The organism is Aquiluna borgnonia (genome assembly GCF_013283855.1).
GTDB classification, from domain to species: Bacteria; Actinomycetota; Actinomycetes; order Actinomycetales; family Microbacteriaceae; genus Aquiluna; species Aquiluna borgnonia.
Map to the genome: position 1 here is coordinate 1201963 of NZ_CP054056.1, position 56791 is coordinate 1258753.

Annotated in this window: 59 protein-coding genes and 3 tRNA genes (2 of these 62 running past the window's edge); 13 read left to right on the top strand and 49 right to left on the bottom strand. The window is 54.3% G+C overall.

Translation table 11 applies throughout. The features are described 5' to 3' along the window. The 10 genes from HRU87_RS06165 to HRU87_RS06210 form a co-directional block, all read right to left on the bottom strand. Positions 1–148 carry the 5' end (the start) of a MaoC family dehydratase gene (locus HRU87_RS06165; protein WP_173494040.1) on the bottom strand. The gene continues 269 nt to the left of window position 1, outside the view, so the window shows 148 of its 417 coding nt (coding positions 1–148); it begins with the start codon at positions 146–148; its stop codon lies off the left edge, out of view. Further along, positions 148–585, bottom strand: coding sequence for an FAS1-like dehydratase domain-containing protein (locus HRU87_RS06170; RefSeq protein WP_173494041.1), 438 nt, complete (start codon positions 583–585; stop codon positions 148–150). The genes HRU87_RS06165 and HRU87_RS06170 overlap by 1 nt, the downstream gene beginning before the upstream one ends. 163 nt (positions 586–748) lie before the next feature. Then, a complete protein-coding gene (locus tag HRU87_RS06175) occupies positions 749–1270 on the bottom strand; it encodes a hypothetical protein (RefSeq protein ID WP_173494042.1) in 522 nt (173 codons plus the stop codon). A 39-nt stretch (positions 1271–1309) separates the two neighbouring features. Continuing rightward, positions 1310–1386: transfer RNA gene (locus HRU87_RS06180), tRNA-Met, on the bottom strand. Positions 1387–1414: 28 nt separating this feature from the next. Continuing rightward, positions 1415–1486, bottom strand: a tRNA-Thr gene (locus tag HRU87_RS06185). Positions 1487–1520: 34 nt separating this feature from the next. Further along, the gene (locus HRU87_RS06190; protein WP_173494043.1) at positions 1521–3368 is read right to left on the bottom strand and encodes a glycoside hydrolase family 13 protein; all 1848 of its coding nucleotides are present in this window, start codon (positions 3366–3368) and stop codon (positions 1521–1523) included. Then, positions 3365–4531, bottom strand: coding sequence for a sugar ABC transporter substrate-binding protein (locus HRU87_RS06195; RefSeq protein ID WP_173494044.1), 1167 nt, complete (start codon positions 4529–4531; stop codon positions 3365–3367). The genes HRU87_RS06190 and HRU87_RS06195 overlap by 4 nt, the downstream gene beginning before the upstream one ends. Before the next feature lie 44 nt (positions 4532–4575). Further along, the gene (locus tag HRU87_RS06200; RefSeq protein ID WP_173494045.1) at positions 4576–5430 is read right to left on the bottom strand and encodes a sugar ABC transporter permease; all 855 of its coding nucleotides are present in this window, start codon (positions 5428–5430) and stop codon (positions 4576–4578) included. After that, positions 5431–6984 (bottom strand): ABC transporter permease subunit, encoded by a 1554-nt coding sequence (locus HRU87_RS06205; protein ID WP_173494046.1) that lies wholly within the window; start codon positions 6982–6984, stop codon positions 5431–5433. 64 nt (positions 6985–7048) lie between these two features. Beyond that, positions 7049–8287, bottom strand: a complete 1239-nt coding sequence (locus HRU87_RS06210) for a sugar ABC transporter substrate-binding protein (RefSeq protein WP_173494047.1) — start codon at positions 8285–8287, stop codon at positions 7049–7051. A 259-nt stretch (positions 8288–8546) separates the two neighbouring features. Between HRU87_RS06210 and HRU87_RS06215 the strand changes: the two genes are divergently transcribed. Both HRU87_RS06215 and HRU87_RS06220 read left to right on the top strand, forming a co-directional pair. Next, positions 8547–10205: a glycoside hydrolase family 13 protein gene (locus HRU87_RS06215; RefSeq protein WP_173494048.1), complete on the top strand. Its 1659-nt coding sequence runs from the start codon at positions 8547–8549 to the stop codon at positions 10203–10205. Positions 10206–10207: 2 nt separating this feature from the next. Then, positions 10208–11842 (top strand): glycoside hydrolase family 13 protein, encoded by a 1635-nt coding sequence (locus tag HRU87_RS06220; RefSeq protein ID WP_173494049.1) that lies wholly within the window; start codon positions 10208–10210, stop codon positions 11840–11842. On the opposite strand, the gene HRU87_RS06225 is transcribed toward HRU87_RS06220, so the two are convergent. Further along, a complete protein-coding gene (locus tag HRU87_RS06225; protein WP_173494050.1) occupies positions 11839–13941 on the bottom strand; it encodes an MMPL family transporter in 2103 nt (700 codons plus the stop codon). The two genes, HRU87_RS06220 and HRU87_RS06225, sit on opposite strands and share 4 nt — an antisense overlap. Positions 13942–14010: 69 nt before the next feature. Next, entirely contained in the window at positions 14011–15309 is a 1299-nt protein-coding gene (locus HRU87_RS06230) for an MFS transporter (RefSeq protein WP_173494051.1), read from the bottom strand. Positions 15310–15471: 162 nt separating this feature from the next. On the opposite strand from HRU87_RS06230, the gene HRU87_RS06235 reads away from it, so the two are divergent. Then, on the top strand, positions 15472–17007 hold the full coding sequence (locus HRU87_RS06235) for a glycosyltransferase family 39 protein (protein ID WP_173494052.1): 1536 nt from the start codon (positions 15472–15474) through the stop codon (positions 17005–17007). A 9-nt stretch (positions 17008–17016) separates the two neighbouring features. On the opposite strand, the gene HRU87_RS06240 is transcribed toward HRU87_RS06235, so the two are convergent. Both HRU87_RS06240 and HRU87_RS06245 read right to left on the bottom strand, forming a co-directional pair. Further along, entirely contained in the window at positions 17017–17454 is a 438-nt protein-coding gene (locus HRU87_RS06240) for a hypothetical protein (protein WP_173494053.1), read from the bottom strand. 92 nt (positions 17455–17546) lie between these two features. Further along, a complete protein-coding gene (locus tag HRU87_RS06245; protein ID WP_213086388.1) occupies positions 17547–20300 on the bottom strand; it encodes a leucine-rich repeat protein in 2754 nt (917 codons plus the stop codon). 228 nt (positions 20301–20528) lie between these two features. Between HRU87_RS06245 and HRU87_RS06250 the strand changes: the two genes are divergently transcribed. Both HRU87_RS06250 and HRU87_RS06255 read left to right on the top strand, forming a co-directional pair. Continuing rightward, entirely contained in the window at positions 20529–21209 is a 681-nt protein-coding gene (locus HRU87_RS06250; RefSeq protein WP_173494055.1) for a response regulator transcription factor, read from the top strand. Positions 21210–21268: 59 nt separating this feature from the next. Beyond that, positions 21269–22324 (top strand): sensor histidine kinase, encoded by a 1056-nt coding sequence (locus tag HRU87_RS06255; protein ID WP_213086389.1) that lies wholly within the window; start codon positions 21269–21271, stop codon positions 22322–22324. A 71-nt stretch (positions 22325–22395) separates the two neighbouring features. Here HRU87_RS06255 and HRU87_RS06260 read toward each other — a convergent pair. Then, a tRNA-Tyr gene (locus HRU87_RS06260) sits at positions 22396–22477 on the bottom strand. Between the two features lie 89 nt (positions 22478–22566). Between HRU87_RS06260 and HRU87_RS06265 the strand changes: the two genes are divergently transcribed. Both HRU87_RS06265 and HRU87_RS06270 read left to right on the top strand, forming a co-directional pair. Beyond that, positions 22567–23595 carry a LacI family DNA-binding transcriptional regulator gene (locus HRU87_RS06265; protein WP_173494057.1) on the top strand — a complete coding sequence of 343 codons (1029 nt, stop codon included), beginning with the start codon at positions 22567–22569 and terminating at the stop codon, positions 23593–23595. 10 nt (positions 23596–23605) lie between these two features. Then, positions 23606–24094 carry a YajQ family cyclic di-GMP-binding protein gene (locus tag HRU87_RS06270; RefSeq protein ID WP_173494058.1) on the top strand — a complete coding sequence of 163 codons (489 nt, stop codon included), beginning with the start codon at positions 23606–23608 and terminating at the stop codon, positions 24092–24094. Here HRU87_RS06270 and manA read toward each other — a convergent pair. From manA to HRU87_RS06300, 6 genes are read right to left on the bottom strand one after another with little or no spacing between them, the layout of a single operon-like run. After that, positions 24091–25170 (bottom strand): mannose-6-phosphate isomerase, class I, encoded by a 1080-nt coding sequence (gene manA, locus HRU87_RS06275; protein ID WP_173494059.1) that lies wholly within the window; start codon positions 25168–25170, stop codon positions 24091–24093. The two genes, HRU87_RS06270 and manA, sit on opposite strands and share 4 nt — an antisense overlap. Continuing rightward, on the bottom strand, positions 25167–26441 hold the full coding sequence (locus HRU87_RS06280) for an MFS transporter (RefSeq protein ID WP_173494060.1): 1275 nt from the start codon (positions 26439–26441) through the stop codon (positions 25167–25169). The genes manA and HRU87_RS06280 overlap by 4 nt, the downstream gene beginning before the upstream one ends. Continuing rightward, positions 26441–27793: an FAD-dependent oxidoreductase gene (locus HRU87_RS06285; protein ID WP_173494061.1), complete on the bottom strand. Its 1353-nt coding sequence runs from the start codon at positions 27791–27793 to the stop codon at positions 26441–26443. The genes HRU87_RS06280 and HRU87_RS06285 overlap by 1 nt, the downstream gene beginning before the upstream one ends. A gap of 11 nt (positions 27794–27804) precedes the next feature. After that, on the bottom strand, positions 27805–28803 hold the full coding sequence (locus HRU87_RS06290; RefSeq protein WP_173494062.1) for a polyprenyl synthetase family protein: 999 nt from the start codon (positions 28801–28803) through the stop codon (positions 27805–27807). After that, positions 28800–29489 (bottom strand): class I SAM-dependent methyltransferase, encoded by a 690-nt coding sequence (locus tag HRU87_RS06295; RefSeq protein WP_173494063.1) that lies wholly within the window; start codon positions 29487–29489, stop codon positions 28800–28802. The genes HRU87_RS06290 and HRU87_RS06295 overlap by 4 nt, the downstream gene beginning before the upstream one ends. 9 nt (positions 29490–29498) lie before the next feature. Beyond that, a complete protein-coding gene (locus tag HRU87_RS06300; RefSeq protein WP_173494064.1) occupies positions 29499–29810 on the bottom strand; it encodes a hypothetical protein in 312 nt (103 codons plus the stop codon). Between the two features lie 99 nt (positions 29811–29909). Here HRU87_RS06300 and HRU87_RS06305 point away from each other — a divergent pair, with 99 nt between their 5' ends. Beyond that, positions 29910–31112 (top strand): isochorismate synthase, encoded by a 1203-nt coding sequence (locus HRU87_RS06305; protein ID WP_173494065.1) that lies wholly within the window; start codon positions 29910–29912, stop codon positions 31110–31112. Here the strand turns inward: HRU87_RS06305 and menD are convergent. Then, positions 31085–32614: a 2-succinyl-5-enolpyruvyl-6-hydroxy-3-cyclohexene-1-carboxylic-acid synthase gene (gene menD / locus HRU87_RS06310; RefSeq protein WP_173494066.1), complete on the bottom strand. Its 1530-nt coding sequence runs from the start codon at positions 32612–32614 to the stop codon at positions 31085–31087. The two genes, HRU87_RS06305 and menD, sit on opposite strands and share 28 nt — an antisense overlap. Then, the gene (locus tag HRU87_RS06315; RefSeq protein ID WP_173494067.1) at positions 32611–32931 is read right to left on the bottom strand and encodes a PLD nuclease N-terminal domain-containing protein; all 321 of its coding nucleotides are present in this window, start codon (positions 32929–32931) and stop codon (positions 32611–32613) included. The genes menD and HRU87_RS06315 overlap by 4 nt, the downstream gene beginning before the upstream one ends. Before the next feature lie 37 nt (positions 32932–32968). On the opposite strand from HRU87_RS06315, the gene HRU87_RS06320 reads away from it, so the two are divergent. After that, entirely contained in the window at positions 32969–33262 is a 294-nt protein-coding gene (locus tag HRU87_RS06320) for a DUF4229 domain-containing protein (protein ID WP_173494068.1), read from the top strand. Here the strand turns inward: HRU87_RS06320 and HRU87_RS06325 are convergent. Genes HRU87_RS06325 through HRU87_RS06335 form a run of 3 tightly spaced genes read right to left on the bottom strand, consistent with a single transcriptional unit; the run spans position 33218 to position 36073 of the window. Continuing rightward, complete coding sequence (locus HRU87_RS06325) at positions 33218–34099, bottom strand: 1,4-dihydroxy-2-naphthoate polyprenyltransferase (RefSeq protein ID WP_173494069.1); 882 nt, start codon at positions 34097–34099, stop codon at positions 33218–33220. The genes HRU87_RS06320 and HRU87_RS06325 overlap by 45 nt on opposite strands. Before the next feature lie 9 nt (positions 34100–34108). Further along, positions 34109–35188: an AMP-binding protein gene (locus tag HRU87_RS06330; protein WP_173494070.1), complete on the bottom strand. Its 1080-nt coding sequence runs from the start codon at positions 35186–35188 to the stop codon at positions 34109–34111. Next, positions 35189–36073, bottom strand: coding sequence for a 1,4-dihydroxy-2-naphthoyl-CoA synthase (locus HRU87_RS06335; RefSeq protein ID WP_173494071.1), 885 nt, complete (start codon positions 36071–36073; stop codon positions 35189–35191). It lies immediately after the preceding gene. A gap of 17 nt (positions 36074–36090) precedes the next feature. On the opposite strand from HRU87_RS06335, the gene HRU87_RS06340 reads away from it, so the two are divergent. Next, positions 36091–37065 (top strand): o-succinylbenzoate synthase, encoded by a 975-nt coding sequence (locus tag HRU87_RS06340; protein ID WP_246247233.1) that lies wholly within the window; start codon positions 36091–36093, stop codon positions 37063–37065. On the opposite strand, the gene ccsB is transcribed toward HRU87_RS06340, so the two are convergent. From ccsB to HRU87_RS06365, 5 genes are read right to left on the bottom strand one after another with little or no spacing between them, the layout of a single operon-like run. Beyond that, complete coding sequence (gene ccsB, locus HRU87_RS06345) at positions 37054–37929, bottom strand: c-type cytochrome biogenesis protein CcsB (RefSeq protein WP_173494072.1); 876 nt, start codon at positions 37927–37929, stop codon at positions 37054–37056. The genes HRU87_RS06340 and ccsB overlap by 12 nt on opposite strands. Beyond that, on the bottom strand, positions 37926–39419 hold the full coding sequence (gene resB, locus HRU87_RS06350) for a cytochrome c biogenesis protein ResB (protein ID WP_246247235.1): 1494 nt from the start codon (positions 39417–39419) through the stop codon (positions 37926–37928). The genes ccsB and resB overlap by 4 nt, the downstream gene beginning before the upstream one ends. Continuing rightward, complete coding sequence (locus tag HRU87_RS06355) at positions 39403–40125, bottom strand: cytochrome c biogenesis CcdA family protein (protein ID WP_173494073.1); 723 nt, start codon at positions 40123–40125, stop codon at positions 39403–39405. The genes resB and HRU87_RS06355 overlap by 17 nt, the downstream gene beginning before the upstream one ends. Then, a complete protein-coding gene (locus HRU87_RS06360; protein WP_246247238.1) occupies positions 40122–40727 on the bottom strand; it encodes a TlpA family protein disulfide reductase in 606 nt (201 codons plus the stop codon). The genes HRU87_RS06355 and HRU87_RS06360 overlap by 4 nt, the downstream gene beginning before the upstream one ends. Then, positions 40724–41377, bottom strand: coding sequence for a histidine phosphatase family protein (locus HRU87_RS06365; protein WP_173494074.1), 654 nt, complete (start codon positions 41375–41377; stop codon positions 40724–40726). Before HRU87_RS06365 ends, HRU87_RS06360 begins: the two co-directional genes overlap by 4 nt. Before the next feature lie 66 nt (positions 41378–41443). On the opposite strand from HRU87_RS06365, the gene aspS reads away from it, so the two are divergent. Then, positions 41444–42754, top strand: coding sequence for an aspartate--tRNA(Asn) ligase (aspS, locus tag HRU87_RS06370; RefSeq protein ID WP_173494075.1), 1311 nt, complete (start codon positions 41444–41446; stop codon positions 42752–42754). Here the strand turns inward: aspS and HRU87_RS06375 are convergent. From HRU87_RS06375 to HRU87_RS06395, 6 genes are all read right to left on the bottom strand, one after another. Next, on the bottom strand, positions 42751–43143 hold the full coding sequence (locus tag HRU87_RS06375) for a type II toxin-antitoxin system VapC family toxin (protein ID WP_173494076.1): 393 nt from the start codon (positions 43141–43143) through the stop codon (positions 42751–42753). The two genes, aspS and HRU87_RS06375, sit on opposite strands and share 4 nt — an antisense overlap. Further along, positions 43130–43411 (bottom strand): hypothetical protein, encoded by a 282-nt coding sequence (locus HRU87_RS06380; protein ID WP_173494077.1) that lies wholly within the window; start codon positions 43409–43411, stop codon positions 43130–43132. Before HRU87_RS06380 ends, HRU87_RS06375 begins: the two co-directional genes overlap by 14 nt. A 107-nt stretch (positions 43412–43518) precedes the next feature. Then, positions 43519–44346, bottom strand: coding sequence for a hypothetical protein (locus HRU87_RS06385; protein ID WP_173494078.1), 828 nt, complete (start codon positions 44344–44346; stop codon positions 43519–43521). Next, positions 44343–44579 carry a helix-turn-helix transcriptional regulator gene (locus HRU87_RS06390; RefSeq protein ID WP_173494079.1) on the bottom strand — a complete coding sequence of 79 codons (237 nt, stop codon included), beginning with the start codon at positions 44577–44579 and terminating at the stop codon, positions 44343–44345. Before HRU87_RS06390 ends, HRU87_RS06385 begins: the two co-directional genes overlap by 4 nt. Before the next feature lie 38 nt (positions 44580–44617). Then, positions 44618–44749, bottom strand: a complete 132-nt coding sequence (locus HRU87_RS07195; RefSeq protein WP_281359128.1) for a hypothetical protein — start codon at positions 44747–44749, stop codon at positions 44618–44620. Then, positions 44746–45015, bottom strand: a complete 270-nt coding sequence (locus HRU87_RS06395; protein WP_173494080.1) for a glutaredoxin family protein — start codon at positions 45013–45015, stop codon at positions 44746–44748. The genes HRU87_RS07195 and HRU87_RS06395 overlap by 4 nt, the downstream gene beginning before the upstream one ends. Positions 45016–45059: 44 nt before the next feature. Between HRU87_RS06395 and HRU87_RS06400 the strand changes: the two genes are divergently transcribed. Beyond that, positions 45060–45767: an HAD family hydrolase gene (locus tag HRU87_RS06400; protein WP_173494081.1), complete on the top strand. Its 708-nt coding sequence runs from the start codon at positions 45060–45062 to the stop codon at positions 45765–45767. Positions 45768–45799: 32 nt separating this feature from the next. Here the strand turns inward: HRU87_RS06400 and HRU87_RS06405 are convergent, their stop codons facing one another. The 4 genes from HRU87_RS06405 to HRU87_RS06420 all read right to left on the bottom strand — a co-directional run bounded on the left by HRU87_RS06405 (position 45800) and on the right by HRU87_RS06420 (position 48167). After that, positions 45800–45898, bottom strand: coding sequence for a 30S ribosomal protein bS22 (locus HRU87_RS06405; RefSeq protein ID WP_074789180.1), 99 nt, complete (start codon positions 45896–45898; stop codon positions 45800–45802). A 96-nt stretch (positions 45899–45994) separates the two neighbouring features. Beyond that, positions 45995–46594: an ArsR/SmtB family transcription factor gene (locus tag HRU87_RS06410; protein ID WP_173494082.1), complete on the bottom strand. Its 600-nt coding sequence runs from the start codon at positions 46592–46594 to the stop codon at positions 45995–45997. 22 nt (positions 46595–46616) lie between these two features. After that, positions 46617–47441, bottom strand: coding sequence for a pyrroline-5-carboxylate reductase (proC, locus tag HRU87_RS06415; protein WP_173494083.1), 825 nt, complete (start codon positions 47439–47441; stop codon positions 46617–46619). A 9-nt stretch (positions 47442–47450) separates the two neighbouring features. Then, positions 47451–48167: a CPBP family intramembrane glutamic endopeptidase gene (locus tag HRU87_RS06420; RefSeq protein WP_173494084.1), complete on the bottom strand. Its 717-nt coding sequence runs from the start codon at positions 48165–48167 to the stop codon at positions 47451–47453. A 67-nt stretch (positions 48168–48234) separates the two neighbouring features. Between HRU87_RS06420 and radA the strand changes: the two genes are divergently transcribed. Continuing rightward, entirely contained in the window at positions 48235–49545 is a 1311-nt protein-coding gene (gene radA / locus HRU87_RS06425; RefSeq protein WP_173494085.1) for a DNA repair protein RadA, read from the top strand. On the opposite strand, the gene HRU87_RS06430 is transcribed toward radA, so the two are convergent. The 8 genes in view from HRU87_RS06430 to HRU87_RS06465 are tightly spaced (at most 56 nt apart) and all read right to left on the bottom strand, a layout consistent with a single transcriptional unit that may run on beyond the window. Next, positions 49538–50134: a hypothetical protein gene (locus tag HRU87_RS06430; protein WP_173494086.1), complete on the bottom strand. Its 597-nt coding sequence runs from the start codon at positions 50132–50134 to the stop codon at positions 49538–49540. The genes radA and HRU87_RS06430 overlap by 8 nt on opposite strands. Before the next feature lie 13 nt (positions 50135–50147). Next, positions 50148–50642, bottom strand: coding sequence for an amino-acid N-acetyltransferase (locus tag HRU87_RS06435; RefSeq protein WP_173494087.1), 495 nt, complete (start codon positions 50640–50642; stop codon positions 50148–50150). A 7-nt stretch (positions 50643–50649) separates the two neighbouring features. Then, complete coding sequence (locus HRU87_RS06440; protein ID WP_173494088.1) at positions 50650–51171, bottom strand: SOUL family heme-binding protein; 522 nt, start codon at positions 51169–51171, stop codon at positions 50650–50652. A 1-nt stretch (position 51172) separates the two neighbouring features. Further along, complete coding sequence (locus tag HRU87_RS06445; protein ID WP_173494089.1) at positions 51173–53629, bottom strand: ATP-dependent Clp protease ATP-binding subunit; 2457 nt, start codon at positions 53627–53629, stop codon at positions 51173–51175. A gap of 56 nt (positions 53630–53685) precedes the next feature. Beyond that, positions 53686–53871, bottom strand: coding sequence for a hypothetical protein (locus tag HRU87_RS06450; protein ID WP_173494090.1), 186 nt, complete (start codon positions 53869–53871; stop codon positions 53686–53688). A gap of 7 nt (positions 53872–53878) precedes the next feature. Continuing rightward, complete coding sequence (gene lysS / locus HRU87_RS06455) at positions 53879–55363, bottom strand: lysine--tRNA ligase (RefSeq protein ID WP_246247239.1); 1485 nt, start codon at positions 55361–55363, stop codon at positions 53879–53881. Next, positions 55360–56205 (bottom strand): pantoate--beta-alanine ligase, encoded by an 846-nt coding sequence (gene panC / locus HRU87_RS06460; protein ID WP_173494091.1) that lies wholly within the window; start codon positions 56203–56205, stop codon positions 55360–55362. Before panC ends, lysS begins: the two co-directional genes overlap by 4 nt. Beyond that, on the bottom strand, positions 56202–56791 hold the 3' portion of the coding sequence (locus HRU87_RS06465) for a DUF2520 domain-containing protein (RefSeq protein ID WP_246247242.1). Its footprint extends 91 nt past the window's final position; 590 of the gene's 681 nt are visible here — the last part of the coding sequence; its start codon lies off the right edge, out of view — the gene reads right to left on this strand; its stop codon occupies positions 56202–56204. The genes panC and HRU87_RS06465 overlap by 4 nt, the downstream gene beginning before the upstream one ends.

Genomic DNA, 56791 nt, shown 5'->3' on the forward strand with positions numbered 1-56791 from the left:
GACCAACGCTGAGGGCAATGTCGTCTCGGTAGTGAATTGTGTTGAAATCTCCTGAGGCGCCTGCGTACCGAACTAGCGAGTCTCGAGTTAGCTGGTAGCTCTTCTTTGCAACAACTTGCCCTACCTCAAGCTCTGAGAAATTTGGCATCACTCACCCCTCACAACCAGTGTCGAAATGGCAGTGCAAACCAGCTGATCTTCGTTGTCATAAATTGCGGTTTCAAAGCTCACCATGTGATTTCCACCGAGTGACTTAACGCTTGCGACAGTCAGTTCACTCGTGAGTTCGTCACCGGCAACAATTGGCCGCTGGTAGATAAAACGCTGATCACCGTGAACCACACGGGAGAAGTCAATTTGAGACTGCGGATCTGAGAGCACAAGGGCCAGGCTCTGCTCCTGAATTACCACTGGAAAGGTTGGCGGCACAACCAGGTCAGTGTGACCGTTGGCCTTCGCGTAATCCAGATCTAACGATTCAGGGCCAGCCATAACCGCCCTGGCAAATTCGCGAACCTTTTCCCGGCCAACCAAATAGTTCGGTGTGCGAGGATAGCGCTTTCCTTGGATCTCTGGGTTAACCATGCCCACAAGGGTAGTCCAAGCTCGATTGGTAGGAGCGGGAACTCTCGGCTCAATTACTTGAAAATGTCAGCCGCTGAAGCTAGCCTTTAAAAATCAAGGGCAAGAGCCTGCGGTAGTGAGCCCAGAGGGACTTCCGGACGGTCGTCGTTCTGGGCTTGCGACTTTAAAGGTCAATCACATCAATCTGGAAACCGTCTAGCTCCTTGGTCCAATTTCCGCCGCGGTTGTATGTCCAAACAATTGCGTCAGGAATCCACAGCAGGGGGAGTTTGCGCGACTCCTCATGGTGAAAGTCGACATGGAGCTTGAAGCCCCTGGCCTGCAATTGTTGGGTAAGCACCACTTGATCTTGCCGTAGATGGTTGGCGTCAGGCTCGATCCATATTTGATAGTGCTTTTCAGGATTTAGGCCATCAACCAAAGCAGTCAGACACTTTTTTCTATCCTCTCTGTCGGAACCAAGATTGGAAGAGTAGATCTTCACCGAGATGGGGAAGCGGCGAAATTCAGTCAAAATCTTTCTGCGACGCGACGGGCTCTCTGAAACAAAGTGAATTCGGCTTTGCCCCTTTAGCCGCAACGCATAGAGAGCCCGCCGAAGAACCGGAGTTTCACCCAACTCGACAAAAACCGCGCAGACAAGGTATCGCTTGGATTTACTTTCATCTATAAAAACTGCTTTCATCACAAAAGCATGGATGAAGGGTCTGACATTTTATGGAAGTGGTAGCTGAGGCGGGGCTCGATCCCGCGACCTCACGATTATGAGTCGTGCGCTCTAACCAACTGAGCTACTCAGCCACGAACTACAGTGAGTCACTGTGGCTCGAGCCCCGAGACAGGATTGAACTGTCGACCCCTTCCTTACCATGGAAGTGCTCTACCACTGAGCTATCGGGGCATGTGCCCAAAAAGGCAACCGCAAAAGATTAGCACTAGCGATGCGCGCTAGGCAAACGCCAAATTTGGAAATCTAACTTCACTGATTCGTAGCGAATTTTGTTTCCCACAACTCTCAACTCACCATTGCCAAATAGGTTCTTGGCCTGCTCGGGTTGGGCAAGGGCGTCTCTTGGAAACTCAATGTGACGATCCTTGCCCCGTGTGGCAATTACCAAAATGGTCTCAGTTTTGTTTTCCCGCGCAAATGCCATGGCCTCCTCCGAGGCAAAGAGCCAGCGCATCGATCCATCTACCAAAGCCCGATGAGACTTGCGCAGTCTGGAGAGTCTCGCATAGGTCTCAATCATGCTCGCATCAAACTCTCGCTCGCCGTTCCAAGGAATTGGAGTCCTCGAGTTTTCGCCGTTGTAGCCATCCAGGCCAAACTCATCGCCAGCAAAGATCATTGGAATGCCTGGGAAGGTGAACTGCAAACCTGCTGCCACCCGTTGCGACCCAGGGATGCTAAAGCTCTTGAACCTTCCAGTGTCGTGGGTATCGAGTGCGTTTAGGTTGTGCATGCGAAGCTGCCAGGGAAAGGTGCCAGCAAACTTGGAGTGCAACTCCAGCAGCTGCTTGGCTGTGATTTGCTTTCGGCCTCTGCCAAGCTGCGGCTCCTCGCGCTTTTCGCTGGGATTCCAGAGCCAGCGCCACAGCGGCCTGGTGAAATTGGCATAGGTCATGGTGGATTGGTAACTGTCACCCTCAACGTGATTTGCAGCATCCGAGGTAAATTCTCCGATCAGGAAGGTGTTCGGATTCACTTGATCCATGGTCTCTCGAATGGTTGTGGCAACCTCACGATTGAAGTTATCCTCGCGAATCAGACCGGTCATGTTGGCAACGTCTATGCGCCAACCATCCAAGCCAAAGGGCGCCTTGAGCCACTTGGCAACCACAGAGCTTTTGCCCTGGATAAACCTTCTTCTGAGCTCACCGCTGGACCAGTTGAACTTGGGAAGCGATGGAACCCCCCACCAACTGTCGTAAGTTTTGTTCCCCTCGCCAAAGTAGTAAAACTCGCTCTCTGGAGCCTTTGGATTTCCATGCGCCGACACGAACCACTCGTGTTTGTCTCCCGAGTGATTAGCGGTCAGATCCCCCATGACCTTTAGGCCCTTGTCATGCGCGGCGCGAACCAAGGAGCTCAAAGCTGCGTTGCCCCCGAGAAGTGGATCAACAGCATCAAAGCTTGAAGCGTCATAGCGATGGTTCGAGCCCGCAGGGAAAAAGGGGGTCAGATAAAGAATCGTTGCGCCCAAACGCTTTAGGTGATCAAGGTGGAGCTCAATGCCCTTTAGGTCTCCTCCGAAGAACTGCTCCGAAGTACCAGGACCTGTACCAATTACCTCGTCAGACCAACCCTGGGCAATGGCCCAATCCGGCAGCTTTCTTGAATCTGCCGCCTGGCTCCTGGCGAACCGATCGGGAAACACCTGATACATCACAGCACCGCTCGCCCAGCTCGGGGGCCGGCGGTGAGTGTTGATCTTAAAGTCATCCCGGTCTGGTTGATCAAGTTCAAAAAGCCCAATGCCGTTGAGCCAATAGCTCTCGGTGTTGGAAATCTCAATCAGGAACCGATAGTGGACCTCGGGGTTGAACATGATGATGAAGCCCTCATACCAATCCCAACCGTGCCGGGTGTGAAGACGCTTCAGAGGAGCGGAAAGAAATCCCTCCCCGGAGTCACTCTGGCGGATCGAGACCCGCTCAATCTTCCCCATGCTCTGGTGAATGCGGATCTTGAGCTTGACCCTGCCCTCGAGGATGGGAGTTTGAGGAGAAACGTAGAGAGCAGAGCCGTCGTGATGTGGCCACAGTGCAAGCGGGAGCTTCACTGCGAGGCCTCAGCCAACTTTGAGATCATGCTGCTCCAGCTCTCGGTGGGGTCGGCCCCTTCAAACAGAATGGACCGTAACGTAAGGCCCCAGGGAGCCCAAACCTGCTGCATCATTGAGGAGGCCGGGATAGGAATTGAGTTTTTCGCAGCCTTGGCAAAGCCCTCGATGGCGGAATCTTCAACCGACTCAATGACCGAATTCTCAACCGGAACGCGACCGGTCTGCAGCTGAATGAGCTGCTGGGTTGAGCTATCTGCAAAGTAAGAGGCCAGCAGCTTTGCCTGCTCAGGGTTTTGCGATCCGCTACTTACGAACAATCCCTTGACGGTTGATAAAGACCTAGCGGGGAACTCCCCAACGGCGGGAAACTCGAAGACTTTAGGGGTAAAGGTGTCAGTCTGCAGAGATCCCAGAGCCCAGGGGCCCGATAGCAAACAGGGTTGATTTCCCGACAAGACCGCCTCGATGGCTGAGCCATAGTCAAGCTCGGTAAAAGCTTCGCGCTCAGACCCCAACCAGTCGGTGAAAAGCTTTGAGTTTGGATTATTGAATCCCGTCTCAGGAGTCCAGTCCCCAAACTCATCGGTGGCTAACGGCATCACATCGAAGGATGACTGCAGGGTGAAGAGTGTGTAAGGATCACTTCCCGGACTTAGCGCAATTTTGTAACCGATGTCATTTAGATCTGTGAGCGATGCCGGTTGAGTCGGCACGCGGTTCTCGTCGCAGATTAGCGCCAGAGACTCAATGGCGTAGGGGATCCCGTAGCTCTCACCCCGATATTGAAAACCAAGGCTTGCAGCCTGAGTCATGTCAGAGTTCAAACCAGAGTCAAGCTTGGCAACCTGACCTGCTTGAGCCAATTCGTCGGTCCATTCGTGCGAACCAACAAACAGGTCTGGCACCGAAACCTGCAGTTCGGAGCGAATATCGGAGAAACGCTTTTCAACCACAATCACCCGATTACCGGTGTCGACCAGGAACTGCTCGGCAACCACGTTGGCGACCTCGGTCAGTTCCTGATCGACCCACATCTCCAGGGCAACCGGAGAGTTGGCCCCAGAATCAGACGCGTCAGCAGAAGTGCTTGACTGGCTTTCACTACTTGAGCAGCCAGAAAGGAGTAGCACACTTGCGAGAGCGAGTGAGACGGAGCGCAAAGGAATCACCTGCCAATGCTCTCAGATTCTTTGATCTAGGTCTGCTAACCCTTCACAGATCCGGACACGAGTCCTCCTATGATGTAGCGCTGGGCGAAGAGGAACAGTGCGACAAGAGGCACCGAGGCCAGAATCGATCCGGCCGCGAATGGACCCCAGTTAGCGCCAAACTGCGCACCTACGAAGGACTGCAGTCCAACCGCAACGGTTCGCAATTGAACATCCTGCAGGAACAGGCTCGCCAGCACGAACTCATTGAAGGTTCCAATAAAAGACAGCAGCGCCGTGACGGCGAGCACCGGTGCGGAGAGCGGAACAAAGATTTGCCAGAAGATTTGGAACGGAGTTGCCCCGTCAATCTTTGCCGCCTCATCCAACTCCATGGGAATTGAGTCGATGAAACCCTTGAGCAGCCAAGCGTTCACTCCCATGGAGCCGCCGAGGTAAATCAGCAGCAGTCCACCGTGACTACCAAGACCAATCCCGGGGAAGATTGTGTAAACCCGCTCCATCATCACGTAGATGGCGGCCAGGGCCAAAAACGCTGGAAATACCTGGACCAAAAGCAGAGCCTGAAGGCCGGCCTTGCGTCCTTTGAATCTAAGCCTCGAGAATGCAAAAGCCGAGAAGGCTCCGATCACTATTGAAAGTATTGCGTTGAGCACGGCTATGTAGCTGGAATTCAAAATCCAGGTCATGAACGGAATGGTCGGGGAGCTAAAAAGAATTTCGTAGTTCTCCCAACTAAAGCGCTGCGGCAAAAGCGACGATGAGGCCAAACCACCGGTTGGGTCAAATGAGCTCACAATCACCACGTAGATGGGGAACACGGAGAACAGGATCAGGACCCAGGCGTAAGCATGCTTCCAAAGTGAAGATAGGAAATTAGCTCGCTTCATTTACATCACCGACTCTAGGACTTTGGAACGGCGCAAACTCCAAAGTGAAAGTGCGCCAACTATCAAGAACATGATCACGCTGATTGCCGAGGCTAGACCCAGGTTCTGCTCTGCTGAGCCGAATGCGGTCTTGTAAGCGTAGGTAATCAAGATGTCCGTTGCTCCCGCCGTTTCACCCTTGAGCACATCAACCGGCCCACCATTGGTTAGTAGATAGACGATGTTGAAGTTATTGAAGTTAAACGCGAACGAGGCAATCAAAAGCGGTGAGAGGATTTGCAGCAAAAGGGGCAGCTTGATCCGAGCCATGATTTGGGTTGGGCTTGCGCCATCGATGGCGGCAGCCTCCTCAAGCTCTCCCGGTAGGGCCTGAAGGGCACCCGAGGAAATCAGGTAGAAGTAGGGGAAGCCGAGCCAGAGGTTCACGATGATAATCACCAGCTTGGCAAGCAGTGCATCGTTGTACCAGTCGATATTCACGCCGATCAACTGATTGACGGCACCGAAGTCTCGGTTGAACATGCCGTTCCAAATCAGGATCGACATGAAGCTTGGGATGGCATAGGGCAGGATCAAAATCGACTTGTAGAAATTGCGAAGCGGGATTTTTTTATCAAGCGCAATGGCTAGAGCCAGACCGGCTGCAAACATTGTTGTGACAGATATCAGGGCAAAGCTGAAGGTCCAGATGAACACATTTATGAACGGCCCCCTGATGACCGGATCGGTCAGCAGCGAGACGTAGTTCTCTAGCGGGTTGAAGGCTCTCCAGCCCGGGTAGAGCTTGGACTGCGGATCCGCCTCGTTGACGAAGTTTCCATTGCCGTTGTCCACATACGTTATGCCATTTACTGAATCGACGAGCTTTCCAGTCGCAACATCAAATTTGAAGGCCTGAACCGTAAGGCTTGCAGCATCCAGCGACTCGGGGCGGATGAAGCTGCCGTCATCAAATGCAAACCTCAGGTCAATAATCGAAGCCTCATCCGCAGCGGCCTCTTCGAAGGAAACCGGGGTGAAACCCTCAAGGCCAACAGCGGATCCGTATTCATCCAACTCAACCTGGCCATCTTCAAGAACAGTTGCCAGGCCATTCGCCCCGAGGTAGTTCACACCGGTGCTGGCATCAGTTAGCAGCGCTGCATACTCCCCCTCGTATTTACCGAGGGTCATGTAGTAGGCGGTGAAGTTTTCATCCGGAACATAACCGGTTTCATAAATTTGAAGCAGCGCCTCTTCGCGCGTGATTTCATTTCCGGTTTTATAGACAAAGCCGGACATCAGAACCGTGTAGAGAATCGGTGTTACAACAAACACTGCGAGAAGCACGATTCCGGGAAACAGGAACTTGAGCGGGATCATTTTTCGAGATCCGTAGACCACAAACGATCCCAGCATGACCAGCGCCAAAACCGATCCGATGACCGTTTCACCAGCCAAAAAGGCCACGTAGGTCATGTATCCGAGGATGGATGCAATCAAACTCAGAATCAGAATTTTGAGAACTATCGGCAAGAGTCTGACTCGAAGGTTTGGTTGTGTGAGGGAGGACATGTTCCTGCTTTCAGAGTAATGGGGGCCAGCTGACGCCAGCCCCCATCACCTTTGTGACTAGTTACTACTTAGCTGCGTTTGCGAAGTTCTTCTTCAGAATCGCAGCGGCTGCGTCCAGGGTCGAGTCCACTGGCTCACCCTTGACCAAGATGTTGGTCAGAGTTGAACCTAGGGTGTCGTACCAGTTGGATCCACCAGTCTTGTCGTCCAGCCAGGTGCTGAACTGTGGCATACCGGTAGCGGCAGCCTTGGCGAACGACTTGGTGTTGGTGCTCTTTACTGCAGCAGCAGCCTTTACGTTGGCTGGTGGGCGGTCGGAAGCTGCGTACATAGCAATCTGGCCGTCCTGCGATGCCATCCAGTCGATAACCAGCTTCTTGGCGCCTAGCTCAACACCGTGGGTGCGTGCGTAGGAAGTTACCCAAGCGCCTGAGTAGTTAACCCACTGCTGACCCTTTGATCCAGCGGTCAGGCCAGGAACTGCCTGCAGGGTGAACTTGATTCCAGCGGTGGTGATGCCATCTAGGTTCCAAGCACCGGTGTTAGCAGCAAGCATCTTGCCAGCCTTGAACTCATCGCCACAGCCATCCCACTTCAGGAAGCCGGTGCTCTTGCCGTCAGCGCCAACCAGGTACTTCTTCATGTTGGCCTTGAATGCGGCTGAGTTGATTAGAACCTTGCCTGCATCGGGAGAGTTGTTGGTGAAGCCGTAAGCTCCGCCGCCTAGGGCCGTGAGCACTGGCTGAGCACCCCAGGTGCCGTCAAATGCACAGATTCCACCGGTGACCTTACCGGCGGCCTTCTGAGCCTGGTAGGTCTTGAACATCTCGTCCATGGTCTTTGGAGCCGCACCAAAAGCGGTGTTCCAGTACATGGCGGTGGTGTCAACGTCAAGCGCTACACCGTAGGTGCGACCCTTGTAGGACAGTGCCTGCTTGGAAGCTGCTGGCATCTGAACCTGAGCAGTCTTGCTGTATAGCAGTGGCAGCAGGCGGCCGCTCTTGGCGCCCGAGGTGAACGATGCAGGGCCGGTCAGCACGTCTGGACCACCAGCTGCAGTTGCCTTATCCCAAGCGCTCTGAAGAGCGGTTAGGGAGGAGAAGAACTTAACTTTGATTACGTATCCAGGAGCGATGGTGGTGTTTCCATCGATCAAGGACTTTAGCTGAGGACCGCGAGTCTCATCTGCCCAAACCGTGATGGTTTTTGGAGCAGCCTGAGCTGGGAGCAGTCCAGCACCGAGAAGCGATGCAGTAGCGAAAACCGCAGCGGCGGCCTTTAGGCCACGTGAGCTGAATTTCATTGGATGCCTTTCAATTGAAAATGCGCCTGCCGTCGTTGGCAGACTTCACAAGTTCACGCCAGATTTACTGACTGGTCAAATCTGTAAACGCTTGCATAGATAACAAGTCAATAACGTGGCGGGTTGTTGGCATGGAGTTCAGACAATGCTGTAAGCGTTTACAGTCAAGATTTACAAGGGCACAACCCGTCTGGGACTAATTGCGTACCGCTGCGAGGCGTTGGTTGACTAGTGGTTTTGGCGTTCTAAAATTCGGCTCATGTCTGAAAATCTTTTGCTTGATTCCGAAATCGGTAGGGAGTGGTGGCGCTCTGCCGTTATTTACCAGATCTACCCACGTTCCTTCGCCGATGGCGATGGCGATGGCATGGGTGACCTCAAGGGCATCACCCAGCGCATGGGCGAGCTTCAAGAGCTTGGTATTGACGCCATCTGGTTCTCTCCGTTTTTTAAGTCTCCGCAGAAGGACGCCGGTTACGACGTCTCCGACTACAAGGACATTGACCCACTATTTGGAACCCTGGCCGACTTTGACGTGATGTTGGCTAAGGCCACCTCGATGGGGATTCGAGTAATCGTTGACCTGGTTCCAAACCACTCCTCCGATCAGCACCCGCTTTTCCAGGCAGCCCTTGCGGCAGGCAAGGGCTCAGAGGAGCGCGAGATGTATATGTTCCGCGAGGGCACCGGGATAAAAGGTGAGCTGCCTCCAAACAACTGGGAATCAGTATTCGGCGGCCCTGCCTGGACCCAGATCGAAGACGGTCAGTGGTATTTACACATCTTCGATTCTTCCCAGCCGGACTTTAACTGGGACAACCCAAAGGTCATTGAAGAGTTTGAGTCGGTGCTTCGCTTTTGGCTAGACCGCGGTGTCGCAGGTTTCCGAATTGACGTTGCCCACGGCATGGCCAAGGAAGCTGGCCTTCCGGATGTGGTTGAGAACAACTCGACCATGACCGGTGTGAGCGAAGAGCTGAAGGACTACCAGCACCCATTCTGGGGTCAGCCTGGAGTGCACGAGATTAACAGGCGCTTCCGCAAAGTGCTAGACGAATACCAAGACCGCGCAATGTGTGGCGAAGCCTGGCTTTCGACCATCCCAAAGATGGCGCAGTGGGTTCGACCTGGCGAATATCACCAGACCTTCAACTTTGGTTACCTTGCCTGCCCTTGGGATAAGGCAGAACTTCGCAAGGTAGTTGACGAGTCCATCAAGGAGTTCGGTGGCGTTGGTGCTCCAAGCACCTGGGTGCTTTCAAACCACGACACCATTCGCCACGCCACTCGCATGGCCTACGACGAGATTCCAAAGCAAGGCGATGGAATCGGACCTGACTACCCGCAACCAGATGAGGCTCTCGGGCAGCGCTTAGCTCGAGCAGCGAGCGCATTCATGCTCGGATTACCTGGTGGCGCATATATCTACCAGGGTGAAGAACTTGGACTTCCAGAGCACACCACCCTGGAGGGTAAGTACCGTCAAGACCCAACCTACTTCCGCACCAAGGGTGAGCGAGTTGGTCGCGACGGTTGCCGAGTTCCAATTCCTTGGGAGGCAGATGCTCCAGCAATGGGATTCAACACCACCGGTGAGGCTTGGTTGCCGCAGCCAAATAGCTACAAGATCTATGCCCGAGCATCGCAGCGCGGTGTCGCAGGTTCCACTCTTGAGCTATACAAGCGACTTATCAAGGTTCGCAAGGACCACCAGATGGGCCACGGTTCACTCGAATGGGCTGATGAGTACGCTGGTAAAAACTCACTTGCCTACATCAACAACGGCGTCTTGGTTTTGGCTAACTTCACCGGAAGTGCAATCTCACTTCCAAAGGGTGAGCTACTTGCCACCACTCAGCACGACCTCACCATCGAGGAGGTACTAGAGCACGACCAGGTTGCCTGGATTAAGCTCTAGTCATGCCTTTGCATGAAGCAGTTGAAGGAGCCCAGTGGTGGCGCTCCGGAGCGATCTACCAGATTTATCCACGCTCATTTGCGGATGCAAATGGCGATGGCATGGGGGATCTCAAGGGCATCACCCAAAGGCTGTCTTCCCTGGCGGCTCTTGGTATCGATGCGATTTGGCTGAGCCCTTTTTACCGCTCCCCACAAAAGGATGCCGGTTACGACGTCTCAGACTATGTAAGCGTTGACCCGCTTTTTGGAACGCTTGAAGACTTCGACGAGATGGTCACCGAGGCCCATCGACTTTCCCTTCGCGTGATGATCGATTTGGTGCCGAACCACTCTTCGAGCGAACACGAGTGGTTCCAAAAAGCCCTAAAGGCAGGACCGGGATCCAGGGAACGTTCTTACTATCACTTCAAAGATGGCAAGGGCGATGACGGTGAGCTGCCTCCAAATAACTGGCAGTCCATGTTTGGTGGACCTGCCTGGACAAGGGTCGAAGATGGCCAGTGGTATGCGCATCTCTTTGACTCTTCGCAGCCAGATTTGAACTGGGAGAACCCGCAAGTTCGAGAAGAGTTTGAAAAGATTCTGCGCTTTTGGCTAGATCGCGGTGTTGATGGATTCCGCGTGGATCAACCTCACGCCATGGCCAAGGCCGAGGGTCTTCCAGATCACCCATACGTTGATGAAGCTGGGGCTGGGTTTATTGAGGGTCGCGAGAATCCTCCAATGTGGTTCCAAGATTCAGTGCACGAAATCTTTAGAGACTGGCGCAAGATTCTCGATAGCTACCCTGGCGATCGAGCAATGTGCGGGGAAGCATATGTTTTGCCATTGAGCTTCATGGCGCTTTGGGTAAGACCGGATGAATTCCATCAGACCTTCAACTTCCGATTCTTGGATGCCGGTTGGGATAGGCAGGCACTAGTTTCTGCCATCGATGAATCCTTCGAGGCCTTTGATGCGGTGGGTGCTCCCAGCACCTGGGTGCTCAATAACCACGATGTGCTTCGACACGTATCTCGCTTCGGTGGTGACTACGGCCGCACCACCGCCTCCGATGGCGTGGGCCCAAACAATCCGCAACCAGACAACGTGCTTGGGTTGCAAAAAGCCAGAGCAGCGACCTTGTTCATGCTTGGGCTTCCAGGAGCCAGCTACCTCTACCAGGGCGAAGAACTTGGTCTTCCAGACCACACCACGATTGCCGAGGAGCACCGCCAAGACCCGACCTTCTTTAGAACCAGTGGCCAAAGAGTTGGTCGCGATGGCTGCCGCGTGCCGCTGCCCTGGGAAATGGGCAATGCATCAAATGGCTTCAACCAAACCGGCAAGGCCTGGTTGCCTCAGCCAGATAGTTACGCAGCTTTGTCAAGAGACCAGCAGCAGGATAAAGATGGCTCAACGCTCACCCTCTATCAGCTTGCTCTAAAACTTCGCAAGCAGTTCCAGCTCGGCGAAGGGTCCTTTGACTGGGTTTCTAAAACCGAGGCTCTGAGCTATCAAAACGGGAAAGTCCAAATAGTCCACAACTTCTCCAGTGAACCTAAAAAGCTCACCGGAGAAGTTGTGATTAGTTCTATGCCGCTTTCAAAAGACGGAAGTCTTTTGCCTAATGACACCGCTTGGGTTTTGGTTTAGCCAAATTTAGGAGCGGTTAGCTTCTTTCTTGGCCACCAGAACTTGTCGCCGGTCATAAATGCGAGCGCCGGCACCACAACGGTTCGCACCAGCAAGGTGTCAAGTAGCACACCGATGCAGACGATGATTCCGATCTGGTAAAGCGCGATAAGGGGCAATACTCCAAGCACTGCGAATACCGCCGCTAGCAAGATACCTGCCGAGGTAATGACACCACCGGTAGCGCTCAGCGCACGAACCATGCCCTCACGAGTACCGTGCTTCACGGCCTCCTCCTGCGCTCTGGAGACCAAGAAGATGTTGTAGTCAACACCCAGGGCCACCAAGAACAAGAACGAGTACAGGAACACGCTTAGGTCAAGCGCTGGGAGTCCCAGTAACTGCTCGAAGATCAACCAGCTGGCACCCATCGATGCGAAGAACGATGCCACCACGGTGGTGAGCAGCATGATTGGTGCAAGTAGTGAGCGAAGTAGCAAAACCAAGACCAGGAACACCAAGATCAAGATCAGTGGAATCACTAGCAGCTGGTCGCGCTCATAGGTTGACTTCACATCCAAGGTCTCGGCATCCAAACCACCAACTAGTGCGTTAGCGGATTCCAAGGTTGCAAGCTCGGCTCGTAGGTCGCGAATCGACTGGTAGGCCTCATCCGACCCTGCGGTGGCATCAAGCACAACGCTCAATGCCACGATCTCACCATCGGTGTCGCCGATGGTTACCTCTGCAACACCTGGAACGCTCTCAGCCAAAGCGGCAGCATCCGCCTCGGTCCCCTTGTCCACGATCACCGTTGTCGGGGTAGTGGCACCGGCCGGGAAAGCATCGGCCAAAATCTCCTGTCCGTAAACGGCTTCCGGCTTCTCGCGGAACTGCTCGGTTGAAGACAGTCCAACCTGGATTCCGCTGGCACCAATGGCAAGACCAGCAAGAATCAAAACACCAACCGAGGAGATGATCGCTGGGCGCTTGCTAACAGCGCGACCAAGCTTGCCCCAAAGACCATTGAGGCTCTTGTTTACTCCACCAAAGCGTGGCACGAATGGCCAGAACAAACCGCGACCAAAGACCACCAAAGCTGCAGGTAGAACTACCAGCGCAGAGATCATCGCGATGATGATTCCCGAGGCACAAACCAAACCAAGGGTTCGGTTTCCACCAAGCTCGGCAAGGGTAAGAGTAAGAAGCGCAAGTGTTACCGTCGAACCAGAAGCGATGATCGCAGGACCGGCACCCTTGAGCGCCTTGGCCATTGCTACATGGCGGTTCTCCTCAAGCAAAAGCTCTTCTCGGTAGCGAGCGATTAGCAACAGTGCGTAGTTGGTGCCGGCACCAAACACCAGCACAGACAAAATTCCGGTTACCGACCCATCTGGCACCATGCCAAAGAAGGTGGCAACCTGACGGCCAATTTGACCGGCCATGCCATCTGCAGTTCCCACCACAATCAGTGGAACCAGCCAGAGCACTGGGGATCGGTAGGTAATCAAAAGTAGAACCGCAACCACGATCACGGTTGAGAGCAAGAGCGTGAAGTCAGCACCTGCGAAAACGTTGTTCAAATCAGCCTGGAAACCCTCTGGACCGGTTAGGTAAACCTCGAAGGTAGTCGGCATGCCATCGGCAGCAAGTTCACGAAGTTCAGCAACGCGCTCGGTTACAACCTCAACCTCGTCAGACTTCTCAAGTGGGACGGTAACAACGGCAACCTTGCCGTCTTCGGAGATCTGAGCCGGTGGCACAAACGGCTCACCCATGACCTCAAGGTTTGTGATATCCAAGAACTTCTCGTTCACGCCACCTGCAAGCATCTGGGTGGTTGGGTCAAAACTGCCCTGCAGCCACAAAATCTCAGCTTCGGTGAACTTTGCATCGGACTTGTAGACCAATACCGCTGCGGTGGCATCGGATCCCGGAAGGTTCTCAAGTGCCTTGTTGACCAGGGCAGTCTCAGAGGTCTCTGGCAACCCATTGGTGGGGGCAGTCTCTGTAGTGGCGGCTCGAAGTGGGCCAAATGCCAAGCCAGCAAAGATGAGACCGATTAGCAATGTGACCCATGCGGTCTTTTTGCCGGTGATGAAATTAATAAGAGCGTTCATGTTTTCTCCAGACGTAACCCTGGGTAAAACCTAGTGGCACTGAAAAAAGTTCCCGCCGAATTGTGCTCTTTAGTCTTGAGCTTCGGCTTGCTCGGGTGCAAGGCTCTGGCCGGTCGATGCGTGAGCGGCTGCAATAGCCCGCTTACCCGAGGGCAGCAGCACCGCAACCGCTGCGATAACAACGGTTAGAGCACCGGTTGCAATCAAGATCGATTCCACAGACACCACATCGGCCAGTGGGCCCAGAATTGCCATGCCAAGCGGCATTGCCACCGCCATAACGATTCCCACAAAGCCGAAGACTCGGCCCTGGCGCTCCGGCTCAACTGTCTCCTGCAGCAAGGTCATTGCCGAGGTAGAGAAGGCCGGAACAATTAGTCCGATCAGGAAGAACAGGCTGTAGAACAAAATCAAGTTTGTTGAAAAGCCCATCACGATTGCAAGGACGCCAAACGCCGCGGAGGTTGAAATTATCGTGGTGATGCGATCCAACTTATTGGCGAACACGGCCATCAGGGCTCCACCTAGAACCATGCCAACTCCGAAAGAAATCTCCAGCACTGTTAGCTTCCAGACTTCGTCACCGAAGTTTCTAACCAGCATCAAAGGCGAAAGGTTTGACGGGGCAACAATCAAAAGAAAAACAATGCCGAAGATTGCAATCACCCAGCGCACCAGTTCATGAGTGAAGGTGTAGTTGATGCCCTCTTTCAGATCGGCCAGGTAAGAAGGCTTGTCCAAGTTGGCTACCCGAGCCAGAGTTGGAACTGCGATGGTCGCCAAGAGCGAGACACCGATGATTGCGGTCACAACATCGATAAACAGGATTCCCACCAGTGAGAAGTTTGCGTAAACGGCAGCTGCCGCAATTGGAGCGAGCAGGGTCAGCGATGACTGAACGCTGCTGTTGATTCCATTCACTCGCATCAACTTTTCGGTCGGAACAATCTGGGGCAATAGCGCTGAGACAGCCGGGCTTTGCACGCCAGCACCAAGGGACCTAACCGCCATCACCAAGAAGATCAACCAAAGCTGATCTACCCCAGAGAGCATCAGAAGAGCAAGCCCAAAGGTTGCCAACGCGATCGACAGGTCAGCAGCGATGATCATGAACTTGCGGTTGATGCGGTCAGCCCAGACTCCAGCAAACACGGAGACGATTGCCTGTGGCAGGAAGCCAAAGACTGCTGACAGCGCCAAAACTGTTCCGGACTTGGTGGTCAGAGTTAGGTGCCACATGATCGCGTACTGCACCAACATCGAACCGAAGACTGTGACTGTTTGACCAACCAGAAAAACAGCAACCCTCTTCTTCCAGCCCTGGAGTGAGGTTTCTTGCGCTTGAGATTCTGAGCTGTTAGAAGTCATGGGTTTCTTTCTTTGAGCAACAGCAAATGTTACCGCCGTAAGAGGGTTGAGCCGAGAACCCCTGATTTGCAAAGAATAGCCTCACAGGCAATTGCCCAGAATCCAATACCTTATTCACAGGGTCTATCGACAGCATGTAGCTGTTCGCTCGAAAGGTGAGGCATGACGTCATTCAAATTGGCCAAACCAATATCTTGGAGTCTTGGCCTGGCGGTCCTTGCCGCCCTAATCGCAGTAGCGGCAAAACTGTCGTTGACTGGCGGAGAGCTATTGCCAGGTGTTGACGGCGCCTATTACTGGGTGCAGGTGCGCTCCCTACTAGAAGATTTCACTTTGGCTTTTGATGACGTGCCATTGGTTCTTTGGATCCAAGCGCTCATTTCGGTATTGGTTGGAGATATAGAACTTGGTGTTCGAATATCAGATGCGCTTCTGCCAGCGCTCTCTGCAATTCCGATTTACCTAATTCTGAGAACTGCGAAGTCGATCTGGGTCCCAGCCCTGGGAATCCTGGCAGTGCTATTGCATCCGACTCAGCTGTATTTCTTCACCGGGGATTTCATTAAGAACTCAGCTGCTATTCCGCTAGTTTTCTGTGTTGGTTGGCTATTACTCACCTGGTCTTCGAGGTCAAAGCTCAAGACCACTGTCTATTTGCTTATATGCCTCTCAGCGCTTGCCTTATCTCACTTCGGCACATTGCTGCTCGCTGTGATGCTCATCGCCATTTGGCTGGTTTTCATCATAAGGAACAAGCCACGAGTGTTTTGGATCAAGAGTGTTGCGGTGGTTCTGGCGTCTCTTGGCGGCGTATTACTTGCCCTGGCGTTGCTAGTGCCCGCAAGATACGAGCGACTTGTGGAGTTTGTCACTCAGCCCTCGACTATTTTCGCTAACCCCGCCTGGGAAATGTTGTTTGGTCCAGGCTTGGGAGTGGTCTTTGGCGGCAGAACCGATGTAGTGATGATCTTCAGCCTGGTGGTGGGTCAAATTGGATCAATCGCGTTGGGCTTTGTGCTTTGGAAGATTCGCAAGACACTGAGCGACTCGTCCTTAGGTCTAGCTAGCGCTGGGCTGATTTCAGCATTCCTACTCTCTTCACCGCTGATTGGCATGGAGTGGGCAAATAGATTGATGGCACTCTCATTTGTTCCGCTAGCCATAGCGGCAATGGTCATTTGGCTTGCAGCAGAGCGTCCAGCCATGAAACTTGTGCCTGCGTTGCTAGCAATCGCAAGCTTGATCACCTCTTCGGTTCTAATGTTCGCTGGGCTGAGGCAGCCGATCATGACCGATGAGGCTTACAAGGACCTTAAGGTCGTCGCCGAAGAGTTTGACTTTCCAGAAAACTCCATCGTTGTTGCCAGACATGGCGTGGAGTTTTTAGTGGCGTGGAAAATGGAAGTACATGTGGTGCAAGAGACCTCATATCAGGATGTAAATCTGGATAACTACGATGCCGTTTACTACCTCGAGCAGGTCGGTTCTAGTCAAGGTGCTGGCGTGCCGTATGAGCCCTACATCAGTGGCTCAAAGCCCTCAACGGGAGAAGCACTAGGAAAACCTCCTACCGGGAAACCACCGATCGGTCCTAAGCCGACCGGCTACTCACCCATGGACCCTAAAGTCAGTGACTTTAGCCTGCAGGGCGATTTGGTTTATGAGAACCAAAGCTTCACCCTGACCCAATTGCGCTAGTTGAAGGCGCTACGGCTTCTTTGGCAAAGAAGACCAGAGTGCGATTAAGCACAGTGGCAAAAGAATGTAGCTGCCGATTTCACCCGGTGGTGGGGACGCGACTTCTATTGGCTTCATTTGACCCACCAAGATTCGACCACCCCAGTCCAAGGTCTGCACCAACAGGGCAAATGGCACCAGACTTCTAGCAAAGATGAGGATCCCCCACATCATCACCGAAAGCAGCAGCTGCGTATAGCCCCACTGCGCAAACATGGCGATCAGGTTAGACCCACCAGCAACGGACACATCTAGCCCTGCAATGCTGTTTGCACCGCCATCCGGTAAAAAGACATGCGCCAAGCTTCGGAGAGTCGTGATTGAGGTCAGCAGGACCAGAAAGATCAGCGAGAATCGACTCCCCTGGTAGCCAGGCTTCATCTCAAATTTGGTAGTTAGTTTTCGCATGACTTCAAACTATTCGGTTCGATTCGACAAGACAAACGTCATCACAGACTCCTGTGGAAAACTCATAGACCCAAAGTTCGATTTCTGGCTTCTCAACGCCTAGCTGCTTCCAAAGTGCGATCAAAGGTGATCTCCAAAACTGGCTTTGAACCAGCCAGCCCAACCTTCTTGATCTGAACATTCGCACTCTTTATGTATTTCGAGTACTTGAGTACCCGCTGACAAGTTGATTTGGCAAGAGTTTCTGCCTTTATTACTTCTTTGGCGGAGGCGTTTGAGGCTACTTTGCCAACACAGCTCAACAGATTTGCCGAGGTGTCGGCGCGATAAACCTTCTGCAACGCTGAGAGGCCAGCGAGAGTTGGGCGATTGCCGACAAACTTAGTCAGCTTGATTGAGCGGGTCAGCGCATAGGGCTTTACTACCTCAATGAAACCGTTGTAGGTCATTTTTCCACTCGTGTAAGAAGTTAGTTCCAGTTCAGGAAAACCTTCTTCTTTGGCTGGTAGCTCGATGACAATTTCATTGTCGGTTTGCTGAAGCACCTTGATGTCTCTACCGTCAAGTGTGACGCTAGCGACCTCGTTCAAGAGCACGCCCTTCAACGCTAAGGTCTGGCCTTTAGATGACACTAGAAGTCGAGAGACAACCGAAAGTCTTGGACCTAAAGGTGAGCTCCGCGCTTCTGATACTGGTGCGCGAGTTTGGGCTGCAGTGAATGGTGAGAAGCTTTCGGTCACCCCACACACCTGCCCATTCACATAACTGCGCTGTGGTAGTGCAACCCACGCTCCTGCGGTGTAGTGGAAAATGTCGTCAGTCGGCAATCCGTCCAAACACACAGTCACTGGTCCGCTAATCCCCGAGACCTGAATATCGACAACCTTTGTCGCTCCGGTAATTAGAAACGGTGTGGCGGTGGCGGTGGCGGGGTTGTCTATTGGAACCAAGGTCACCACTGCGGAACTGCTGGTTGGTGTAAAGGCCAAACGAACCCTCGGGAGCGTCGATGTGGCAGGAACCTCTGCAGCGGTTAGACCTGACGGGATGCTGACGACTTGAGAATTGGTAACTGAACCCGCCTCTATTGTCGGAATAGCGTTCCAAATTGCATACACGGTCAGGTTTGCATTTGTTGACGGTTGGTATGGGAAGGTGACAGCTTCGCCACCACTAGTCAGTGACCATCCCGCGAAGTTGAACCCGGTTCGCGTTGGTTCATTTGGTGCGTCAATCGATTCACCCGGAGCAAAGGTCACGTTTGGCACGGCCGAACCCAAGGTCGAGTCGAAAGTCACAGTTGGGTGAGGTTGATAAATTGCATAAAGCGCTGAACGGGCAATTACAGATGCTGACGCCGATGTTGGATCCAGAATAACGCTTCCATCGTCTGTATTTGACCATCCCCTGAGCGTGTATCCACTTCTGGTGGGCAAGGTCGGCAAAGTGAGCGAAGTAACGCGGGTGTCTCTAAAAACAGAACTGCCCAACTGACGAAGGCTTGAGCCAGTGGCGAAAGTTACACTCGTCAAATTAGGGTTGTCGTAGAAGGCCTCCCTGCCAATAGTGTGCACGCTTGCAGGGATTTGGATTGAGGCACCGAGCCTCGCACTACCGAACGCATTTTCCTGAATTTCCCCAAGGGCCGAGTTTGGTGCAAAAGTTATCTGAGTCGAGACCGCGCTGGCGCCAGGGGCACGTTGAAGGTTTTGGAAGGCATATTGCTGAATCATGGTTACGCTAGCGGGGATCTCAATTGACTCCAGGCGCGTTGATTGGAACGCTGCGTTCGGAATTGTTGCGATGCTCGAGTCTGCTGAAAAAGTCAGTATGGTCAGCTGGTTCGAGCGCGCAAATGCGTAGCCGCCGATTGTTGAAACTGTTGAGGGAATGTTTACTGTCTGTAGCCGACTCTCAGCAAACGCCCCTGGTCCAATTGCTGTAACAGATGCTGGAATCGCGTAAGTTACGTCTTGTAACCAAGCAGCGTAAGCGATCAAAGTGGTTCGAGTCTTATTGAAGAGCACCCCGTTTTCAATAGAAAAATGCTGGTTTGCATCTGAGATGGTCAAGTTGACGTTTGAGCCAAACGGGGAAAGCCCGATGGTCGTCACGGTCGAAGGCAGGGCGATTGTAGGACGCGGATCCGGGGGGTTGATTGTGCCAATACCGTTGAATACGTAGTCACCAATAGTGGTTAGTTGCGATCCTTCCTCGAACGTGACCGAGTTCAAAGACGCAACGTTTTCGAAAACTTGATTCCCCAAAGTCGTCAAGCTTGGTGGAAGATTAATCGCGCTCAGAGTCGTTCCCTTGAATGCTCCTCGTTCGATGGTCTGAAGTTGAGAGTTGACCTGAAAACTTACAGATGTGAGTGACGATGTATTTTCGAACGCGAAGCTTCCGATAGAAGTGACTCTCGCTGGAACCCTAAATGCAGTCAGCCTGGTGTAGCCGAATGCAGCTTCCGGAATCCTGGTGAGAAGAGAATTGTCTGCGATTGAAACTGCAGCCAAATTTCTGCTTTGGGCAAATGCGTAAGGCGCTATTTCGGTCACACTTGCCGGGATAACGACTTCCAACAAATCATAGTTCCACTGAAACAGGCCGATTTTGGTGACGCCCTCCGGAATGACCGCCGTGCCCTTACAGCCATCCACCGGGGGTCCGGGGACAGTTACTAGGTCCCTGGCGATTACATGACCGTCTTCGTAAGAGACCGTAAAAGCTCCCGCAGTGCTGCAAGGATAGGTTCCAGGGGCAACGCCGGAAGGGGTGGTAGCCTCCGCCTCAATAGGCCCGAAACCAAAAGTCAGCACTGCAACGAGAGCTGTAGTGGCGGTCAACTGTCGGCTAAGTGTCGGAAGTTGGATCAGAGAGAGATTCAGGCTACGCATAAGTTTTCCATCAGTTGAAACGGGCCCCTTGAGAGCGCTCATCGGCGCCTCAACGGCAGGGTGGGATTACCCATACCTGAATCGTAAAAACCTCCGCAGTGCCACATTGAAAAGTGAGCAGTGATAACGATTTATGAGAACATCTGTGACAACTATCTGGCGAGGTTTTTTGCTCGCGTGAGAACATTAGTTATGCGACCTATTCGTGTTCTCTATGTAGAAAATGACTCTGCACTAAGGCGCATCCTTGGCGAAATGCTTGCGAAGTCCGACAAATTGCAACTTGTCGGCTCATATGCGAATGCAAACGAAGTGCTTGACCGCGCCACTGTAAGGGGCGCCGATGTAGCCTTAGTCGACTTTTCTCTCGACCAGAATGGTCTCAACGGTATTGAGCTCGGCATCGCTCTGAGAAACATCAACGAATACATCGGCATAGTGGTTTATTCGCAACATTCGGTTTCAAAGATGGTGAATCGTGTTCCCAAGGCAATGCGTCACGGTTGGTCTTTCTTTGACAAGTCGGCCGAAATGTCGCTTTCTGACTATGTGAGGATCATCCACTCAACTGCAGCAGGCAATGGCAACTGGGAGGCAGTTTCGGAGCGCGACGTGCAGGGAGTTGAGGCTCGAACTTCAATCTTTTTTCAACTGTCCCCTCAACAGCGAGCGATTATGTCTCTTAGTGCACAGGGCAAAGGAGCAAAGGAAATTGCCGCGCAGCTAGGCCTTAGCTACTCATACGTGCGCAAACAGCTATCGCGCTCTTACTCCGTATTACTTCCCGGCGCCTCGCCAAGAGATGATCTCAAAACGGCTGCCGTGCTCAAATACATTGAACTGACGAGACAGAACTGATGCTTAGTGCCTTCAAAAAGTATTGGTCTTGGCTAGGCCCATATCCATACAACCCGTGGTTGATTTTCATTTTCTTTGCGTCAATTTATTTCTCAAGATTTCTACCGGGCATCAATCAGCAACCAGAAGGCGGCGCTCGTTGGATTGGCGGACTTGTCATCTTGCTTCTGGCGGCCTTTCCCAGTGGAATATTCGCTCTCCTCGCCTACTTTGTTCAGCGGTATCGGATCTGGCCATTCAACCTATTTACTTATGTGCTAGAGGTTGCGATTGGTCAGGCATTGTTGCTTCCAGTTTCCCCGATCATTGCTCTAGTGCTAAAAAATCAACTGAACTTAGAATTCGACGCACCCGTTGCCCTTAACTTTTCGCTTTTTATAGCCTCGCTCGGGTTGGTATTAGGGATGCTTGCGATCATGCATCACGCTGAACGGACAATTCTTGATCGACTTAAATCAGCCGCAAAACTAGTGGCCAAGCTGGAGCTCGAACGCGAAGGGCTGATTCGAGCCGATGAGGAACTTCGCCAACAAACCTCTAGCTTTCTACACGACCGCGTGCAGTCTGATCTGATGATTGCCAGCCTGAAACTTAAAAGCATTGCTGGAAGTGCTTCTGCAGAGGTAAACGAGGTTATTGACCGAGTTATTGCAAGGCTAGAGCAAACGCGCACCATAGACATCAAAGACCTCGTACAAGTGTTAGCCCCGAACTTTGAAGTAGCCGGTTTCGAGCAATCGGTCCAAGTTCTTGCGCAGACTTATCGAACCAGCATGAATATAGGCATCTGGGTCGATGAGACTTCAGAGAATCTGAATAAAGCGAAGCTGCTTGGGGTCTTTCGCATTATCGAACAAGCTTTGCTAAACGCTTTGATTCATGGCCCGGCCAAGAATGTAAACGTCTCTTTCGAAACCGACAAAGAAGGAGATTCGCGTCTTGAAATCTCTGATGACGGACCCGGCTGTTCGGTTGAGGAAATTGAGTCTGGAGTGGGTACCGCCGTGATTGATTCGTGGGTTGGCATCTTAAACGGCACCAAAACCATCGACACTATGCCAGACCACGGATACCGGCTGACCGTCGAGTTTGGCTCAAGCAAAGACCACGGGTAAACCTAAAACCGAATTCATAACTTGAACTAGGGTCCAAAGCAAAAACCCACCCGTGGAGGGGTGGGTTTTCGTGGCTAGTGAGGGATTCGAACCCCCGAAGGCTGAGCCGGCTGATTTACAGTCAGATCCCTTTGGCCGCTTGGGTAACTAGCCGGGTGCGTTTTGGACGCGAGTGAAAAGAATAGCCGATTTTCCTGGCGCAAACTAGCGGCGAGGAATGTAAAGCTTTACAGTTTTTCTTTATGGTCGGAATTATCGAGGTTGCGGAGCGAGCTGGAGTCTCCACGGCAACCGTCTCTAGGGCGCTGAATGGCAAGAGCCACGTCTCTGCGCGAGCTCGGGAAAAGGTGCTGAAGGCCGCACAGGAACTGGGCTACGTTGCTTCGTCCTCGGCATACACCCTGGCAACTGGCCGCTCTAAAAACATTGGTGTCGTGATGCCCTACATTGACCGCTGGTTTTTCTCCGCGGTACTGGACGGGGCTGTAAACGCACTTGTAAACCGCGGTTACGATGTAACGCTTTACAGTCTTTCTGGTGGCCAGGCCGCCAGAAAGCGAGTCTTTGAAGACTTAGTTTTGCGCAAGCGCGTAGATGGTGTGCTGACGGTTGCGGTGAAGCTTTCCGACTCGGAGCTATCTCGCCTGAGCGAACTGAAGAAGCCGATTGTTGGAATTGGCGGACCCATTCCTGGGGCTCGATCAATCTCTATAGACGATGAGGGCGCAGGGCGCTTGGCCACCCAGCACTTGATTTCACTGGGCCACACCAAGATTGGTCTGATCTCTGGAACTCCGGCTATGGAAATGGACTTTCACCAGCCCTACCTGCGCCGCACCGGTTATCAGGAAGCACTGCTGGATGCCAACCTAGACTTTCACCCGGCCTGGGTAGCCGAGGCCGACTTCACCACCGGTGGCGGCTACTTTGCAGCCAAGCAAATGCTCGGAGACCCGAGAAGTGCGCCAACGGCCATCTACTGCGCCTCCGATGAGATGGGTTTTGGTGCCATTCAGGCTGCTCGTGACCTGGGCCTTCGGGTGCCGCAAGACATAAGTGTGATCGCAATGGATGGGCACCCGATGGGCGAGTTCTACGGGCTGTCCACTATCGACCAAAACCCTCACGACCAGGGTGCCAAGGGAGCTGACATGCTGGTTGACATTTTGGAGGCCGGGGATGAGAGACTCTTGGAAAATCGCGAGCAGCTAACCAACTGGGAAATTGAACTGGTGGTTCGCTCTTCCACCGCTCGCCAGGCTACTAGCTAGAATTTGGCACATGGCTGATTCATCATTTGACGTAGTTTCCAAGGTAGACCACCAAGAGGCGGACAACGCCCTAAACCAAGCGGTTAAGGAAGTTGAGCAGCGCTACGACTTCAAGGGAACCGATGCCTCCATCGCGTGGAGCGGTGACAAGGTCATGATCAAGGCCAACAGTGAGGACCGGGCCAAGGCCGTGCTCGATGTATTTGAGACCAAACTGATCAAAAGAGGCATCTCTCTGAAGAGCCTTGAGAGCGGTGACCCCTACCCTTCTGGCAAGGAATACCGGATTGAGTGCAACTTGAAAAACGGCATTGATCAGGAGCACGCCAAGAAGATTTCTAAGCTGATTCGCGACGAGGGGCCAAAGAGCGTCAAGGCACAAATACAAGGTGACGAGCTGCGCGTCAGCTCCAAGTCAAGAGACGACCTGCAGGACACCATCGCCCTCCTGAAGGGTGCCGACCTGGATGTCGATCTGCAGTTCACCAACTTCCGCTAGCCAAGAGCTAGGAAGCCAGTTCCGCTTCCCGAAACTGAGAAGTAGTTGCTGTCTGCCATGAACGCCGCCTGACCCCGCTTGAGTGTCAGCGCTTCCTCCTGGGAAGTAGAAAGAATAATTTCCCCTTGAGTGCAGACCGCAATTGCAGACCCGTTCAGCTCGAGGTCAACCAGCAGGTGGTTCACGCTCGGCTCGACTCGATAGACCTGGAAATCCTCGGCCGGGGAGGGATAGTGCCAGAGCCCCTGAGCCATTTGGCGAGCAAGAATCTTTGGTTCGGCAAGCTCTCGGTAGTCCAAGATCTTGGTTAGCTCCCTGACATCAATTGGCTTTTGAGTCAGTCCCCCGCGCAGCACATTGTCGCTGGCTGCCATGACCTCTACCCCGAGACCGGACAGGTAGGCGTGAATGTTGCCGGCCGGAAGATACATCGCCTCGTTTGGCTCCAACGAAACTAAGTTCATCAGCACCGAAACCAAAATGCCACGGTCCTCACCAAACTGCTGGAAGAGCTGCTCCACCAATCTGGCTCGCTTTCGACCGAGCACGTTAGCGTTCGCTACCAGGGCGAGAATTGGCGGCTCATCCGCCTCGTAGATCCAGCGAATTGCCGCCTCGTAACCGGCTGCATCAAAGCTTTCTGAAAGCTCAGTGAATTGTGGGCTGGCTTCAGCCAGCATCTTTAGCTCCTGAGCCAATTCCGACTTTGGTCGAAAGCCGCAGAGGGCACGAAACTCGGTGATGGCGATGATCATCTCGGGTTTGTGATTGGCATCCGAATAAGACTTGTGTCCTGCTGCAAATTGCCGCTGCGCCTGCTCCCGGTTTGGGTGAGCTTGAATCGAAAGTGGCATTGCACTCGAGAGAAACTTCACGAGGTAACCGAGCTCTCCCCTGCGCTCCAGCAGGGTTCCGGCTGAAGGGTCCAAGACCTCGGAGGGGGCAGTTGGGTGGGTTCCAAACCACTGCTCGGCAATTGGATACTCGGGGGTTGGGACCCCCAGCAGATCAGCCAGTAGTTCCGAGTTTCCCCATGCGTAGCGCATGGGCTGATTGCCGATTCTCAGCAGGGTCATCGGTCTCGATCCTCGTCCAAGACAATGATGGAAATCGGGGCAGTGTTGGGTGCAACAGCGTCCAGCTCAGCCTGCTTAGCCCGCTGGGCAAAACCGTAGGCGATGAATGAGGAGCCGATGGCAAGTGCAATTGGGAAGAACATTGCGTAGCTAACGCCAACTCCCTCAACCAAAGCGCCCATGAGGGTCTTGGCCATTATGGACATGATCGAGCTCATGAGCGAAAGTCGGCTTACCGCCCAGGCGGTTGAGACCCCTGGGACATGGCCGGCGGCTGCGGTGAAAATGGGTGATCCCGCCGACAGCCCAAGACCGGCAACGGCCCAGAGAACCATCGTGACGATAAGGCCAAGTATTGGATTTAGGTCCGCTAAAACAGGGGCCAAAATCGCTGCCAGAGCCAGAACAATCGCTGCCATGGCAGCCCCTCGGGAGGCAATTAGGTGCGGATGGTAACGCTCGGCGAGTTTTGAAAGAGAGAGCCGTCCCGCAATCATCCCTGTCATAAATGCCGCAAAAGGCAAGGACCTCAGCGCGACCTCAACGTTAAGGATGTCCCTCGCGAACACCGCTGCCCAGTCAATAACGGAGACCTCTGGGTAGACAGCGCCGAAAGATCCCAGGGTCAGCAGAATCAGCTGAGCGGGAACCTGGTAGAACTTGCGCTTTACGGTCTGGGCTTTTTCCTCAAGATGTCCGTCTTCGGTGGCCGAGAGCAGCCTGGGCAGTGAGAACTCGTAAACCAAGATATTCAAGATTGCAACGGCGATTAGAAAGTGCTCCAGCTGAAAGTAAACGGTAGAAATTCCACCCGTGATTGCGGCTCCGACTGCGCCGATGGACCAGCCCGCGTGGAAGCGGCCCATCACGTTTTTTGAAATCTGTTTCTGCAGCAAAACCGCGTGCGAGTTGATTGCAACTCCGGTTAGCGAAAGGAAGAAGTTGAAGCCCATGTTCAGAAAGAACCAGACGCCGGCAACGTTAGTAAGACCCAAAGAGATCAAAAATGCAGCGGCAAAGTAGTTACCGAATCGAATTATTGTTCTCGGGCCAAAACGCATCATCAACCGCGAGACAAAAAATAGTGGCGCCAGCGAACCGACCACCCCAAAACCGATTATGGTTCCCCACTGGGCGAAGCTGACATCTAGCCGATCAATGAACTCTGGCACCCATGCCACCGAAGCCAGCGCCATGTGGCCTATGAAGGCAAAAGTGAGCAGCATTCCAATCTGCGCACTGCGCAGTCTGGAAGCCGGCAATTTCTCCACTACTGACCGCCAGCGATTTCCATCATCTGGTCGCGATCAAAAAGCTTCTTGCGCTCGCGACCCTCGGTTTCACCAAGTGCTCGCTCGGTGGCATCAAGCTTGAGCCAGGCAGCCCAGTCAACAAACTGAACCCCCTTTGACTCAAGGGTTTGAATGATTTCACCCTCGCCTGAACGCTCCGGTTGCCACCAGCTCTCGCGGTCAGCAATTACGTGGGAGATGGTCTCAATCGCATCCGCCTTGGTGTGGCCGATCAGGCCAACTGGCCCGCGCTTAATCCAACCGGTGCAGTAAAGGCCCGGGATATGATGACCGTCCTCGCCCAGCACTCGACCCTCAGCGTTTGAGATCACTCCGAAGCGGGAGTCAAAGGGAATTTCATCCAGCGCCGAACCGAAGTACCCAACTGCGCGATAGAGGGCCTGGACCGGATAGGTTTCAAACTCATCTACCAGCGTCACGTTGCCGGTGCCATCAAGCTTTGTCTTCTGGACCCGCAGCCCCGAAACTTTGCCGTCTTCCCCCAGCACCTCCACCGGTGAGGCAAAGAAGTGCAGGTGCAGCCTGCGCTCCTGGTGCTCTTGAGGGTTCTCCCTGAGATCCTCGAGGGTTTTGACCATCACCCTCACCTGATTGTTTGAGTCGATCGCAGCCTGCGAACCCTCGTCGTATTGAAAGTCTTCGTCATAGACGATTGCCTGGACGCCCTCTATGTGCAGTGCTTCGCGAAGCTCCAGCGGGCTGAACTTAACCTGGGCGGGACCCCGGCGTCCAAAGACGTGAACATCAGTCACCGGGGAATCTTTTAGCCCCTGGTAGACGTGGTCGGGGATGTCGGTGGAGAGTAAATCATCAGGGCGCTTGATGAGCATGCGAGCAACATCCAGTGCCACGTTTCCATTTCCGATAACCGCTATCTCCCTGGCGTTCAGTGGCCAGGTCCTTGGGAAATCCGGGTGAGCGTCATACCAGTTCACAAAATCCGCGGCACCGTATGAGCCATCTAGGTCAATCCCTGGAATCCTCAGGTCGGCATCCGCGATCGCGCCGGTGGCAAAGATCACCGCGTTGTAGTGCTGCTTTAGTTCATCCAGAGTTATGTCGGTCCCGTATTTCACGTTTCCAAAAAAGCGAATATCGCCGCGATCCAAGACCTCGTAGAGGGCTCGGATGATTCCCTTGATTCGCGGATGGTCAGGCGCAACACCGTAGCGAACTAGGCCGTAGGGTGCTGGCAAAAGATCAAAGAGGTCAATAGAGACCTCAAAGTCTCGCTCGGCTTTGAGAATTAGATCGGATGCGTAGATTCCAGCAGGGCCGGCACCAATCACCGCGAGTCTGAGTTTTGACACTGTTACCTTTTCTATCCCTTGCGGTCCACAACTGCCTGCGCAAAGGCAATCAGGGCCGACTTCACACTTGACTGCGGCAAGACTTCTATGGCCACAATCGCACTCTGGGCCCAGCCGTTAGTTATCTCCAGTGCCTCGTCCATTACCGGGTGAACGCGCAAACTTGCGAGCACAGAGGGCAAACTCTCTTCATCCAGTCCGTTGGCGATCTGTGCGGCCAGGGCTACAGAGTCAGCATCACTGTGGTTTTTCAACAGCAGCACCGGCAGGGTTGGAACACCCGCTAGCAAATCTGTGCCGGCAACTTTGCCGGACTGCTCCTTGGTGCTTTGGATGTCGATGATGTCGTCAATTAACTGGAAGGCGATTCCGATGCGCTCCCCAAACTGTTTCAAAGGCTCTTGGAAACTGGCGTCGGCTCCCGAGACCAAAGCGCCAATCTGAGCCGAGAGCGCAATCAGCGATCCGGTCTTATCCTTCAAAACTTCAATGTAGTGATCAATCGGATCCTGGTCCTCGAGCGGCCCAATAGTTTCGTGCAGCTGCCCCAACACCAGCTGCTCAAAAACCTTGGCCTGAAGCTGAAGAGCTTCCTGGCCAAGAGTGGAAACGATGTTGGAGGCTCTGGCGAACAGCAGATCTCCAGTCAGAATCGCAATGTTGTTGCCCCAAACCATGTGGGCGGTGTCCACGCCGCGACGCTTGGCGGCCTGGTCCATAACATCATCGTGATACAGGGTTGCGAGGTGAGTGATCTCCATCACAACGGCTGCATCCAAAACCTGCTGATTCTCTGAGTCACCCAGGTGAGCAGTTAGCAGGGTCAGCACGGGGCGCATTCGCTTGCCGCCAGCCTTGGCAAGGTGGGATGACATGGCATCAACGACCGACTCGGCGTGCCGAGTGGCATCTTGAATGCGTCGTTCGACCTCGGTCATGCTGGACTCGAGAGCCGAGATTAGTTTGCGATCTGTGACGAGCCTTAGCTGGCTGGGGAGTGAGACTTTCACTGCTTAACCGCCGTGTGCAGGGCAACAACGCCCAGCGTTAGGTTCTTGAAACCCACCCCTGAAAAGCCCGCGTTAGCGATGTCTTGCGCCAGTTGCTTTTGGTTTGGCCAGGCCGCTATGGACTCGGCAAGGTAGTCATAGGCCTCTGGACTCTTTGAGAACAGGGCTGAAAATTTAGGCAAAAAATTCCTCAGGTAGAAACGGTATAGAACGCCTAAGAGACCTGGCACATGCGAAAACTCACAAATAACCAGACGCCCGCCTGGCTTCAAAACCCGAAGAAACTCTCCGAGCGCAACCCGGTGATCGCTTACGTTCCGCAATCCAAAACTCATCGTGACGACGTCAAATTCCTGATCCTTGAAAGGAAGCCTCATGGCGTCAGCGAATACAAACTCGAGCTGAGGGTAACGCTTACGGCCTTCATTGAGCATTCCGTTAGAGAAATCTGCTGCCACAACCGATATGCCCGGCCCCACAAAAGCCATTGAACTGGTTCCGGTTCCGGCCGCAATATCTAGAATTCGCTCTCCAGATTTTGCCGCCACAGCCTTCGCCACTTTGCCGCGCCAAAAGCGGGACTGCCCAAAGGACAGTAGGTCATTTGTTTTGTCGTAGGAGTGAGCAACCGAATCGAACATGGCCGAAACAGCTTCGGGTTTCTTTGACAGGTCGGCCTTACTCACCAGACAAGTCTAATCTTTATCCGCGTTCTCCGAACTGCGAATCAAGGTGTAGATGACTAAGCCCAGGGAACCAAGGCCAAGAGCGAGCACCAAAGGTGTCGTGGCATTCACGAAGTGGTCTGCCGGAGTGAGATTTGAGATTCGAATGTTTTCCACACTTATGGGTTCCGACATCTGAGGCACGTTCATCTCTTCAACATTGGAGGGCCCAATGATGTGCTCGCTCTCCTGACTTTCATCAGGCCCCGTGTCATATGCCAGTGCTGCGACGGGAGTCATGAGTGCAGGAGCAATCATTAGCAGAGCAACAAACTTCCGCAAGATTCTCCTCACCTAGACTTGCCTCAAGAATAAATTGAGAACTTTCTGGTTGTCATCAATTCAAGACTTTTTTCAGGCAACTAGTAGCTAAGGAACCCGATGTCGCTGAAGGTAACCATCAGGCGAACATCACCTCAGGCTCCCGAAAACTTTGATCAATTATTTGCCAGGAAATCCAAAGCGCTCTTTGGTCAGGGAGAAGCTCTAAGGCTGAGCGCCAGGGGCGAAAACCGAATTCTTGAACTCAACAATGCGTGGCGGGAAGTCTGCGAGACAGCCCAAATTGACGACCAGGTGCTTCTTGCTGGCGTTGGGCTAACTGCTTTTGCCACGATTACCTTCTCCGAAGCATCGAGTTTCGAGAGTGTTTTGATTGTCCCTCGACGCCTGGTGATTATTTCTGAGGATCAGGGCTTCGAGGTTTTGGTGGCGGCAGAGGGCTCTGAATCCGAGGAAACCACCGTGCTCCCAGGAGAATTTGGAAGTGGCAGCCGTTCGGCCGAACGCTTCAAGCTGGGAGTAGAGCAGGCTGTTGCAAAAATCTCAGAGCATGAGCTCGAAAAGGTAGTGCTATCGCGTGAACTCGTAATGCTGGTTCCAGGAAAACCAGACTTGCGGCCAGCGCTTTCAAGGCTTCGCTCTCGCTACCCGGACTGCTGGACCTACCAGGTTGATTCCGTGTTTGGGGCCTCCCCAGAACTTTTGCTGCGTGCTGATCGGGGAGAGGTTTCCGCTCGGGTGCTGGCTGGGACAGCCGGCAGGGGAACTGACCCGGATGTCGATAGAGCAATCTCGTCAAGCCTGACCCACTCGCACAAAAACATTCACGAGCACCAGTTTGCGGTTTCCTCAATGCTTGAAGAACTCTCTCCATTTTGCGACTGGGTCGAGGCTGACAGCGAGCCATTCTCGCTGGCGCTGCCAGACCTTTGGCACCTTGCCACTGATGTCCGCGGGAAGCTCAAGCCAGGGGTGACCCTGCTAGATGTGGTTGCCAAACTCCACCCAACTGCAGCCGTTGCCGGCACACCGAGAGACAAGGCCATGGCGCTGATTTCTGAGATCGAACAGCACGACCGTGGTGGCTATGCCGGCCCGGTTGGTTGGTTGGCCCAGGATGGTTCTGGGGAGTTGGCTATTGCACTTCGGGGCGGGGTTGTCGAAGGTTCTGGGGATGAGTACCGAGTTCGGGCACTAGCCGGCTGCGGGATTGTTGCGGAGTCCGAACCAGAGGCCGAGCTTGCAGAGACCGAGTTGAAATTCCGCGCGGTTCGCTACGCCTTTGAGGGCGAAAGCAAGTAGTCAATCAGCCACAGCCCTTGCTCACTAAGCAAGGATTGCAACTCCCCCAAGTTTGTAACCATTCGATAATTCCAGCCGTAGGCAGCGGCGAGCTGCTCGAGATTTACCTGCTGCGGAGTCAGAAACAGCTTCTCCAAAACCTCCGGACTCAAACTCTGAGCGACCTCGAGGTGTCGAAAGATTTCCCCACCGCCGTCATTTCCGACAATCAACTGCAGGTCTAGAGCACCGAGCGTTGAAACATTTAGAGCAGAGGCGTCGTGAAGCAGGGTTAGGTCACCAATGAGCGCTCTGGTCCTGCTGCCCCCCTGAGCCAAACCGATTGCAGTCGAAACAGTTCCGTCAATTCCGGCCAGACCTCGGTTGGCATAGGCGTTTACCTGCCTTGGGCTAAGCCCAGCTTCGGCCTCGCGAATTATCTGCGATGCTCCAAACAGCAGATTCTCATCCGGCTTAGTGCTCTCCCAAATCAGGTTCGCGAGCTCGGCCCTGCCAGTCGAGGAGGCTGGAAAACTCTTCCAGCTCTCAAGCCAGTCGCTGCTGCTTTGCCCCCGCGGGACAAGCTGGTCGGCGAAACCCATAGCGTTTCCAAAGGGGTCAAAAACGCCGTGCTGGGGGCTGTTGCAAACCCATACCTCAGCCTTTGAAATCAACCTCATGATTGCCCTGGAAAGGGTTGGCTTTCCATAAACAAAAACCTGAGTTACCTGCTCAGCAAGCTCGGTTTTCAACGCGGCCGCATAGTTCACCACTGCCTGCTCTGAATACCGGGCTCCGGAGGGTGGTTCAGCCAGTAGGGGGAGATTGGCCAGTTTGGCAAATTCCACAGCCTGTGGTCCAGCCAGCGAACCGGCTACCACCACGGCGCCCTGATGAACCTCAACACTCAACTCAGAAGGTGACTGGGGTTGAGAGGGTGATACCTCAACAGGTTTGAAGAACTCGAGGGCGCTTGGTTCGTTGGCACTGAGCGGTTCTTGAAATTGCAGGTTCAGCTGCACTGGACCAGGGCTGTTGGTTGCCGTACCAATGGCACTGGCAACCGCATCGAGGGCAAGTGATGCCGGATCAAACTCACCCATTTCCGGAACGCTGACATCCACCATTTGCCTCAGAGCGTCAGCAAATATGCCCACCTGGTTGGTGGTTTGATTGGCGCCCTTTCCGCGGAGCCTTGCTGGGCGATCGGCGCTCAACACAATCAAAGGCACGCCCGAGTGATGAGCCTCAAGGACTGCCGGATGAAGATTGGCAACCGCGGTTCCGCTGGTGGTAATCAAAACCGATGGGGATCCGGAGGACATCGCCCTGCCCAGTGCCACAAATCCCATTGACCGCTCATCTAGCCGAACGCTCAGCTGGATTTTGCCCGCCTGGGCAAGCTGGCCGGCTGCAATGGCGAGGGACTGGGACCTAGCGCCCGGGGCAAGATAGAAGTTTGTAGCGCCTGCGCCAGCCAACTGAGCGATTAGACGTGCGGCGAATTCTTGCGATGAGCTCACTTGAGGTCTTCGTCTTTGTCTTCGTCCTTTTTCTTCTCTTCGTCCTTTTTGAGTTTCTTATCAAGGTCGTAGAGGAAGTTAGGGTCGTCATCTGGCGCCACGGTTTTGGTTTTGCCAGCGCGAGGTTTGCCCTTACCGAGCGGCCTACCCGCCATCAGGTAGAGCAGGCCACCGAAGAACGGAATGAAGCAAATCAGCACCCAGACCCACTTGGGTAGCAGCCTGACCTCGTTCTTGTCCGCGGCTGCCGCAAACACCGCCGTAAACACCGTAAAGATCACCAGGAAGGCGATGGTGGCAACTGCCAATCTCGTCATGTTTATACCCTATTTCAGACTCGCCTAGACTTAACGCGTGAAGAACCCTTGGCTTAGCTACACCCTTATTCGACTCGGAATGTTTTTTGGCATCTTCGGGCTCTTCCTACTGCTTCAGTTCAACCCCTACTTCGCGGCAATTATTGCCGCAGTGATTTCTTTTTCACTCTCTCTGCTGTTTTTAGACAAGCAGCGAAATGCGCTTAGCGAGTCGGTGACCAAGAAACTCTCCAGGGATAACGCCGGTAATTATGCAGACCCAGAAAGCGACCTGGAGAACAACCTGCTAGATGTTGAAGTTGACGAGAAAAAGCCCGAGTCCGACAAGTAATCCGTAACCCAAACCCGCGAGGCTTATCAGCTTCAGTGAGGTGATTAGCTCCGCAGGGCTCTTTCCCTTGACACCGGCCATCCAACCCGGGATCAGCACCAGCAGGTTCAACAGGCCAAAAATGGTGGCCGGGTAAATCAACATCAGTAGCAAGTTGAAGACCACTGGGATCCAAATCATGAGGCTGAAAAGTAGCTTGGCGGCGGGAGCCCCCAGCTTCACAGCCAGTGTTCGCTTGCCGGCAACCGTGTCAGTTTCGATGTCACGGATGTTGTTCACCATCAGTACCGCCGCCGGATAGAGTCCAAACACGCTCCCGAGAATCAGGCTGAGCGCATCAAACTGCAGGGTCTGGATGTAGGTGGTTCCCAGGGTTGCAATCACCCCGAAGAACAAAAAGACCACAACCTCGCCCAAGCCGGCATAGCCGTAAGGGTGCTTGCCGCCGGTGTAGTACCAGGCCGCCAGAATGCAAACCACACCCACCAGGACCAACCACCAAGCAGCCGTGATGATCACGATTGCTAGGCCGGCGAGCGCCGCCACACCGAAGCTCATGAAAGCCGCACGCCTAACGATGTTAGGCCTAACCAGACCGGAGCCCGTAAGACGCTGCGGTCCAACCCGGTCCTTGTCTGTTCCACGGATGCCATCCGAATAGTCGTTGGCGTAGTTGACGCCAACCTGCAGCGCCAGTGCGACTAGTAGAGCCAGCAGCGCCAGTGCAGGGTTGAAACTATCGAGCAGATCTGCGGCGGCAGAGCCCAAAATAATCGGCGCGACCGCCAGCGGAAGGGTTCGGACTCGGGCGCCGGTGATCCAGTGTTTGATGCTCACCGTTGAATGTTACTCATCAAGCAGTTTTTTGATTGCCTGCAGGTCGGGCTTTCCCGAGGGCAAGGCAGGGAGATTCGCAACCCTCACAACCTTTGCAACCTTGGCTGCTCTGGAAAGATCTCCGAGTGACTCAAAAGACACCTCGGGTGAGCCGACGTAAACCAGGCCAACGGATTGTCCCCACTCAGAACTCACCCCAGCTGCCGCGACCGCTTCGACCCCGGGGATCTTTAGGGCCTCAGCCTCAATGCTCTCGAGAGAAACCTTTAGACCCCCCGAGATAATGACGCGGTCCGCTCGGCCGAGGACTTTGAGGTTTCCGTATTCAAACTCCCCAAGATCGCTGGTCTCAAACCAGGGGCTGTAACCATTTGCAAGCATCGGACCCGAGATAGAAATCACTCCCGAGCTAACCCGAATTCCAACACCTTCCAGCGGCGTGCCGTCATAGACGCACCCCCCGCAGGTCTCCGTCATGCCGTAGCTGACAACGATCTTGATGCCCTCGGAGCGAAGGCGTGACACCAAGTCCCAATCCGGGGCTTGACCCCCGATCAAGATTGCATCAAAGCTGCGCAGCACCCTGTGGAGATCGCTGTCGACCTCCGCTAGCTGCGCCAGCTTTTTCAATTGGGCGGGGACGAGCGAGGTGAATCGCTTTTCCCCGGTCATGAGCAAAGCTGATCGCGCAAACGCTTCCGCGGTGAAGGGCAGTTGAGTATTCATCATCACCGGCTGGGTCTCTGCCAGCACTGATCTCACCAGCACGTTCATGCCGGCGATGAAGTTGATGGGAAGCGCCAGTAGCCACTGGCCCGAACCTCCAAGGTGTTTGGCGGAAGCCTCAGCGGATGAGATCAGCGCTTGAGAGCCAAGTTCAATCCGCTTGGGCTTTCCAGTCGATCCAGAGCTTTCAACAATCAGCGCGACATCATCGTGCACCTCATCGGGCAAACCGTGAACCTCTGGCATTAGGCCGTTGATTTCCGGAGGCGTAATGAACAGTGCGAGGTTGCCCTGAAGTAACTCAATGGTTTTGTTCAGCGCACCGAAAGTGTCATTTGCTGCAACGAGTTTGAGCGGTTTCATCTAGAAGTGCCAGGGGTAAGAGGACCAGTCTGGTTTGCGCTTTTCCAGGAAGGCATTTTTGCCCTCTTGGGCTTCTTGGGTTCCGTAGGCAAGGCGGGTTGCCTCACCCGCAAATAGCTGCTGGCCAACCAGTCCATCATCCGGGGCGTTGAACGCATACTTCAGCATGCGAATAGCGGTTGGGCTCTTGGCCAAGATGTCTTTTGCCCACTCCAAAGCCGTGCTCTCGAGCTGAGCGTGCGGAACTACCGCGTTGACAACCCCCATCTCATAGGCACGCTGAGCGTCATACTCTCTGCCCAGGAAAAATATTTCTCTGGCAAATTTCTGACCGGTCTGCCGGGCCAAATAGGCCGATCCGTAACCCGCATCAAAAGATCCAACATCGGCATCGGTTTGCTTGAACCTAGCGTGCTCCTTAGAGGCCAAAGACAGATCGCAAACCACATTCAGGGAGTGGCCACCGCCAGCGGCCCAGCCAGAAACCAGAGCGATTACCACCTTTGGCATAAACCTGATCAGGCGCTGAACCTCGAGGATGTGGAGGCGACCCGCCCCACCCTCGCCGTACTCATAACCTGATGCGCCCCTAACCCGCTGGTCTCCACCCGAGCAAAATGCCCAGCCGCCGTCTTTTTCAGAGGGGCCGTTGCCCGTTATCAGCACAACACCAACCTTGGAGTCGCAGCGCGCGTGATCGAGGGATCGGTAGAGCTCATCGACCGTTTGCGGGCGGAAAGCATTTCTAACCTCGGGCCTTGAGAAGCCAACGCGCACCACCCCGAGCTCAACGTGCCGGTGATAGCTGATGTCGCTTAGGTTCTCAAACCCTGGAACTTGCTGCCACTGAGTCTGATCGAAGGTCTCGGATACCGAATTTGCCATGCATTTAGACTAATCGGGTGTTCGGGGACAAAATTACCCAAATCAGCGTTGTGAGCATTCCAATGCGAGTCGCTTTCCGCGGCCTGCGCCACCGCGAAGCGCTAATTTTCAGAGGTACTGAGCGTTGGGCTGAGTTTTCCCCATTCATCGAATACCGGGATGAGGAAGCCGCAAGGTGGCTGGCCTCAGCTATCAGTTTTGCCAACGAGCCACTGCCGAAACTAAACCGAACCAAGATCGGCATAAACGCCACCCTTCCCGCCCTCCCAATTTCAGAGCTAAAAAAGACGCTCGAAAGATTCGGTGAGTTTCAAACCCTGAAGCTAAAGATTGCGGAAGCGGGCCAGTCCTTGGCCGCTGATTTAGAGCGCATCCACTACCTTGCCGAGCACTACCCGAATGTCAGACTCAGACTGGATGCGAATGGGGCATTGAGCGTTGCCATGGCAAAGCAACTTGTTATGCAGCTGACTGAATTCAACATCGATTATCTCGAGCAACCGGTTAGTTCAATCGCTGAGATGGTGGAGCTCAGGCGGTTCATTGCCGAAATGAACCTGAACATTCTGATCGCCGCCGACGAACTGATTCGTAAAGCCGAGGATCCGCTGCTGGTCTCCCAGCAAAAGGCGGCAGATGTGGTGATGCTAAAGGTTCAGCCGCTGGGGGGCATTGCCAGCGCCCTGAGAATATCAGAGCAGGCTGGTCTTCCGACTGTGGTGAGCTCGGCGCTTGAGACCAGCATTGGCATCTCTCAGGGTCTCTACCTGGCCGCGTCCCTTGAGGAACTCAACTATGACTGCGGACTGGGAACCCTGAACCTTTTAGAAGGCGATGTCTGCGAGAGACCGCTGATTCCAGAGAACGGCTTCCTTGAGGTGCGGGAGGTAGAACCCAGCACCCGTCTGCTGTCCGAGTTTGCTGCTGATCCAGCACGAACCAGTTGGTGGCTGGAGCGCCTTGAGCGCTGCCATCGACTCCTAGAGGCCTGAGTAAACGTGCAGGCCCTTGAAGAACTGGTTCACGATCGTGAAGTTGAAAATAATTGCAAGGAATGCGATTAGGCCCAGCCAAGCTGCTCGCTTTCCGTTCCAGCCTCTGGTTGCCATGGCGTGCAGGTAACCGGCATAGAGGGTCCAGATGATGAAGGTCCAGACCTCCTTGGTGTCCCAGCCCCAGTAGCGGTGCCATGCGCGCTCGGCCCAGATGGCACCGGCAATCAGCGTGAAGCTCCAGAGCACAAAACCCACCACGTTGAATCGGTAGGCCAGGCGCTCCAAAACCTCAAGGGTTGGAAACAGCTCCATCAGCTTCTTGGCGAACCTGCTGGATTTCACCAGGTATGCGATGTGTAAACCGGCTGCGATTGAGAAGAATGCTGTGGCCAGAATCGCCACCACCACGTGGATCACCAGCCAGTAGCTCTGCAGGGCCGGCATCAGAGTTTTGACCTCGACGTAGAAAAGTGACACCGCAGCAAACAGCGTCACCAGAACAAAACCGGTGACAAAGGTCGCGACGAAACGAATGTCCTTGATCTTGAGGGAGCTGAGGTAGACCAAGAGAATCAAAAACGCAGCGCTGATTGAAAACTCATACATGTTTGCCCAGGGCACTCGGCCGGCAGCAACCCCGCGCAGCACAACGCCGATGCCCAGCACGGCAGTTCCAATAATGGTTGCGCCAAACCCGAGCTTCTCCAGAGTGGAAACCCTGGTTCTCTCCTCGGCACTCATCCCCAGCAGCTTTGAAAGCTGCAGCGAGAAGAACACCAGCGCAACCGCAATCAAACCCATGGCCGCGGAGACAAACAGCAGCGAGATTTGAGAGAGTGGCTCGTTGAGGACAACCGTCATTTAGTTCCAACCTTGGATTCGATTTTGTTTACCAGCTCCCGCAACACTTCATCGAGTCGAGGGTCATCGCCGCGAGCCAAAGCAGCGAACTCTATTGTCCCACCATCCAGTGCCCTCACCCAAACTCGGCGCCTTGGCACCAAAAGTGAAAGACCGAGCGAGAAGAGCGAAAGCAAAGCGAAAAACAGCACCCAGATGCCGCCTGGGTTATAGGCAACATCCAGGGATGCGTAGCGCAGTAAACCATCAAATCGAACCGAGCCAAGCCCATCCGGTAGTGCCACGCTCTCACCAACTCGAAGCTCCAAGGTCGGGTTTGGCCCATCCCTCGAGGCAACTGTCTCGAGGGATGCGACATCCAGGGCAAATACATTTCTCGGGATGCCGGCATCCAAACCAAGATCTCCGGTGTAGACGTTCATGGTGAGAAGCGGGTCAATAGGATCCGGGTAGATCGAGGTGTATGCCCCAGAGTCCAACTGCTGGGCTGTCGGGTAGAAAAAGGAGATCATTCCGATTTGCTTTGGCAGGGCATCTGGAACCTTGATGACACCTAGCGATGTCATGTTGCCGTCCTGAGCCAGGTAAATCGTGGGGCCGGAATAGGCAATGTTGCCCTCGCCGTCAAAGACAGTTATAACCGGTGCAAATCCGTTGCCGGTCAAATACAGGTTGCTGCCCGGAGCTTCAAGAGGGTAGTTGACCTTGATTTGGGCATCTCCGAAACTCGTCGACACATCGGCAATGAAGTCGATCGGTTGCCCAAGGTTGGCTGGGTTCTTGAGGTCGTAAACCACATCAAAGTTCTCGAGAGTGACGCTAAACGGCTCAAGGGTGGTCTCATCGAAAAATGGCCCCGGTGAGAACGAGTCGTAGCTTGCGAGGTTGTTGACGAAGGTTTCTCCTTCGACCAAAACGCGCTGACCGCTGTAACTCAGCGCACCACCAACCCCCACCGCAATCAGCACGCCAATCAAAGAGAGGTGAAAAACCAGATTGCCGGTTTCTCGCAGGTAACCCTTTTCCGCTGACACGGAGTTGCCCTGGATTTCTGCCTTATAGCCGGAGGCGCGCAGCACCGCCAAGGCACCCGTAATCACATCGCCGTCAAGCTCTTTGGTTAGGTGTGCTGGCATGCGCTCGAGATTCTTTGGAGTCTGTACCGGCTTTTCCCGCATGGCCTCAAAATGAACCTTGGTGCGTGGCAGCACGCAACCCACCAGCGAAATGAAAAGCAGCAGGTAGATAGAGGAGAACCAGACTGAGGTGTAGACATCAAAAAGCTGGAACGAGTCCATGATCGGTGCCAGATCTGGGTTGTTTTCAAAAAAGACTCTCACGCCATTGGGGTCAGCGCTGCGCTGCGGATAAACGCTGCCCGGAACCGCTGCGACCGCCAGCAAAAGCAGCAGGAACAGCGCGGTTCGCATCGAGGTCAACTGCTTCCAGAACCAGCGTGGCCAGAACCACAAATTAGAGGATGAGCTCATAGCCAGCGGTCACCTCCTGGATGAAGGTGACAAAGCGGTTCCAGAGACCGGTTGCAATCAAGACGCCAATCAATATCAACAGCCAACCGCCGATGAGGTTGAAGGTTCTGATGTGCCGCTTCACAAAACTGACGCTCGCGGTTGCCCAGCTAACGCCCATGGCGATTAGCAGAAACGGGATTCCGATACCCAGTGAGTAGGCAGTGGCGAGAATCCCACCGCGCAACGGATCCGAAGAGTCCGAAGCCAGAACCAAAACTGCCGAGAGTGTAGGACCAATGCAGGGGGTCCAGCCAACGGCAAAGACAACGCCCAGAAGCGGCGCTCCCAAAAGTCCAACCCTGGGGCTGAGGTTCAGCTTTAGCGTCTGTTGCAAAAAGCCGAACTGACCAATCATGGTCAGACCAAATACGACAACCAGCAGTCCTAAGACCACCTGGATCCAAGGGTTATTAACCAGGAAAATTAGACCTGCTGTGCCAGCCAGGACCCCGAGAGAGACAAATACCGCCGTAAACCCCAGCACGAACAGCAGTGCCCCCAAGACCACTCGACCGCGTGACCCGGCGGTGCCGGACACATAGCCCAGGTAGCCGGGCACCAGCGGAAGAACGCAGGGAGAGATAAATGTCAGAATTCCCGCAAGCAAAGAGATTGGCAAAGCTGCCAAAAGAGAACCGTTGAGAATTACCTCGCCTGGGTTCACTCTGCTACCACCGTCTTGATCAGGGTTCGAAGAATTGATTGATCGATGCGGCCAAGGATGCGAGATGCCACCCTGCCCTCACGGTCCAGCACGATGGTGGTCGGCACAGCCTGCGGGCTCACCACTCCCTGGAAGGCCAGGGAGACCGAGCCGGTTTGGGCGTCCATGACCGAGGGAAAGGTGATGCCAAACTTTCGGTCAAAGGCCAGCGCAGTTTCGGCGGAGTCTCGAACATTCACACCGACAAATTGAACGCCCTGATCGGCAAATTCCTCATTGAGTGCCTGCAGGTCAGGTGCCTCAGCGCGGCAAGGAGCACAAGCCGAATACCACCAGTTCAGAACCACAACCTGGCCGGCAAAATTAGCGGAGTCAAGCTCAAGACCGCTCTCGGTTCTCCCGGCGAAAGGCAGATAGCCAGGGCGCTCAGCAACGGCAAATTCAGTTACGGTTCCATCCCCCGCGATGTAGTTTTTGCTGTCACCGCTGCGAAACTGCTCGGCAAGGGGATCCGAGGTGCAGCCGGCAAGCGAAAGCGCCATTGAGCCGACGATAAAGATGACGAGGGCAATTGCCAAGGCGCGCTGAGTTTCCTTCTTCAAACCGCACCCCCATCGATGGCTGACTTGCGCAAACTTTCTGCCAGTTTCAAACCCGGCTCGAGGTAATCCACTTCCTGAAGCCGCCCGTCAACCAGCTCAAACGAGGTGATGGAGGAGAGCGAACAGCGTCGATCTTTGGGGTTGTGAGGTAGCGCCAAGCCCTGGGTGGAGCGGTAAAGCATCCAGATTGGAAGTTGGTGCGAGACGATAACCACATCCCCTCCTGAAACGCTGTTCCATGCTTCTAATGCAGCCTCATTCATCCGGCTGGCAATCTCCCGGTATGGCTCTCCCCAGCTTGGCTGCATTGGGTTGTAGAGGTTTAGCAGAAGACTTGGGCGCTTGAGTAGTGCTCTGGGACCCACCCTCAAACCGGCGAATTTGTTCCAAGGTTCAATCACCCTTGGTTCTGCATCGAGGCTGAGCCCAAATTCAATCTCCCATGGCTTTGCAGACTCTTGGGTGCGCTGCAGCGGGGATGCTAAAAGCCTCGAGATTGTTCTGCCCTGGGACTTCAATTCTTTGGCTGCCGCGCTTGCCATCTGGTGGCCCAGCTCGCTCAATCCGAAACCCTCAATGCGCTCGTAAAGCACACCATCTGGGTTGAAAACTTCGCCGTGGCGCACTAGATGAAGGCGAGAGGCAGGCATACCAAAAGTCTACCATCGCTAAACTTTGACAAACGCAGTTCTCAGCGCACTCTAAGAGGTAATCGGATGCAAAATCGAAAGACCATCAGCACGCTCGCAAACACCGAAGACGGGCTAGTCAGCATTGGCGGCTGGGTGGAAACCCTCAGGGATCAAAAGCGCATTCAGTTCATCATTATTCGAGACGAGTCCGGCAGCGTTCAGGTCACCTACCCACGCCCTGCCGAAGAGGATGCACTGGCTGATGTGGTGAGCTCGCTCTCGCACGGCTCCTTCGTTGAGATCACCGGAAACCTCAAGCACGATGAGCGTGTGAAGCTCGGTGGTATTGAGATCTTGCTGCAGGACCTGAAGGTAGTCTCACTATCCAACCCAGACAGCCCGATCGCCGAGGACACCACAATCGACAAGCGCCTGGACTGGAGATTCATTGACCTGCGCCGCCCAGAGCTCAACCTCATGATGCGTGTCCAGACCGAAATTGAGCGCGTCTGGCGCGAGGTTTGGCTGGAGAACGACTTCATTGAGATCCACTCCCCGAAGCTGATGGCATCACCATCTGAATCACACGCCGAACTCTTCAAAATGGAGTACTTCGAGACTCACGCTTACCTAGCTCAGTCTCCTCAGTTCTACAAGCAGATGGCGATGAGCGCAGGACTTGGCAAGGTCTTTGAGATTGGCCCGGTCTTCAGGGCCGACCCATCGTTCACCTCTCGCCACGCCACAGAATTCATCTCGGTGGACATGGAGATGAGCTGGATCGATTCGCATGAAGACGTGATGGCTTTCCAGGAGCAACTGCTGGTGCGAGCGATCACCGCGGTGAAGGAAAAATTCGGTTCCGAGATCGAGCGCCTATATGGCCTCGAGGTGAAGATCCCAAGCACCCCGTTCCCCCGCATTCCGCTGGCTGAAGCCCACAAGATTGTGGAGGCCCGAGGCTACAAGGTGCCTCGTATGGATGGCGACCTGGACCCAGAGGGTGAGCGTCAGATCCACCAGCACGTGATGGAGACCTACGGTCACGAATTCGTCTTCCTAACCGACTACCCAAAGAACATTCGACCCTTCTACCACATGCGTCACGAGCACGACGAGTCGCTGACTAAGAGCTACGACCTAATTTGGAAGGGCACCGAAATCACCACGGGCGCTCAGCGCGAGCACCGCATCGAGGTGCTCGAGAAGCAGGTTCTGGACAAGGGTCTTGAGCTCGAGGGATTGAACTTCTACCTGGACTTCTTCCGCTACGGAGCCCCGGCGCACGGTGGCTTTGGAATGGGTCTGACCCGCGTGGTGATGCTGCTTTTGAACCTGCCAAACATTCGCGAGGCCAGCTTCCTATTCCGTGGTCCAAACAGGCTGCAGCCCTAGATCCAACTCTCTAACTTCAGGCCCGGGACGTTCTCGAAGTGCTTGGTGTTGTTGGTAACCAACGTTGCATCCAGAGCGATTGCGTGCCCGGCAATTAGAGCATCGTATTCGCCTGACGGCTTACCCTTCTCCCTGAGTCGCGCTCGAACCAGAGCAGCAGCACTAGCTGCTTCGGAATCAAAATCCAAACTCTTAGCTGCGTCCAGAAACCTCCTGACACCAGTGATGGTTCGCTCCGACGTTGTGGGGAGGCTGGAGCCGAACAGCAATTCATGGTGGGTGATCATGGAAATTGCCCAATTTTCCGGACCAGCTAACGCAAGCTTTTCGACGATATCGTGCCTGGATCTGATGGCATAGCTACAAATGTCAGTATCAATTAGCAGCATCTTCATCCTGACGTTCAAAAACGCTTCTCTGATCTCGGCTTGGTTCACGTCTCAGAGCGGACTCGAACACCTCATCTTCATAGGGCGCGGCGGCGGCAAATTCGGCTAGTAGCTTGGCCATCTTGACAGCTCGCTGACTAACAGCAATCTCCCCGGTCTTTGGATCCCGGGTGAGAGTTACCTCGCCATCGATGACCCAGCCAGAAGGAATGCGGATTGCGAGTGATCCGCCATTTCGAAAAGTCTTTGAAGTTACCACGTCAGCCACAATGCCATCTCCTTTGCTGTATAGACAGAGTATAGACACAAAGTCTGTGGATAACTAGATGATTTTTACGCGGCCCTTAACTCACCCTGCCAACATTGCTGACAAAGTTATCGCACGTTCCTCTTTGACTGATTCCAGGCAAGAACCATGTTTGGAATAAGGATTGTCGAACCCAAAATCGACCAAATGATTGCATTCACTTGACCGAAGGTCAGGGCGAATTTGTAGTAGTCAACATTTCCGTCCGACTGGTAGTCCGAAGAAATAGTCACAATCATTAGCGCCATTGCTAGCGCCGTGACAACTCCAGCCAGAATTCTGAACGAGTGCAGGTAGGTGCGATCACGTTGACGAACTTGGAACTCGTCTAGGTATTCATCAGGTGAGTCAGCCACCAAACGAACCGAAATTCTGAGCAGCCACCAAATTAGGAAAATCGGAAGAACGGCAAGGATTCCGTAGCCGGGCTTGATAAAGTCCTCAAACCAGAATGCCAAGGGAGCGGCAACCAAGCTCAGGGCCCCAAGAATTACCAGCAGCTTTTGGGCCCTGGAGGTGCGAATGGCATCCCACTTGGTGTCATTCATCACGGTGTCAATGTTCTTTGCCAGCTTCTCATTTGAGGCTGGTCGGAGGCCGTACACCTGAGCCAGGGTGCCCTGTTCGGGGTGAGCTTTCATGTACCAATACCAAGCGGGAGTTTCGAAAATCACATAGGCGACCAGGGTGAATACCACCCAGTTGGCTTCATACCCAAAGAGCCAGAACCCTGGATCGCTCACCCAAAATATGGCTGCTGCGGTTGTGAGTGCGAGTGCTGAAAACAATAGATCCAACCAGCGCAGGGTAGATACCTTCTTGGCCCTCGGGTAGACCAAAAAATAGCCAATCGCCATGTAGGCGAGCACAATTCCAATAGCTAAAAGCTCATTCATGCCTGTTCCTCATCCAGCCAAAAGATCTCTTCGACCTTGGCTCCTAAAACTGAGGCAATGCGAAGTGCCAGCACCAGAGAGGGTGAGTACTCGCCGCGCTCAATGTAACCGATGGTTTGATAGTGCACTCCGACCTGCTCGGCGAGCTCTTGCCGAGATAAGCCGGATAGGGTGCGCAGTTCTTCGATGCGGTTAGCTACCCGCTCTTCTTCAGACTTTGGTTTACGACCCATGTTTGTAGCATAAATGCTATGTAGTAATAATGCAACAACTACATGGGAAGTTTTTTGACAGCGCCATGTGCCTTAGCCGCCCAGGTGTGCTTCTTAGCCAGAGATCCCAGAATCGCCACCAGGATTGGGAACCAGAACTTTTTCACAATCCAAAAAACTACGTTTCTCACACCAACTCCATCAGTTGACCAAATACCCGCTCAGCATCTATCCGCCAAAACGCCACCTGCTTGCCGTTAATCAGTAGCACTGGAATCTCATCGCTGAACTTGGCGAAATCCGGATTCGAGTCGATCTCTACCAGGTCAACTGTGTATTCAGTCTCGGGATTCTCGGCAGCAAAGCGACTCATTACCCGAGAAAGTTCGGCCTCAGCAGCCTCGCAAAGATGGCAACCCTGCCTCACGATGAGCGTTAATTCGATTTGAACTGGCACCGCTACAGCCTATGTCAGAGGGGATGCGCGAATAGACTAAGCCGGTGTTCGAGCCTGATGAAAAAAAGCCCAAGATTGAGGCTGCATTTTTCGACGTCGACAACACTTTGGTTCGGGGTTCGACCTCGATACTTTTCGGCAAGGTCGCCTTTGCCGGCGGCACGCTAAAGCGCAGAGACATCTGGCGCTTCATGTTCGAGCAGATGATGTTCATTCGCCGCGGCGAAAAGAACTCAACTATGTCGGACTTCAAAGACCGAGCGCTGCAACTGACCAAAGGCCACCCGATCAGTGAGTTGATGGCCGTGATGGACAAGGTTTACCAGTCCGAAATCAAACCAAGACTCTGGCCCGAAACTGTTAACGCACTCAGGGACCACCTCGCCCAGGGACGAGAGGTTTGGCTTATCTCTGCTGCTCCAGTTGAACTGGTGCAGAAGATTGCGGATGACCTGGGTGCAACCGGTGCACTTGGGACCGTGGTGGGCAATGATGGCACCGTGCTAACCGGTGAATTGATTGGCGATCCACTTCACGGCAAGGCCAAGCGCAAAGCAGCCAAAAGGCTGGCCAAAGAGCGAGGAATCTCCCTCAAAAAGTCCTACGCCTACTCGGACTCTGTAAATGACCTACCGCTGCTAACCCTCGTCGGTCACGCGGTTGCTGTGAATCCAGACAAAGTTCTCAGGCGCTATGCGGAGGCGGCCGGCTGGGAAATCTTGCGTTTTAGAAAGCGCGATCTGCGCAAATAAAAAACCCGCCCGAAGGCGGGTTCTTTCAAGATTTACTTCTTGTTGCGACGCTGGTGGCGAGTCTTACGAAGAAGCTTGCGGTGCTTCTTCTTAGACATACGCTTGCGGCGCTTCTTAATGATTGAACCCACGAAGACCTCACAATGAATGTGTTACTGCCCGATTGGGCAACCTGAGAAGTTTAGCCCCTAGGCAAGGTCGCACTCAAGCCGTGAGCAAATTGTGAGCTAGCGCTTGACCTTAGCCTTGACCTCGGTCGCAAAGTGCTTAGCCTCACTCTTGACCTCGTCAACCACTTCCTCGACCTTATCGCGGGCGATTCTCTCGAAGTCCTTTGCGCTCTTTGCGGCTTCAACCTTTGCGTCGGCAAGCTTGCGGCCAAGGCGGTGTCCGAGGTCCTTGGGGTCGACATCGATGTCCAGCTCGTCAACTTTTGACTTCAGCTGCTCTCCTAGCCAGCCGGCCTTTTCGGTTAGCCAATGACCAAGTTTTTCACCGGCGTCACTCAGCGTGTGGGCAAGCTCATCGCTCTCCTCTTCGGCATCAAAGCCAAGGGAGAGGAAGTTGATCATCCAGTCTTCAATTTCCTCTAATGGTTCAGGAACTACCGAGTAGAAACGCTTTTGTCCGTCTTCGCGAACCTCAACAAGTCCAACCTCACGCAGCGTCTTTAGGTGCTTTGATACGGTCGGCTGTCCTAGCTTGGAGGCTTCAACCAATTCTGTGACGGTCATTTCCCCGCTGCCACCGGCCAGGTTGGATTCCAGAAGGAGCTCAAGGAGCTGACGCCTGGTTGGGTCTGCAATTGCTTCGAAGATGTCTGCCATGTTTCAACCCTATCCCTGAATATCAGGAGTTTGCGATTTCCCTCGCCCTGCTAACTGCAGCCTCGAGTGATGCACTAAATATCGAACGGAGATCAGCCTGATCCAGCGTTGCAATGATGCGCTCAGTTGTTCCGCCGGGGCTGGTCACCCTTCTTCGAAGTTCAACAGGTTCCTCTCCCGAAGATTCCAAAAGTGCGATGGATCCTGCGAGTGTTTGCCTGACCATGAGCTTGGCATCGGCCTGGGAGAAACCCTTCTCAAGGGCAATCTTCTCCCACTGCTCGATGATGTAGAAAACCCAGGCTGGACCAGAACCGGAGATGGCACTTAGCGCATCGATTTGGGATTCTTCGATCTTCACCACCACCCCAACCGCCTCGAATAGCTCAGTCGCCGCCGTTACAGCCTCGGCACTGGCGTTTGGCCCCGATGCCAACCCGGTCACTCCCTTCCCCACCAGAGCGGGAGTATTGGGCATTGTGCGAATCAGGTTTGGATTCTCAGGAAGCTGGCTGGCCATGGTTGCTAACTGGATACCCGCGGCCATTGATATGACGACTGAGTTTTTGCCAATTTCACCAACGAGTTCGCCCAACACATCGGCAATTTGATAGGGCTTGACCCCAAGCACAATCAAATCCGCATCGCCGGCCATTAGTTGGTTGGCATCGGGGGAAGTTTCAGTGGCCAAGGCACTGATGCCTCGAGCCCGAAGTGCCTGAGCCTTGCTCTCGGTTCTAACCGTTGCAGAAATTAGTTCCCTGGGGTGGCCGGAGGCTATTAGGCCCTCAAGCACGGCCGAGCCCATTGATCCGGTTCCGATAAACGCAATTCTGAGTTTGTCCACGGTCAAATCCTATGAGCCAAAGACCAGCGGGTACCCCACAAAGACAACTGCATCCATAACAAAGTGGGCCAGCACTAGCGGGGCGACGCGGTTGGTGCGGTGATACCAGTAGGCGAAAACCAGTCCCATAACAAAGTTGCCGACAAAAGCTGAGTACCCCTGGTAGAGGTGGTAGCTGGCCCTGAACAGTGCGGAGAGAAGGATGATTACCGTGATTGATATTTCGGGTCGCCAGAGCCTTAGCTTTTCCGAGAAAAATGCAGCGGCAATCACCTCTTCCAGCAGCCCCGCCTTGAATGCCGCAAGCAAAAGCACGGGAATGGTCCACCAGTTATTGCCCAGCGTGCTGGGCAGAACCTGAGAGGTGACCCCAAGTTCGAGAGCTAGGAAGTAAAGGCCTATACCCGGAATTCCCACCAGCGCGGCAACACCAAGCACTTGAACCAGGTCGCCTGCCTGGGGCGTTAGCCCAATTTTTACTTGATCCTGGTTCAACCAGTAAAGCGCTAACAAAACCGGGACCAACGCCAGTGAAATATTTGCCAATTGACTGAGCAGATCAATCAGCGGGTTTTGTGCCAGGGGGCGATTGATAGCCGTTGTTGATCCGGCCAAACCCTGCTCCGAGGTGAGTTTTCTGAGCAATGAGATCAGGGACCAGATGCTGGATGCGCCAAGCGACAGCATGAGCACCAGCCCAAATTCAGCACCGTGGGATTTTTTCAACTCACAACTTTCAACAAACCAACCCTAAAGAGTTTAGGTGTCGGTGCTTAGCGTTAGGTTTGGAGCCATGGCGAAGCAAAAGACGGAATTCCGCTGCAGTGAGTGCGGCTGGACCAGCGTGAAGTGGGCGGGCCGCTGCGGTGAGTGCCAAGCCTGGGGATCCCTGGAGGAAAGCGCCGGAACCACCAAAGAGGTGAAGCCGCTCAGGCTAAACGAATCGCAGGCAGCCCGGCCCATCACCGAAATTGAAACCCAAGGCACCAGAACTTCACCAACCATGGTTGGTGAGTTTGACCGGGTACTGGGTGGCGGGTTGGTCCCGGGTGCAGCAATTTTGATTTCCGGTGAGCCAGGCGTTGGAAAGTCCACCTTGCTTTTGGAAGTCGCGTCCCGAGTAGCGAAATCCGGCAAGAAGGTGCTCTATGTATCAGCTGAAGAGTCTGCCTCACAGGTCAAGCTTCGAGCCGAGCGAACCGGAGCCATCAGCCCAAATCTTTACCTCGCGGCCGAGACCGATCTAGCAACTGTGCTGGGGCAAATCGAAGCGGTCAATCCGGAGCTGTTCATAGTTGACTCTGTCCAAACCGTTGCCTCGAGCGACATAGATGGAGTTGCCGGAATGCCCGCACAGGTCAGGGAGGTTGCTGCAAACCTGATTCGAACCGCCAAGCAGAATTCGATTCCGATGCTGCTGGTTGGGCACGTGACCAAGGACGGTTCAATTGCTGGACCGAGAACCCTTGAGCATCTGGTCGATGTGGTCTGTCACTTTGAGGGCGATCGACAAACCTCACTCCGTTTCATCAGAACCCTAAAAAACCGATTTGGCCCAACCGATGAGGTGGGCTGCTTTGAGCTCACCGGCGAGGGAATCCTTGAGGTATCCGATCCCAGCTCACTCTTTGTTTCAGGTTCTGAGAATCCGGTTTCCGGGACCTGCATAACTGTGACTGTGGAGGGTAGGAGGGCTCTCATTGCTGAGGTGCAGGCCCTGGTGGTTCACTCCACTTCACCACAACCCAGGAGGGTTACCAACGGCGTCGATCCCTCCAGGGTCGCGATGCTACTGGCAGTGCTGGAGCGCCGAGCCGGCATGTCGCTAAGCGATAAAGATGTCTACGTCTCAACGGTTGGAGGGGTGAAGATCACCGAGCCGGCCGCTGATCTGGCCATCGCCATTGCTATCGCCTCAGCCCTAAAAGATAAGCCGGTCAATTTCAAAGTCGCAGCGTTCGGCGAAATTTCACTGGCTGGTGAAATACGAGGGGTATCAAACCTCAGTCAACGTACCCAGGAAGCAATCCGTCTTGGTCACCCCGAGGTAATCGGTGAGAAGGGTCAGCTCATCTCTCAGGCACTGCGCCGGGCAATTAGTTGAGGATGAAGCTCTTGTCCTCGGAAATCACTCCGTTGACCTCAGCCTTGATTCGGTAGGTTGCTCCGCCCGATGGGACAGGGTCATTTCCGTCGTCTGCTCCGCAGCCAGTCTCTGAAGAGTAAACCCGGTCCCAAATCCCCTTAGGTGCCTCAATGGTTTGGTTGGAAGCGAGCGTGATGAATGAATCGGTGTCAGCCGATCGATCACACTCTCGAGAGGACCAGTAGGTCTGATCACCCGAGGTGATCGTGTAGAAGGTGACCCTGGCTCCAACGTTGAACTTGCAGTCTTCCAAGCCCGTGTTGGTGATGGCATACCAAATGTTTGGGAGCTCATCGGAACTAAAGGTGTTCAAAGTCTCCGTTTCATTACCGATCATTACCTCAACACTGACAACCCCCGGAGCACAGTCCGTAACCTCGTTAGCAACCGCCGACTCAGTCACAGCGCTTTGGGTTGGGGCTGGGGTTGCCTGCTGGGCCGGGCTAGAGATTGATGAAAATCCGAACCAAATCGCCAAGCCGACCAGTGCTAAAGCGATGAGCGCGAGCAGTCTGCGGCGAGCATAAATCTGTTGCTGGGTAGGCATGGAACAAATCTAGTTACAGGTACTTCAGCATGCGTGAGTTTCCAAGCGTGTTCTGCTTAACTCTCGCCAAATCCAGAAACTCTGCGACTCCGTCATCGTGAGAGCGGACAAGCTCTGCGTAGGTTTCTGGGTCGACGGGAACGTCCGAAATCTCCTCAAAGCCGTGGCTCTGGAAAAATTCAACTTCAAAGGTGAGGCAGAAAACCCTGCGAACCCCGAGTAAGCGGGCCCGCTCCAGAAGCTCGCGCAGCATCGCGGCACCAATGCCGCGGCGCTTGTAGTTCTGATCAACCGCTAGCGTGCGAACCTCGGCCAAGTCTCGCCACATCACGTGTAGCGCACCGAATCCGACGACCTCGCCCTCGAGCTCAGCGACCACGAACTCTTGGATGGCCTCATAAAACTCAACCATTTCTTTACCAAGCAGAATGCGCTCCTGAACCAAAGGCTCTGCAATTCGAGTGATCGCCTCAACGTCTGAGGTGTTGGCCGAGCGAATAAGAAGCATCTGGCAATTATGGAGCAACAACCCGCTTCACAGGAACTAGAACCTCATTGCGGCGCATGAAAAACGGTGTCCAGGGTCCGTTGTAGCGAGCGTAGACCGGACCACCCGCTGCCTCGTAACCCGAATTGCCCAGTACTGAGAGGAGGGCTTTTGCCTTTCGCTCAAACAGTTCATCATTGCCAAGACCGGAAAATGTAACGGCGGCAAACAACCCCCCGCTGGCTCGGTGTTTGCTGAGAGTTGCATCGGCAGTCCCCGGCATCGCCTCGAGTTTCATTTCACCGGGCATCACAAAAGAGGTTTCATAGCCGCCTGGAACCGGTTTCTGCAATACCGGTGCAGTCATGGCAATCTGCTTGCCCTCGAGGTTTGAACCAAAAATGTAACCGGCTAGGCGCCTAAACGCCTGGTTGCCGGAATCGGGCATCGAACCCGAATCAAAAGTCGAGACCAGCAGGTGCTCTGGGTAGTCCCTAACTTCCGCGCCGCTGAGCTGGGCGACCACCCGATAGCTCAGCTGCTCGGTCATGTTAGGCCACTACTTCTTTGGCGCGATCAGTCGAGACAAATGTGAACTCGCCCGAGACGTAGTCGACCAAAATATCTTGCGCGTTCTGGATATCTCCGGTGAGGATTCGCTCGGAAATCGCGTCCTCGATTTCGCGCTGGACCACTCTGCGAAGCGGTCTGGCACCCATCGATGGATCGTAACCAAGCTCAATCAACTTCTCCTTGGCGGAGGAGGTTAGAGTCAACTTGAGATCGCGCTCATCGAGCCTGATTTGCAGACGCTTGATGAACAGATCGACAATCAGCAGCAGCTCCTCGCGGGTCAGCTGTGGGAAGACGATGACCTCATCAACTCGGTTGAGGAACTCCGGCTTGAAGTTTTGCTTCAGCGATTCGTTCACCCTGGCGCGCATCTGGTCGTAGTCATTCTTGGAGTCACCCTCCAGGGTGAAGCCAAGTGCTCCACGAGTGATTTCCTTGGTGCCGAGGTTGGTGGTCATGATGATCACCGTGTTCTTGAAGTCAACGACTCGGCCCTGGCCATCGGTTAGACGCCCCTCCTCAAGAATCTGAAGCAGGGAGTTGAAGATGTCCGGGTGGGCCTTCTCGATCTCATCAAAGAGCACAACTGAGAATGGCTTGCGGCGAATCTTCTCGGTGAGCTGACCGCCCTCGTCGTAACCGACGAATCCCGGAGGTGCTCCAAACAGTCTGGAAACGGTGTGCTTTTCCCCGTACTCGGACATGTCAAGGGCAATCAGGGCATCCTCGTCGTCAAACAGGAACTCCGCTAGCGCCTTGGCCAGCTCCGTCTTACCAACACCGGTTGGGCCTGCAAAAATGAACGAGCCGGATGGGCGCTTTGGATCTTTCAAACCAGCGCGCTGGCGACGAATTGTCTTTGAAAGTGCTGCGATAGCAAGGTCCTGACCGATAACCCGCTGGTGTAGCTCTTGCTCCATGAAGATTAGTTTCGAGCCCTCTTCCTCGCTGAGCTTGAACACTGGGATGCCGGTGGCCTGGGCCAGCACCTCGGCGATAAGTCCCTCGTCGACGATGCCAGGCTTTTGAATGTTGCCCTCGCGGAACTCGCGCTCCATTCGGATTTTCTCCGCGGTCAACTTCTTTTCCTCATCGCGCTTGGCTGCAGCGGCCTCAAAGTCCTGATCCGCGATGGCCTGCTCTTTGGCCTTCTTGACGACAGCAATCTTCTCGTCCATCTCGCGAAGCTCCGGTGGCGAAGACAGGAAGCTTAGTCTCAGGCGAGCTCCGGCCTCATCGATAAGGTCAATTGCCTTGTCCGGCAGGAATCGGTCGGAGACGTAACGGTCCGACATTCCAACCGCAGCGACAATCGCACCGTCTGTGATGGAAACCTTGTGGTGCGCTTCGTAGCGATCGCGCAGTCCCTTGAGAATGTTGATTGCCATCGCGGGGGTTGGCTCGTTTACCTGGACCGACTGGAAGCGACGTACCAGCGCTGCGTCTTTTTCAAAGTGCTTGCGGTATTCATCCAATGTGGTGGCACCGATGGTCTGCAGCTCGCCTCTAGCAAGCATGGGCTTGAGGATCGATGCTGCGTCAATGGCACCCTCGGCAGCTCCGGCTCCGACCAGGGTGTGAATTTCGTCAATGAAGGTGATGATGTCGCCTCGGGTGCGAATCTCCTTGGTCACCTTCTTGAGGCGCTCCTCAAAATCACCGCGGTAACGAGAACCAGCAATCAAGCTGCCCATGTCCAGGGTGTAGACCTGCTTGCCGCGCAGCGTTTCGGGAACCATACCGGAGACAATTGCCTGGGCTAGGCCCTCAACGACGGCAGTCTTTCCAACTCCCGGCTCACCAATCAGGATTGGGTTGTTCTTGGTGCGGCGCGAAAGAATCTGCATGACGCGCTCGATCTCGCGCTCACGACCAACCACTGGGTCGAGCTTTCCCTCCGAAGCAGCCAGGGTCAGGTTGCGACCAAACTGATCGAGAATCTGAGAGCCCTTGGGCTGCGGGTTCGTTTCCCCACCAACCGCAACGGTTTCTTTGCCCTGGAAGCCAGAGAGCAGCTGAATTACCTGCTGGCGGACCTTGTTGGTGTCAGCACCCAACTTGGTTAGCACCTGGGCTGCCACACCCTCACCCTCGCGGATCAGCCCCAGCAGCAGGTGTTCGGTTCCGATGTAGCTGTGCCCTAGCTGAAGTGCTTCGCGGAGCGAGAGCTCCAAAACCTTTTTAGCGCGCGGAGTGAAAGGAATGTGGCCGGACGGAGCCTGCTGACCCTGACCGATAATCTCCTGGACCTGCTCGCGAACCTGCTCGAGGTTGATGCCCAGTGCCTCGAGGGCCTTGGCGGCAACGCCCTCGCCCTCGTGGATCAGACCGAGCAGGATGTGCTCAGTTCCGATGTAGTTGTGGTTCAGTAGCTTTGCCTCTTCTTGGGCAAGAACGACCACCCGCCTGGCCTTGTCGGTAAATTTCTCGAACAAGTGCACACCTCCAATAAATCTCTAGTCATGATGCTAGGAGGAGGTGAGGCTAAGAACTAGGGCTGTTCGCCCAAGGCGTTAGCGCGCTTGGCTCGCTCTTCCGCTTCAATCTTTTGGTAGGCATCGCGCTCACCCTTGTCTGCCCTGAGAATTGAGCGCAGCATTATCCAAAATAGGACGCCGACCAACGCTGGAGGAATCAGCGAAATTAGCGCGTCAAGAATCAAATCCCAAATTTCCATCTCACACCTATTTCACCAGCGGGAACAAAATGGTTTCCCGAATTCCAAGACCGGTCAGGCTCATGAGCAAGCGGTCAATTCCCATCCCCATTCCACCCGATGGCGGCATGCCGAACTCAAGCGCCTTGAGGAACTCTTCGTCCAGTTTCATGGCCTCTGGGTCGCCAGCCTTAGCCAGTTCCATCTGAGCTACAAAACGCTCACGCTGCACAACCGGGTCAACCAGCTCGGAGTAGCCGGTGGCCTGCTCAAAGCCCCTGACGTAGAGGTCCCACTTCTCAACGACGCCACGCTTACTGCGGTGATCCCTGGTCAGCGGTGAGGTATCAACCGGGAAGTCGGTAACGAAGGTTGGCCGATCCAACCCGGGCTTCACAAAGTGCTCCCACAGCTCTTCAACATACTTACCGTGGAGCGGGTGATCGATCTCGATTCCTAGGCTCAGGGAAAGCTTCTTCAGCTCTGCGATGTCGGTGTCCGGGGTAATTTCAACCCCGGCCGCCTCAGACAGGGACTCAAACATAGAAATTCTTGGCCACTGACCCGAGAGGTCATTCTCAGTGCCGTCATCCAGAGTGACGATGTGGGTGCCAAAGACATCCTTTGCCGCATTCTGGATCAGCTCCTGGGTCAGGTCAGCAATCGAGTTGTAATCGCCATAAGCCTCGTATGCCTCGAGCATTGCAAACTCTGGGGAGTGGGTGCGGTCCGCTCCCTCGTTGCGGAAGTTGCGGTTGATCTCATAGACCCGCTCAAGCCCTCCAACCACGGCTCGCTTCAAAAATAACTCAGGGGCAATTCGCAAGAACAACTCGGTGTCGAAGGCGTTGGAGTGGGTCTTGAAAGGCCTTGCCGAAGCTCCACCGTGCACCACCTGGAGCATTGGGGTTTCAACCTCCATGAATGCTCGGTTGGAAAATGTGTTGCGCAGCGACTGCATCACCTCGGAGCGAATTTTCACAACCTCTCGAGCTCGATCTCTAACGATCAAGTCGATGTAGCGGTGCCGAACCCGGTACTCCTCACCGAGGTCATTGTGCAGATTTGGAAGCGGGCGAATCGTCTTCGCAGCCATCAGCCAGCTCTCCGCGAGGACACTGAGCTCCCCGCGCTTTGAAGTGATAACTTCTCCGGCAACAAAAATGTGATCGCCTAGGTCAACCAGCTCTTTCCACTGCTCTAGGGATTCCTCGCCAACCTTGTCGAGCGAAATCATCGCTTGGATTCGCTCACCTGTGCCAGATTGCAGCGAAGCGAAGCAGAGTTTTCCGGTGTTGCGCAGGAACATTACGCGACCGGCAATTCCAACCTGGTCGCCGGTTGCAATATCGGCCTCGAGGTTTGGGTACTGAGCCTTGATCGCTTCGATGGTGTGAGTGACCGGTAGGGAGACGGGATAAGCATCCGAAAGCTCGTTTAGGCGCTCACGCTTTTGCAGGCGGATCGCAATCTGCTCAGGAAGGTCCTGGCCCTCTAACTCTTGCTCGCTCACGATTTCCTATCGATGATCACATTGTCTAGCAGTCGAACATTCCCAACCTTGGCGGCAACAATCAGCAGCGCTGAATTCTTGTTCACTTCGGTGGGTTCAAAGCTGATCGGATCAACCAGCTCTAGATACTCAAGCTTAGCCTCTGGGTGAATTTCAGCCTTTGCTCGCTCAAGGATCTGCCCGCGGGTTGGAAGCGTGGCGCCGGCAAACAGCGCCCTACTCAAACTCTGAGCGATTGGTAATTGCTCGTTAGAGAGAAAACGATTGCGCGAGGACATCGCCAGGCCCGAAGGTTCCCTCACCGTCTCGACCACCACCAAATGACAGTGGTGCCTTCCCCGAGCATTTCGATCCGCAATCAGCTGCGTAACGAGCGCCACCTGCTGGGCATCCTTCTGCCCAAAAAATGCGAAGTCAGGTTCAACCAGATCAAGTAGCCGGTTCACCACCAACAGCATTCCGTTGAAGTGACCCGGTCGACTCTCGCCTTCAAAACGGCTTGCTGCTGCAGGTGCCGAAGGGGCTTCCAGTTGCTCACCTGACGGGTAAATCTCCTGAACACTCGGGGCAAAAACCACATCAACCTCAGCACTTGCCAACAGTTTGGCATCGGCGTCTAAGGTCCTGGGGTATCGGTCAAAGTCCTCGTTGGCACCAAACTGAGTTGGGTTTACAAAAATAGAGACGATCACAAAATCAGAGATTTGCTTGGCGCGCTCAACCAGTTTTAGGTGACCGGCGTGCAGGGCCCCCATGGTTGGCACAAATCCAATGGTCAGCCCCTTACCCCTGGTGCTTGACAGTGCCCCGGAGAGCTCCAGATTGAAATGCGCGGTAATCACGCGAGGGCATCTCCCGCATCGAGCCGAGGGGCGGGTTGGTAAAGCGCCTTCTCAACAGCGCTTCTGACCACCGGACCAATCAGGTTTGCCGGTTGGCTCACTCCGGCATCCGCAAGAATGCCCACGGCCTGCTGCACCACCAGAGATGAAAAACTGCTCGCGACCTCATAGGCCTCGGCGTAAGCAGCGCGCTGCGACTCGAGGATTACAAATGGCTCGCCACCGAGTTCAATGGCGAGGGCCTGGGCGATTGGCAACAGGGGCTCTGGAGCGGAGACCGCAATCGTGGTGTTTTTCAAAACGAGCAAGTCCATGCTGGTTCCGGTGAAGTGCATAACTGGGTGCAGCGCTATTGGAACAGCCCCGCGCAAACCGGCTGCTGCCAAAACTTCGTAGCCACTCAGCGGCGAGACGTGAACCACAATCTTGCGAGGACCAAACAGGCCCAGATCGGTTAGCCCCTCGCACACCAACTGAACATCGGAATTTGGAACAGCCAGCAGCACCAGCTCTGCATCCTCCGCAACGGCAGCCATCGATGCAATTGGCAGATCTGGCAGTAGGGTTTCGATTCTTTCTATCGCCT

Bases quoted from the DNA above. Each gene is read 5' to 3' on its own strand.
- HRU87_RS06170 (WP_173494041.1), bottom strand. From the start codon at position 585: ATGGTTAACCCAGAGATCCAAGGAAAGCGCTATCCTCGCACACCGAAC.
- HRU87_RS06175 (WP_173494042.1), bottom strand. From the start codon at position 1,270: ATGAAAGCAGTTTTTATAGATGAAAGTAAATCCAAGCGATACCTTGTC.
- HRU87_RS06200 (WP_173494045.1), bottom strand. From the start codon at position 5,430: ATGAAGCGAGCTAATTTCCTATCTTCACTTTGGAAGCATGCTTACGCC.
- HRU87_RS06205 (WP_173494046.1), bottom strand. From the start codon at position 6,984: ATGTCCTCCCTCACACAACCAAACCTTCGAGTCAGACTCTTGCCGATA.
- HRU87_RS06210 (WP_173494047.1), bottom strand. From the start codon at position 8,287: ATGAAATTCAGCTCACGTGGCCTAAAGGCCGCCGCTGCGGTTTTCGCT.
- HRU87_RS06215 (WP_173494048.1), top strand. From the start codon at position 8,547: ATGTCTGAAAATCTTTTGCTTGATTCCGAAATCGGTAGGGAGTGGTGG.
- HRU87_RS06220 (WP_173494049.1), top strand. From the start codon at position 10,208: ATGCCTTTGCATGAAGCAGTTGAAGGAGCCCAGTGGTGGCGCTCCGGA.
- HRU87_RS06225 (WP_173494050.1), bottom strand. From the start codon at position 13,941: ATGAACGCTCTTATTAATTTCATCACCGGCAAAAAGACCGCATGGGTC.
- HRU87_RS06230 (WP_173494051.1), bottom strand. From the start codon at position 15,309: ATGACTTCTAACAGCTCAGAATCTCAAGCGCAAGAAACCTCACTCCAG.
- HRU87_RS06235 (WP_173494052.1), top strand. From the start codon at position 15,472: ATGACGTCATTCAAATTGGCCAAACCAATATCTTGGAGTCTTGGCCTG.
- HRU87_RS06240 (WP_173494053.1), bottom strand. From the start codon at position 17,454: ATGCGAAAACTAACTACCAAATTTGAGATGAAGCCTGGCTACCAGGGG.
- HRU87_RS06265 (WP_173494057.1), top strand. From the start codon at position 22,567: ATGGTCGGAATTATCGAGGTTGCGGAGCGAGCTGGAGTCTCCACGGCA.
- HRU87_RS06270 (WP_173494058.1), top strand. From the start codon at position 23,606: ATGGCTGATTCATCATTTGACGTAGTTTCCAAGGTAGACCACCAAGAG.
- manA (WP_173494059.1), bottom strand. From the start codon at position 25,170: ATGACCCTGCTGAGAATCGGCAATCAGCCCATGCGCTACGCATGGGGA.
- HRU87_RS06305 (WP_173494065.1), top strand. From the start codon at position 29,910: ATGTCGCTGAAGGTAACCATCAGGCGAACATCACCTCAGGCTCCCGAA.
- HRU87_RS06315 (WP_173494067.1), bottom strand. From the start codon at position 32,931: ATGACGAGATTGGCAGTTGCCACCATCGCCTTCCTGGTGATCTTTACG.
- HRU87_RS06330 (WP_173494070.1), bottom strand. From the start codon at position 35,188: ATGAAACCGCTCAAACTCGTTGCAGCAAATGACACTTTCGGTGCGCTG.
- HRU87_RS06335 (WP_173494071.1), bottom strand. From the start codon at position 36,073: ATGGCAAATTCGGTATCCGAGACCTTCGATCAGACTCAGTGGCAGCAA.
- ccsB (WP_173494072.1), bottom strand. From the start codon at position 37,929: ATGACGGTTGTCCTCAACGAGCCACTCTCTCAAATCTCGCTGCTGTTT.
- resB (WP_246247235.1), bottom strand. From the start codon at position 39,419: ATGAGCTCATCCTCTAATTTGTGGTTCTGGCCACGCTGGTTCTGGAAG.
- HRU87_RS06365 (WP_173494074.1), bottom strand. From the start codon at position 41,377: ATGCCTGCCTCTCGCCTTCATCTAGTGCGCCACGGCGAAGTTTTCAAC.
- aspS (WP_173494075.1), top strand. From the start codon at position 41,444: ATGCAAAATCGAAAGACCATCAGCACGCTCGCAAACACCGAAGACGGG.
- HRU87_RS06375 (WP_173494076.1), bottom strand. From the start codon at position 43,143: ATGCTGCTAATTGATACTGACATTTGTAGCTATGCCATCAGATCCAGG.
- HRU87_RS06385 (WP_173494078.1), bottom strand. From the start codon at position 44,346: ATGAATGAGCTTTTAGCTATTGGAATTGTGCTCGCCTACATGGCGATT.
- HRU87_RS06390 (WP_173494079.1), bottom strand. From the start codon at position 44,579: ATGGGTCGTAAACCAAAGTCTGAAGAAGAGCGGGTAGCTAACCGCATC.
- HRU87_RS06410 (WP_173494082.1), bottom strand. From the start codon at position 46,594: ATGGCAGACATCTTCGAAGCAATTGCAGACCCAACCAGGCGTCAGCTC.
- radA (WP_173494085.1), top strand. From the start codon at position 48,235: ATGGCGAAGCAAAAGACGGAATTCCGCTGCAGTGAGTGCGGCTGGACC.
- HRU87_RS06430 (WP_173494086.1), bottom strand. From the start codon at position 50,134: ATGCCTACCCAGCAACAGATTTATGCTCGCCGCAGACTGCTCGCGCTC.
- HRU87_RS06435 (WP_173494087.1), bottom strand. From the start codon at position 50,642: ATGCTTCTTATTCGCTCGGCCAACACCTCAGACGTTGAGGCGATCACT.
- HRU87_RS06440 (WP_173494088.1), bottom strand. From the start codon at position 51,171: ATGACCGAGCAGCTGAGCTATCGGGTGGTCGCCCAGCTCAGCGGCGCG.
- HRU87_RS06450 (WP_173494090.1), bottom strand. From the start codon at position 53,871: ATGGAAATTTGGGATTTGATTCTTGACGCGCTAATTTCGCTGATTCCT.